Annotated in this window: 51 protein-coding genes, 1 other RNA gene and 2 riboswitches (2 of these 54 running past the window's edge); of the genes, 37 read left to right on the plus strand and 15 right to left on the minus strand. The window is 46.5% G+C overall.

Annotated elements, in window-relative coordinates; translation table 11 throughout:
- The 4 genes in view from ACSQ8O_RS03005 to ACSQ8O_RS03020 are tightly spaced (at most 57 nt apart) and all read left to right on the plus strand, a layout consistent with a single transcriptional unit that may run on beyond the window.
- Positions 1 to 552 carry the 3' portion of an ABC transporter ATP-binding protein gene (locus tag ACSQ8O_RS03005; protein ID WP_436240422.1) on the plus strand. The gene continues 375 nt to the left of window position 1, outside the view, so 552 of the gene's 927 nt are visible here — the last part of the coding sequence; the start codon falls outside the window, past its left edge; it ends in the stop codon at positions 550 to 552.
- Positions 549 to 2,033 carry an ABC transporter substrate-binding protein gene (locus ACSQ8O_RS03010; protein ID WP_436240423.1) on the plus strand — a complete coding sequence of 495 codons (1,485 nt, stop codon included), beginning with the start codon at positions 549 to 551 and terminating at the stop codon, positions 2,031 to 2,033. Before ACSQ8O_RS03005 ends, ACSQ8O_RS03010 begins: the two co-directional genes overlap by 4 nt.
- A gap of 29 nt (positions 2,034 to 2,062) precedes the next feature.
- Complete coding sequence (locus ACSQ8O_RS03015) at positions 2,063 to 4,219, plus strand: hypothetical protein (protein ID WP_436240424.1); 2,157 nt, start codon at positions 2,063 to 2,065, stop codon at positions 4,217 to 4,219.
- 57 nt (positions 4,220 to 4,276) lie between these two features.
- Positions 4,277 to 4,504 carry a helix-turn-helix domain-containing protein gene (locus tag ACSQ8O_RS03020; protein ID WP_436240425.1) on the plus strand — a complete coding sequence of 76 codons (228 nt, stop codon included), beginning with the start codon at positions 4,277 to 4,279 and terminating at the stop codon, positions 4,502 to 4,504.
- Between the two features lie 79 nt (positions 4,505 to 4,583).
- Here ACSQ8O_RS03020 and ACSQ8O_RS03025 read toward each other — a convergent pair whose 3' ends face one another.
- Positions 4,584 to 6,782, minus strand: a complete 2,199-nt coding sequence (locus tag ACSQ8O_RS03025; protein ID WP_436240426.1) for a YhgE/Pip family protein — start codon at positions 6,780 to 6,782, stop codon at positions 4,584 to 4,586.
- 196 nt (positions 6,783 to 6,978) lie between these two features.
- Here ACSQ8O_RS03025 and ACSQ8O_RS03030 point away from each other — a divergent pair, with 196 nt between their 5' ends.
- Positions 6,979 to 7,869, plus strand: a complete 891-nt coding sequence (locus ACSQ8O_RS03030) for a LysR family transcriptional regulator (RefSeq protein ID WP_436240427.1) — start codon at positions 6,979 to 6,981, stop codon at positions 7,867 to 7,869.
- Here ACSQ8O_RS03030 and ACSQ8O_RS03035 read toward each other — a convergent pair.
- Genes ACSQ8O_RS03035 through ACSQ8O_RS03045 form a run of 3 tightly spaced genes read right to left on the minus strand, consistent with a single transcriptional unit; the run spans position 7,829 to position 9,544 of the window.
- Complete coding sequence (locus ACSQ8O_RS03035) at positions 7,829 to 8,842, minus strand: NAD(P)-dependent alcohol dehydrogenase (RefSeq protein WP_436240428.1); 1,014 nt, start codon at positions 8,840 to 8,842, stop codon at positions 7,829 to 7,831. The genes ACSQ8O_RS03030 and ACSQ8O_RS03035 overlap by 41 nt on opposite strands.
- Before the next feature lie 32 nt (positions 8,843 to 8,874).
- Positions 8,875 to 9,096: a helix-turn-helix transcriptional regulator gene (locus tag ACSQ8O_RS03040; RefSeq protein WP_056622054.1), complete on the minus strand. Its 222-nt coding sequence runs from the start codon at positions 9,094 to 9,096 to the stop codon at positions 8,875 to 8,877.
- 1 nt (position 9,097) lies between these two features.
- Positions 9,098 to 9,544 (minus strand): hypothetical protein, encoded by a 447-nt coding sequence (locus tag ACSQ8O_RS03045; protein WP_436240429.1) that lies wholly within the window; start codon positions 9,542 to 9,544, stop codon positions 9,098 to 9,100.
- 176 nt (positions 9,545 to 9,720) lie between these two features.
- Between ACSQ8O_RS03045 and ACSQ8O_RS03050 the strand changes: the two genes are divergently transcribed.
- The 6 genes from ACSQ8O_RS03050 to ACSQ8O_RS03075 all read left to right on the plus strand — a co-directional run bounded on the left by ACSQ8O_RS03050 (position 9,721) and on the right by ACSQ8O_RS03075 (position 17,164).
- Positions 9,721 to 11,292, plus strand: coding sequence for an ABC-F family ATP-binding cassette domain-containing protein (locus ACSQ8O_RS03050; RefSeq protein ID WP_436240430.1), 1,572 nt, complete (start codon positions 9,721 to 9,723; stop codon positions 11,290 to 11,292).
- A 15-nt stretch (positions 11,293 to 11,307) separates the two neighbouring features.
- Entirely contained in the window at positions 11,308 to 11,751 is a 444-nt protein-coding gene (locus tag ACSQ8O_RS03055; protein WP_436240431.1) for an SRPBCC family protein, read from the plus strand.
- A gap of 560 nt (positions 11,752 to 12,311) precedes the next feature.
- The gene (locus ACSQ8O_RS03060) at positions 12,312 to 12,899 is read left to right on the plus strand and encodes a hypothetical protein (RefSeq protein WP_436240432.1); all 588 of its coding nucleotides are present in this window, start codon (positions 12,312 to 12,314) and stop codon (positions 12,897 to 12,899) included.
- Positions 12,900 to 12,941: 42 nt separating this feature from the next.
- A complete protein-coding gene (locus ACSQ8O_RS03065; RefSeq protein ID WP_436240433.1) occupies positions 12,942 to 15,380 on the plus strand; it encodes an S-layer homology domain-containing protein in 2,439 nt (812 codons plus the stop codon).
- 74 nt (positions 15,381 to 15,454) lie between these two features.
- Complete coding sequence (locus ACSQ8O_RS03070; RefSeq protein ID WP_436240434.1) at positions 15,455 to 16,681, plus strand: redoxin domain-containing protein; 1,227 nt, start codon at positions 15,455 to 15,457, stop codon at positions 16,679 to 16,681.
- A gap of 87 nt (positions 16,682 to 16,768) precedes the next feature.
- Positions 16,769 to 17,164 carry a VOC family protein gene (locus ACSQ8O_RS03075; protein ID WP_436240435.1) on the plus strand — a complete coding sequence of 132 codons (396 nt, stop codon included), beginning with the start codon at positions 16,769 to 16,771 and terminating at the stop codon, positions 17,162 to 17,164.
- A 7-nt stretch (positions 17,165 to 17,171) separates the two neighbouring features.
- Here the strand turns inward: ACSQ8O_RS03075 and ACSQ8O_RS03080 are convergent, their stop codons facing one another.
- The 3 genes from ACSQ8O_RS03080 to ACSQ8O_RS03090 all read right to left on the minus strand — a co-directional run bounded on the left by ACSQ8O_RS03080 (position 17,172) and on the right by ACSQ8O_RS03090 (position 19,333).
- The gene (locus tag ACSQ8O_RS03080; protein WP_436240436.1) at positions 17,172 to 17,696 is read right to left on the minus strand and encodes a hypothetical protein; all 525 of its coding nucleotides are present in this window, start codon (positions 17,694 to 17,696) and stop codon (positions 17,172 to 17,174) included.
- A gap of 92 nt (positions 17,697 to 17,788) precedes the next feature.
- A complete protein-coding gene (locus ACSQ8O_RS03085; RefSeq protein ID WP_436240437.1) occupies positions 17,789 to 18,445 on the minus strand; it encodes a DUF2306 domain-containing protein in 657 nt (218 codons plus the stop codon).
- A gap of 129 nt (positions 18,446 to 18,574) precedes the next feature.
- Complete coding sequence (locus tag ACSQ8O_RS03090; protein WP_436240438.1) at positions 18,575 to 19,333, minus strand: exodeoxyribonuclease III; 759 nt, start codon at positions 19,331 to 19,333, stop codon at positions 18,575 to 18,577.
- A gap of 226 nt (positions 19,334 to 19,559) precedes the next feature.
- Here ACSQ8O_RS03090 and cysK point away from each other — a divergent pair, with 226 nt between their 5' ends.
- The gene (gene cysK, locus ACSQ8O_RS03095) at positions 19,560 to 20,498 is read left to right on the plus strand and encodes a cysteine synthase A (RefSeq protein WP_436240439.1); all 939 of its coding nucleotides are present in this window, start codon (positions 19,560 to 19,562) and stop codon (positions 20,496 to 20,498) included.
- A gap of 149 nt (positions 20,499 to 20,647) precedes the next feature.
- Here the strand turns inward: cysK and ACSQ8O_RS03100 are convergent, their stop codons facing one another.
- Positions 20,648 to 21,430 (minus strand): lipase family protein, encoded by a 783-nt coding sequence (locus tag ACSQ8O_RS03100; RefSeq protein ID WP_236290887.1) that lies wholly within the window; start codon positions 21,428 to 21,430, stop codon positions 20,648 to 20,650.
- Between the two features lie 175 nt (positions 21,431 to 21,605).
- Here ACSQ8O_RS03100 and ACSQ8O_RS03105 point away from each other — a divergent pair, with 175 nt between their 5' ends.
- From ACSQ8O_RS03105 to ACSQ8O_RS03125, 5 genes are all read left to right on the plus strand, one after another.
- Positions 21,606 to 23,321, plus strand: coding sequence for an ABC transporter ATP-binding protein (locus tag ACSQ8O_RS03105; protein ID WP_436240440.1), 1,716 nt, complete (start codon positions 21,606 to 21,608; stop codon positions 23,319 to 23,321).
- A gap of 149 nt (positions 23,322 to 23,470) precedes the next feature.
- The gene (locus tag ACSQ8O_RS03110; protein WP_436240441.1) at positions 23,471 to 24,547 is read left to right on the plus strand and encodes an ABC transporter permease subunit; all 1,077 of its coding nucleotides are present in this window, start codon (positions 23,471 to 23,473) and stop codon (positions 24,545 to 24,547) included.
- Positions 24,544 to 25,500: an ABC transporter permease subunit gene (locus ACSQ8O_RS03115; protein ID WP_436240442.1), complete on the plus strand. Its 957-nt coding sequence runs from the start codon at positions 24,544 to 24,546 to the stop codon at positions 25,498 to 25,500. Before ACSQ8O_RS03110 ends, ACSQ8O_RS03115 begins: the two co-directional genes overlap by 4 nt.
- Positions 25,501 to 26,084: 584 nt before the next feature.
- On the plus strand, positions 26,085 to 26,978 hold the full coding sequence (locus ACSQ8O_RS03120; protein WP_436240443.1) for a methyltransferase domain-containing protein: 894 nt from the start codon (positions 26,085 to 26,087) through the stop codon (positions 26,976 to 26,978).
- A gap of 49 nt (positions 26,979 to 27,027) precedes the next feature.
- Positions 27,028 to 27,477 (plus strand): YdeI/OmpD-associated family protein, encoded by a 450-nt coding sequence (locus tag ACSQ8O_RS03125; RefSeq protein WP_436240444.1) that lies wholly within the window; start codon positions 27,028 to 27,030, stop codon positions 27,475 to 27,477.
- Between the two features lie 14 nt (positions 27,478 to 27,491).
- Here the strand turns inward: ACSQ8O_RS03125 and sugE are convergent, their stop codons facing one another.
- From sugE to ACSQ8O_RS03150, 5 genes are all read right to left on the minus strand, one after another.
- Positions 27,492 to 27,812 carry a quaternary ammonium compound efflux SMR transporter SugE gene (gene sugE, locus ACSQ8O_RS03130; RefSeq protein ID WP_056622008.1) on the minus strand — a complete coding sequence of 107 codons (321 nt, stop codon included), beginning with the start codon at positions 27,810 to 27,812 and terminating at the stop codon, positions 27,492 to 27,494.
- An 87-nt stretch (positions 27,813 to 27,899) separates the two neighbouring features.
- A riboswitch (guanidine-I (ykkC/yxkD leader) is annotated at positions 27,900 to 28,002 on the minus strand.
- Positions 28,003 to 28,072: 70 nt separating this feature from the next.
- Entirely contained in the window at positions 28,073 to 28,684 is a 612-nt protein-coding gene (locus ACSQ8O_RS03135) for an MSMEG_1061 family FMN-dependent PPOX-type flavoprotein (protein ID WP_436240445.1), read from the minus strand.
- A 237-nt stretch (positions 28,685 to 28,921) separates the two neighbouring features.
- Entirely contained in the window at positions 28,922 to 29,392 is a 471-nt protein-coding gene (locus ACSQ8O_RS03140) for a C40 family peptidase (protein ID WP_436239124.1), read from the minus strand.
- 3 nt (positions 29,393 to 29,395) lie between these two features.
- A riboswitch (cyclic di-AMP (ydaO/yuaA leader) is annotated at positions 29,396 to 29,534 on the minus strand.
- A 168-nt stretch (positions 29,535 to 29,702) separates the two neighbouring features.
- Positions 29,703 to 30,521 carry a hypothetical protein gene (locus ACSQ8O_RS03145; protein ID WP_436240446.1) on the minus strand — a complete coding sequence of 273 codons (819 nt, stop codon included), beginning with the start codon at positions 30,519 to 30,521 and terminating at the stop codon, positions 29,703 to 29,705.
- 85 nt (positions 30,522 to 30,606) lie between these two features.
- Positions 30,607 to 32,601, minus strand: a complete 1,995-nt coding sequence (locus ACSQ8O_RS03150; protein WP_436241933.1) for a M1 family metallopeptidase — start codon at positions 32,599 to 32,601, stop codon at positions 30,607 to 30,609.
- A 311-nt stretch (positions 32,602 to 32,912) separates the two neighbouring features.
- Between ACSQ8O_RS03150 and ACSQ8O_RS03155 the strand changes: the two genes are divergently transcribed.
- Positions 32,913 to 33,404, plus strand: coding sequence for a YwhD family protein (locus ACSQ8O_RS03155; protein ID WP_436240447.1), 492 nt, complete (start codon positions 32,913 to 32,915; stop codon positions 33,402 to 33,404).
- Positions 33,405 to 33,576: 172 nt separating this feature from the next.
- On the opposite strand, the gene ACSQ8O_RS03160 is transcribed toward ACSQ8O_RS03155, so the two are convergent.
- Positions 33,577 to 35,691, minus strand: a complete 2,115-nt coding sequence (locus ACSQ8O_RS03160) for a transglycosylase domain-containing protein (protein WP_436240448.1) — start codon at positions 35,689 to 35,691, stop codon at positions 33,577 to 33,579.
- Between the two features lie 285 nt (positions 35,692 to 35,976).
- On the opposite strand from ACSQ8O_RS03160, the gene speE reads away from it, so the two are divergent.
- The 4 genes from speE to argS all read left to right on the plus strand — a co-directional run bounded on the left by speE (position 35,977) and on the right by argS (position 39,982).
- Entirely contained in the window at positions 35,977 to 36,804 is an 828-nt protein-coding gene (gene speE / locus ACSQ8O_RS03165; RefSeq protein WP_173120834.1) for a polyamine aminopropyltransferase, read from the plus strand.
- A 383-nt stretch (positions 36,805 to 37,187) separates the two neighbouring features.
- Positions 37,188 to 37,691: a DinB family protein gene (locus ACSQ8O_RS03170; protein ID WP_436240449.1), complete on the plus strand. Its 504-nt coding sequence runs from the start codon at positions 37,188 to 37,190 to the stop codon at positions 37,689 to 37,691.
- 201 nt (positions 37,692 to 37,892) lie between these two features.
- Positions 37,893 to 38,303, plus strand: a complete 411-nt coding sequence (locus ACSQ8O_RS03175) for a DUF1934 domain-containing protein (RefSeq protein ID WP_056621981.1) — start codon at positions 37,893 to 37,895, stop codon at positions 38,301 to 38,303.
- A 5-nt stretch (positions 38,304 to 38,308) separates the two neighbouring features.
- Complete coding sequence (argS, locus tag ACSQ8O_RS03180; protein WP_436240450.1) at positions 38,309 to 39,982, plus strand: arginine--tRNA ligase; 1,674 nt, start codon at positions 38,309 to 38,311, stop codon at positions 39,980 to 39,982.
- Positions 39,983 to 40,101: 119 nt separating this feature from the next.
- On the opposite strand, the gene ACSQ8O_RS03185 is transcribed toward argS, so the two are convergent.
- Entirely contained in the window at positions 40,102 to 41,268 is a 1,167-nt protein-coding gene (locus ACSQ8O_RS03185) for a S8 family peptidase (RefSeq protein WP_436240451.1), read from the minus strand.
- A gap of 581 nt (positions 41,269 to 41,849) precedes the next feature.
- Between ACSQ8O_RS03185 and rpoE the strand changes: the two genes are divergently transcribed.
- From rpoE to ACSQ8O_RS03260, 15 genes are all read left to right on the plus strand, one after another.
- Complete coding sequence (rpoE, locus tag ACSQ8O_RS03190) at positions 41,850 to 42,431, plus strand: DNA-directed RNA polymerase subunit delta (protein ID WP_436240452.1); 582 nt, start codon at positions 41,850 to 41,852, stop codon at positions 42,429 to 42,431.
- Positions 42,432 to 42,762: 331 nt separating this feature from the next.
- Positions 42,763 to 44,364: a CTP synthase gene (locus tag ACSQ8O_RS03195; RefSeq protein ID WP_056621971.1), complete on the plus strand. Its 1,602-nt coding sequence runs from the start codon at positions 42,763 to 42,765 to the stop codon at positions 44,362 to 44,364.
- A 163-nt stretch (positions 44,365 to 44,527) separates the two neighbouring features.
- Positions 44,528 to 44,920 carry a response regulator gene (locus ACSQ8O_RS03200; RefSeq protein ID WP_056621969.1) on the plus strand — a complete coding sequence of 131 codons (393 nt, stop codon included), beginning with the start codon at positions 44,528 to 44,530 and terminating at the stop codon, positions 44,918 to 44,920.
- Positions 44,921 to 45,053: 133 nt separating this feature from the next.
- Positions 45,054 to 45,908 (plus strand): class II fructose-1,6-bisphosphate aldolase, encoded by an 855-nt coding sequence (gene fba, locus ACSQ8O_RS03205; protein ID WP_056621967.1) that lies wholly within the window; start codon positions 45,054 to 45,056, stop codon positions 45,906 to 45,908.
- Between the two features lie 234 nt (positions 45,909 to 46,142).
- The gene (locus tag ACSQ8O_RS03210; RefSeq protein ID WP_056622721.1) at positions 46,143 to 47,402 is read left to right on the plus strand and encodes a UDP-N-acetylglucosamine 1-carboxyvinyltransferase; all 1,260 of its coding nucleotides are present in this window, start codon (positions 46,143 to 46,145) and stop codon (positions 47,400 to 47,402) included.
- A 62-nt stretch (positions 47,403 to 47,464) separates the two neighbouring features.
- On the plus strand, positions 47,465 to 48,763 hold the full coding sequence (gene rho, locus ACSQ8O_RS03215; RefSeq protein ID WP_056621965.1) for a transcription termination factor Rho: 1,299 nt from the start codon (positions 47,465 to 47,467) through the stop codon (positions 48,761 to 48,763).
- Between the two features lie 73 nt (positions 48,764 to 48,836).
- Positions 48,837 to 50,111: a radical SAM protein gene (locus tag ACSQ8O_RS03220; RefSeq protein WP_436240453.1), complete on the plus strand. Its 1,275-nt coding sequence runs from the start codon at positions 48,837 to 48,839 to the stop codon at positions 50,109 to 50,111.
- Positions 50,112 to 50,240: 129 nt separating this feature from the next.
- Entirely contained in the window at positions 50,241 to 50,438 is a 198-nt protein-coding gene (gene rpmE / locus ACSQ8O_RS03225) for a 50S ribosomal protein L31 (protein WP_056621960.1), read from the plus strand.
- Between the two features lie 91 nt (positions 50,439 to 50,529).
- Positions 50,530 to 50,940: a hypothetical protein gene (locus ACSQ8O_RS03230; RefSeq protein ID WP_436240454.1), complete on the plus strand. Its 411-nt coding sequence runs from the start codon at positions 50,530 to 50,532 to the stop codon at positions 50,938 to 50,940.
- A gap of 129 nt (positions 50,941 to 51,069) precedes the next feature.
- Positions 51,070 to 51,333: signal recognition particle sRNA large type (ffs, locus tag ACSQ8O_RS03235), an RNA gene on the plus strand.
- A 317-nt stretch (positions 51,334 to 51,650) separates the two neighbouring features.
- Positions 51,651 to 53,117, plus strand: coding sequence for an ATP-binding protein (locus ACSQ8O_RS03240; RefSeq protein WP_436240455.1), 1,467 nt, complete (start codon positions 51,651 to 51,653; stop codon positions 53,115 to 53,117).
- Positions 53,118 to 53,195: 78 nt separating this feature from the next.
- Positions 53,196 to 54,923: a DNA polymerase III subunit gamma/tau gene (gene dnaX / locus ACSQ8O_RS03245; RefSeq protein WP_436240456.1), complete on the plus strand. Its 1,728-nt coding sequence runs from the start codon at positions 53,196 to 53,198 to the stop codon at positions 54,921 to 54,923.
- A gap of 20 nt (positions 54,924 to 54,943) precedes the next feature.
- Complete coding sequence (locus tag ACSQ8O_RS03250; protein WP_028555044.1) at positions 54,944 to 55,255, plus strand: YbaB/EbfC family nucleoid-associated protein; 312 nt, start codon at positions 54,944 to 54,946, stop codon at positions 55,253 to 55,255.
- A gap of 45 nt (positions 55,256 to 55,300) precedes the next feature.
- Positions 55,301 to 55,897, plus strand: coding sequence for a recombination mediator RecR (gene recR / locus ACSQ8O_RS03255; protein ID WP_056621953.1), 597 nt, complete (start codon positions 55,301 to 55,303; stop codon positions 55,895 to 55,897).
- Between the two features lie 130 nt (positions 55,898 to 56,027).
- Positions 56,028 to 56,302 carry the 5' portion of a DUF2508 family protein gene (locus tag ACSQ8O_RS03260; protein WP_436240457.1) on the plus strand. It continues 10 nt past the right edge of the window, so only the first 275 of its 285 coding nucleotides appear in the window; its start codon is at positions 56,028 to 56,030; its stop codon lies beyond the right edge, outside the window.

A 56,302-nucleotide genomic window follows, 5' to 3' on the forward strand; every position in this document is an offset into this window, starting at 1 on the left:
GACTGGGTTGGCCTTAGCCACCGCTTGAATAATAAACTGCAAGAGCTTTCCGGTGGTGAGCAACAGCGCGTAGCGATTGCGATTTCACTGGCAAATCGTCCGCGTTTGCTGCTTGCGGATGAACCGACGGGGTCGGTAGATACGAAGACGGCGGATATGATTCTTTCTATTTTCCAACGATTGAATAAGGAACTAGGTGTTACGATTGTGATTGTTACCCACGATATGTCTATGGCGGGTAAAGTAGGGCGCGTCGTTGCTATTCGAGATGGGATGACAAGTTCGGAGTTTATTGCTCGAAACCCTTCGATATCAACCGTAGAGGGAGTATCGACAGGACTCACAGGTGAAGCTCATGAGGAATATGTCGTGTTGGATCGTGCGGGCCGTCTACAGGTTCCCAAAGCTTATTTGACCGCTCTGAATATTAACGGCAAAGCAACGATGGAATTTGATGGTGATACGATCATGATTAAAGCACCGAGAGCACTACCGGCAAATGAGGAACAAGATTCATCTAATTCACGAACGGTCGGAGGAAAATTAAAATGATAAACATGACACGTAAAGTGATTGTTACAACCTTAACCTTAGCTTTGATGGCTCCACTTGCTGTTGCTTGTACAAAAGGGGAGAAAGCCGACGATAACCAAGAGCGTGTGTTGAAAATCGCGACTAATATGGGGTATGGTGGTAATTATGAATATTTCACACAGCAATTCACTGAAATATTTGAATTTGCTAACCCGAATATCAAGCTAGAAATAATTTCAACGATGGATGAAAAGTTTATGAACGGAAACATTCAGCCGGGTGAGAAGATGCCGGATCCGATGGAGAAGCTAAAAGAAGTAATGCAGGGCGATAATCCGCCGGATGTGGTTATGCTTGGTTATGAACAGCTGCCTGAAATCATCGAAAGTAACCTGCTATTACAGTTGGATTCTCGCATAACGAAAGATAAATTTGATACCACCGGAATTGTTCCAGCCGTGATAGAGGGAATGAAGAATGCAGGCGGTGGCAAGCTTTATGCCCTTGCTCCGACATTCAGCTCCTCAGCACTTATTTATAATAAGAAAATGTTCCAAGATGCGGGAGTCGATTATCCGAAAGACGGTATGACATGGGATGAGACATTTGATCTTTCCAAACGATTGGCGAAAGGTGAAGGGGATAAGCGTATCAATGGGTTCTCTTTTACAACACAAGCCCAGGGTGGCGATTTGTTCTACGGCATGCAAATGTATACAGCTCCTCTGCAATTAAAAATGTTTGATGATGCTGGGGAGAAGATGACAGTAGATACGGACCAGTGGGAGAAAGTATGGGCCAAAATGGCACAGTTGCAAAAAGATAATGTTTTCCCAGCGGTAGCAGATCCGCAGAAGCAAATGAATCAAAGGTTTGATCAGAATAATCCTTTTGCGTACGATGATTTTATGTCGGGTAGGTTAGCTATGGGGATTCTCAATTATGGCCAAATTCAACAGCTCACGAACGCAAATAAAAATGCAGCCAATTATAAAGGCTTCACACCGATTGATTGGGATGTTGTAACAATCCCTTCTCACCCCGAAGCCAAAGGCGTTGGCGGCTCTATTTATATGAATGGCATTATGGGCATTAACGCCAAATCGCAAAATCCAGATGATGCCTGGAAGTTCATCAAGTTCATTAACGGAGATGAGTGGGCCAAACTGAAATCGCGCAGTCAAAACATGTTGGTGGCACGCTCCAAATATTTGAAACCTACAGAAGGACTGGATTTTCACATGGAAGCTTTTTATAATGTAACACCGGCTCCAATTGAAGATAATTCGAAAATTTATCGTAATAATCCTAATATTTATCAAGTGCAGGAGATTGGTCGTAAGCTGTTTGCCGATGTCCTACAAGGGAAAATAACGGCTCGAGAAGCGCTTAAGAAATGGCAAACGGATGGCGATGCCATGCTCAAACAAATGAAAGAAAACCCAGGTGCACCCTTGCAACCGATGATGAATCAAGCTCAAGCAGTTCCCGCAGGATAAGATGGATATGGAAGGAGGAATAGCCCATCATGATTATCAAAATTCACCACAAACGTGTAGCAACTATTGCCTTGTCAGCACTGCTTACGCTAGGAGCCATTACACCTGTCTGGGCCGATAGCAGCCCCTCCACACTTGTTCTAGATGTGGGAAAGGTCAACATGACTGGAAGCAGTTACTTTGCGTTGAAACAGATTCATCTTCTACAGGATCAAAGTGGGAGGTTAGCGACATTTACCATTACCATCCATAATGAGGGCAGCAGTGAACTGCAATTTATCGATTATTGGGTGCGTCTGAAAAGCAAATCGGGTAATCAATTCTCAGTTCGATTACTTCCGGCAGATAAGGATAAGAACCGGGTAGCTCCCGGTTCTACGACAGATATAACGTTTTATGCAAATGTGAATACGAGCACGAACTTACAAGACCTCGTTGTGCAATTTATTAAGTGGGATTTCAACCAATCTAATTTTGAACGAGTTTTGGGTGAGGTTGCCATTCCCGATGACTATACAGATGTAACACCTGCTGATCTTGCATCTGTGATTTCTGTCGGTGGAACCAACGTGAAGGCTTCGATTAAAAAGTTCGTCAGTAACAAGAATGAGAAATATCATGTTCCAACGGTGTATGTGAGTTTGGAGAATGTTGGGAGTCATACCGTAACCATTCCTGCGTACCTCTTCTCTATTCGTACTTCAGAAGGGCTGCTGTATCCGATGGAAGCTAAAGGATTGAAGGATTTGCAAATTAATCCGAAGGAGACGAAGGAAATTCAGCTCTCCGGCTCGATTCCGGTTGCAGTTCCGGCAGATGCTTGGCAATTAGCGGTTGCGGAGACGATTCCAGACTTGAAATTGAATATCGCCGTTGCGAACTTCCAACTTCCAGCTGTTTCTCAGCAGGAAGGCGGCTCCGTAGGGAAGGCATATACCTTCACAAGTAAATCTGGTGTGTATACGACTCAGCTGAACGGTTTGCACAGATTGCCGTGGGAAGATCAGGATCTGCTTACAGCCGATTTAACACTGAGCAATAATGGGGAAGAAGCACTGCCTATACCGAAATTATCCGGGTATTTCTTATTGGATGACGCAGTGAAAATTGATGCAAAGCTTATCCAGACGGCTAAAGTGATTGGGTTGGGAGCGGGTGCAAGCGTCAATCTGCAAATTGCAGGCAAGGTGCCCTATACGTACGAGTTTTCTCAAATTAAATTAGTTCTCCAAGAGAATGAGGGGGAAACGGCAGGGACAGGAACGGGTACAAGTACAGGCAGTACTACAGCAACAGATGTGCTGGAGTTCTCGACACAAGCCGAACTGCAAGCCATTCCATTTATCGGTATGGGGCAATTTTATACATCGAATGATATCGGGCGAAAGGCTAAGTACGGGGTTCGGAGCGTGTCGACCTATGAGGATAAAACGAATATCATGTACTCCGCGATGGTGGAAGCCACTAATTTGGAGAAGCGGTTCACGAATGTGTCCAAGCTTGTTGCCAATTTCCGTTCGTCAGACGGGACGGTATTCCCGGCAAACGTTGTTGAAGTGAAGAACAAGATTAGTCCTACTGGCAAAGCGCTGCTCAATGTTTGGGCAACGGTTCCCAAGGGATTCTCCACGACAAATATGAATTTACTTCTAGGAGAAGCAGTTACGGAAGGCAAGCTGTCAGAAGGTGAGAAATCCGTTCCAGATTCCTATGTGAATCCAATAGCTTACTGGCTGCCAGACGAGAAGGCGAATGTAGCAACAACACTTAAAAATGTGGATTTATTCCCGTATATGATCTCGATTGATAAAATAGGAACATCCATCTCGGACGGTGTATTTACGTTGCAATTCAACTACGAGTTAACCAAAGAGAAAATGACTGAGATTAATACCGAAGGTCATAACTTGCTGCTTGTTTTTGAAGATGGCGGCGGAATTAAGCGATTTGAGAGGGCATTTGATTTCAAAGATTTTGATATCATTAATGGAGATTCAACGGCGGATGAAGATTCTAAGATTCGTCTTGGTCAGAGAGACAATTTCAAAATTACCATCCCAGATCCTGGCCTCATTTATAATACTAAGTTTCTACAAAAATATACATTCAGCATTTATGACGAATTCCAAGGTCAAAGAAAACTGCTAGCCACACAAAAGGCTGATTGGTTTATTACTACGGACTAAAAGCCGTAAACGTTGGCGAGGCTAAGGGTAACAATCTTTTGAACAGGGGATTAGCCAATGAAATTTGAACTGGGTCGTTGTTTACTACAAGAACGTTTGGATGAGCACGGAATGGCAAGGGAGGAACTAGCTCGAGCCCTTTTTTATAAGCCAGAGCGGATCGTTGACTACCTGGAAAATAAGAGGATTATGCCTTTACAAGTAGCTATTTCCGTTGCCGATACCATCGGTTGTCAGGTGCAGGACTTGTATGAGTTGATTGAGGTTGGCTCTGGCCCTAGTTAGAATAAATATTAGGAGTAATTATAACAACACAAAAAGGGCTAAGAATCACCCAAATGGGGATTCCTAGCCCTTTCCTTATTTATACTGTAACAGGCATCAACTGCTCATGTTCATCGTCAGTACTTTCCGTCTTTTTACGAGAAAGAAAGTAAACACTTGTTAAGATCAAGGAAGCTACCAAGTAGATACTCAAGTAGCCCACTTGGTGCCACATCTCAGCGTACTGACCACTGGAGATCACATACCGGAATCCTTGAATCGCATAGGTCATTGGCAGCCAAGGATGAAGGGCTTGAGCCCAATTGGGCAGCAACTCTAGCGGATAGGTCCCAGCGCTTGAAGCCAATTGAAGGATCATTAGCAGCAGAACAACGAATCGACCTGGTTGATCCAGCCATGTGACAAACATTTGGATAATCAGCATGAAGGTTAAGCCGACGACAAAGGTAAAGAGATAGAACAAGGGAATGCTCTGCACCTTCAAATCTAGCACATAGGTGAGAACGGTCGTTGCAATTCCAGCTTGGAAAATACTCATTAGGCTAAAAGTAAGCAGCTTGCTTACGAGTAATCGAAGCCCCCGCGCCCCTGGCGTGAATGTGCTTCTGGCTGCATAGATGGTCGTGAACACCAGCGAACCTGCAAACAACGCCATGGATATGAAGTAAGGAGCAATGCCGTTCGCATAGATCGCAACCTTGCGGTCATCATTGGCTGTAATCTTCACGGGCTCTGCCAGCATTTTGATCGTATTGTCATCCGCTTTGACGGCTGCGGTTTGCTTCGCGGCATCGTTCAATTTCGCAGCCAGTTGTCCGCTGCCATCGACCAACTTCGGTGCACCCGTGTCAAGCGCAGTCGCTCCTTCATTTAGTTGCGCCGCGCCGCTGGCTACTTTGTGGATACCCGCGGTCATTTGCGTCATGCCGCTGGCCAGATCTCCAGCTCCGGTGCTGACTTGCGCCGCGCCGCTTTGTAGCTTGGTGCCACCAGCGGATAGCTGTGGCAAGTTCGAATTGAAGGTGTGCAAGCCATCAGCCAATTGCTGCCCGCCTGTTTGCAGTTGCGTTGCACCGGCAACGAGTTGCTTGTTGCCGTCACGGAGCTTCTCGGCACCAGTGACAAGCTTTTCCGTGCCAGAAGCGACAGCCTGCCCTCCTGTGAGGAGTTTCTTCTCCGCGTCATGCAGCTTCTTGTTTCCTTCTGCGACATCCTTGCTGGCTGCAAGGAGCTTGGTTACTGTTGCATTCGAGGCGAGGTCAGGATGCGCCGCGACGAATGCTTCAAGACCTGAGGCGAGCTGTGCGGAGCCGTCTTCCAATTTATCAGATGCGCTTAGGGCTGACGTAAGGCCTTCTACTAATTGTGTGCTTCCTTTGGAAGATGAGGCTAAGCCGGAGGCCAATTGATCGGCTCCCGTTTGGGAAGCTTGCAATCCCGAGACTAGGGAAGATGCGCCTGCTGCTGATTTTTGAGCACCTTGTTCCAGCTGAGCGCCTGCGTTTTGCAATTGGCTCACCCCGCCAGCAAGAGTAGCGGCACCTTTGCTTACTTCCAATGCGCCTGCGCTTAGGCTGCCGGCCCCTTTTTGCAACAAGCCAGCACTGTCGTCCAATTGCTTGGTGCCATCTGCAAGAATAACCAAATTGGTTTTCACCTCATGAATCCCGTCACTTAAGGTCTGTGCGCCAGCCTGAAGATCGGAGGCACCTTTTCCTGCTTCGCTGAGCCCGTTCGAAATGGTTTCGAATTCGGAGAGAATACTCGTTGAATAGGCTTCTGTCAGCGTTTTGGATAATTTATTTTTTAACTCCTTCGTTGCGCTTTCTCCGATTTGACCGGCAACAAAGTTGTAATAACTGTTGGATTCGAAAATGATTTCCGCCTGTTTCGGTGTCGTGCTTGTAATCGATGCGGCATCTGTTGAAAAGGTTGGGGGAACCGTGATAGTCGCGTAATAATGGTTATTTCTCATTCCCTGTGCAGCTTCTTCTGCACTCATAAATCCCCACGAAAAGCTGTTGTTTTCCTTCAGCTCATCGATAAACTCATTGCCTACATTTCGTGACTCGCCTTCAAAATCAGCACCCTGATCCAAATTGACGACGGCGATAGGCAGTTTCTCCAATTGGCCGTAGGGATCCCAAGTTCCTTTTAGCAAGAATCCACTATATAAAATAGGAACTAAGGCGACAGCTACGAAAGTAATGATCATCATAGGGTTCCTAATAAAGCGGCGAAATTCAGATGCAAATACGTTTAAAATGTTTTTTTTCAATTGCAATGCTCCTTTACGTGTGACAATCGTCGTTAATGATGTTCCCTTTTTCCAATCAATTATTCGAAAGATGTAAGATTCCATCTAGGGTGACTCGGCAATGTGAATAGGATTACTGTATAATACCACTAACAAATGATAAAATATATTTAAGTTTAATTTATTTAACTAAACAAATAGTTAAGGATGGATGACATTGAATATTATACAGCTCCAATATTTCGTTGATTCGGCGGAGTCGGGCTCGTTTACAGAAACGTCCAAAAAGCACGGAATTACCGTACCAGCCGTTAGTCAATCCATCAGTCAGCTAGAGAATGAATTAGAAGCTACGCTTTTTACTCGTTCCAAAAAAGGGATTGCTCTTACACAGGATGGGTTTAAAGCTATGAAATATGCACGTACCATACTAACTAACGTCCGAAATATGAGAAATGAGCTCTCCAAGTCCAATCGAATCAACACAGGGAATATCGTAATCGCCACCATTCCTGGCATGGTTTCGTTGGTGACGGACACCACGATTACCTTTATGGGGATCTATCCTCATATTAATGTTCAACTTTTGGAGGGCGATAATACAGCGGTTATGAATCAGGTGATGAAGGGGGAAGCGGATATGGGGTTCGTCTCCTTGTCGCGCGAGAGTCAAGACGACTCCTTCATGTGGGAGCCTGTGATTCGCGGGGAAGCGGTCATTGTGGTGAATAAGCAATCCCCTTTGCGGTTTTTAACAGCGATAACAAGCTCTGAATTACAAAATGAAGTATTGGTTATTTATAAAGATGCTTATATTGAGAGGATTGCAGCGGAATTGATTGCAGGAGATTCTGGCAACCGAATTGCATTGACGACCAATAACACCCAAGCCATCATGCAAATGGTTAGCCGCGGTAATGCCATCACCATCGCGACGGATTACATCGTGAATACGATGCCGGAGAAATTCAAAAACGGAGTCGTCTCGATACCGATTGGAAAATATAAAAAATACCCGAACTATCTATGGCGAATTACAAAGAAGGATGTTGAAGTGTCTGCGATCATTAAGGAGTATACGCAGCATTTGTATGCGAATTTGGAGTGAATGGATGCCCCCCAAACGTAATAACCACATTCCCCTTCTTACGCCCTGTTTCCACATAACTATGAGCCTCAGCTAGCTGTTCCAACGGGTAACGCCTGTCAATCACGGCTTTCATCTGACCCGCCTCAAAAAGCTCCGCGAGAAACGCGAGATTTTCTTTCTTCTGCTGTAAACCCGAAGCTGTGAATTTGGCTTTTTTACTGCCGATCTTAGATGTCCATAGCATCTGAAGCATAATGCCCAGCGATGGAACGGTCGTGAGATAGACTCCATTTGCAGAGAGCGAGCCTCTACATTGTGTGAATGAACGTTTGCCTACCGCATCGAAAATAACATCGTAAGTTCGGCCGTTTTTTGTGAAATCTTCCTGCGTATAATCAATAACCCGATCTGCCCCCAGCGACTTCACAAATGAGGCATTCGTGGAACTGCACACACCCGTCACTTCTGCTCCGAAGTACTTCGCCAGTTGTACCGCGTAAGCCCCTACGGATCCGGAGGCACCGTTGATCAAGATTGTGTGTCCCCGTTGAAGTCGTGCCGTATCTCGGAGAAATATCAATGCTGTTAAGCCGCCATCACAGAGACCAGCAGCCTCTTCATAGCTCGCGTGAACTGGAAGCTTAGCCAGTGTGCCAGCTTCAGGCAGACAGACGTACTCCGCATAGGCCCCGAAAGTAGTCGGACTTATTCCAGAAACGCGATCGCCAACTTGGAAGGCCGTGACGCTTTTACCCACTGCATCAATTTCACCTGCGAACTCCACGCCGAGTATCGTATGTTTGGGTCTGTGCAGACCATACATCAATCGGATGATGAAAGGGTCAGCCTTGCGAAAAGCACAATCCGAAGGGGTGACAATGGCCGCGTGCAGTTTAATCCTTACTTCACTGTCCTTGGGTTCAGGTTTATCTACCTCTTTCAGTTGAAGCACATCAGGTGACCCGTAGGTGGTACATACAATCGCTCTCATGGGAACCCCTCCTGGATAGAAATTGATCTTTCTCACACCTGCTCATCCTCGATAAAGAAAACATCCTCCAACGGTAACTTAAAGACTCGTGAAATACGAAATGCCAATTCCAAAGAAGGGGAGTATTTGCCCTGTTCGAGGGCGACGATGGTTTGTCTGGTTACTCCAACTTTATCTGCCAACTGCTGTTGCGTCATTTCATCCTGATTAAATCGTAATTTCCTTATGTGATTGCTGATCAAACTTTTGCCCATCTTAAACTCCTTTCCGATAATGATAGAGCGTTGTGAACACACTGGCCATTTCTGACAAAAAACCTGAGAAGATCAGAATGATGAACATCGTGGTAGGCGTCATATCCAACACCAGTGATCCCATGGCCAGAAGAAAGCCAAGCGTAAACACATAGTGCGAATTTCTTGTCGCTTTCAAATCAATGAGTTTGTCGAGTTCATCGGAGAAAGAAGGCTCCACTTCTTTGGTCGTAATGCGATAAATGATATTGAAAATGATAGCAATAATGATTTTAGCTACAATGGATACCGGGATTAAGATTAAGATAGCTGCGGCCCAAAAGCGGAGAGTTTCCGTCGTATCCATATTCGTATCCTGAACCTTTTGAAAGATATACCAACAATAAAAACCAAAAATGAACACCGTGCTTATAAATGAGACGATATGCTTTTTCTCTTGATAGGACATTTCTTCCATGCCTCCTGTATGTTCATTTTTACCTTTAGTATAATATTATATACACAATGTAACTTATACTATACATTAAGTCAACTGTACAATACACCATTTAATTAAAAATGTCGTGAACGCAAACATGATATAATCAGCCTAGAAATGAATGATGCAGGTCAAAGGGGATAGCCATGAGTGTAATTCGTTTGGAGAACGTTACGAAGAAATATGAGGACGCGATGATTTTTCGCGATATTTATTTTAAGGTGGGTCAAGGTGAGCGAATTGGCTTAATTGGACGGAATGGTGCGGGGAAATCGACGGTTTTTAGACTGATCATGGGGAAAGAAGAGCCCACATCAGGCAAAGTAGAAGTTGATCCTCTGGTTAAAATAGGGTATTTCTCGCAATTCTCGGAAATGACCGGAAGCTTGTCCGTTCAGCAAGAGTTGGAAATGTGCTTTGAGCAGGTTGCGTTGATCGAACGCGAGTTGCAGGAAGTTGGTGAGAAGCTCGGTATGGTCACGGATGACGGAGAGATGGATAAGCTGCTGACGAGGCAAGCTGAGCTATTTGAGCAAATGGAACATTTGGACGGATGGAACGTTTCTGTAGAGATCAACACCGTTCTAACGAAGCTTGGGTTTAATGAGCGGTCGCGGCATCAGCCTGTCGATGAATTGTCCGGGGGCTGGAGAAATCGTGCGGCGCTTGCCAAAATGCTCATAGAGCAACCTGACGTTGTCCTGCTGGACGAGCCGACCAATTACTTAGATATCGAAGGGATCGCTTGGTTGGAGCAGTGGCTGTATCGGTTTAAAGGCGCGATGATTCTGATTTCTCATGACCGGGAATTTATTGACAAGGTCGTCACGCAAGTGATCGAGATCGAGAACTATCGCTTTCAGGATTATGAGGGGAATTATACCGACTATATCCGCAAAAAGAAGATGCGCAAAAAAGAGCTCGACCGCCAATTTGAGTGGGAAGAAGAGCTGCTCCTCATGGAGTCAGAGGCTATCGAAAGCCGCGCCAGCAAGAAAATGTCCAAGGACCGTCTCTCGCGTCAGCTCGCAGATAACAAGAAACGGATCGAACCCCACCCCGTCAATGTACTGATCACAGATATTTATGAGCGCCTGCGGTTTCCGGACAAGCTGTGCGAGGTGAAAGGAATCGGTCAGACCTACGAGGATCGGACCATCTTTCAGAATGTCAGCTTCGATATTCAAAAGGAAGACCGCCTAGTCATCGTAGGCCCGAACGGAAGCGGGAAATCCACGCTCATCAAGGTGCTTACGGGACAGGAGAAGCCGGAGTCCGGCGAGGTGATCTGGGAGAAAGGCGTCAGCTACGCGTATTTTAACCGAATGTGGGAAGAGCTTAATCCGAAGGATACCGTTAGCCATGCGGTGAATACGTACGGCCTCGGACTGGATGCGCCGCGGAAAAAGGTGAACAAATTCCTCGCCATGCTGCAATTTTCGGAGATGGACCTTAGCAAGTTTATTGGTAACTTGTCCGGTGGTCAGAAGGCACGGGTCGCGCTAGCGAAGTGTCTCCTCTCCGGCGCCGCGGTCATCATCTTGGATGAGCCGACGAACCATCTCGATCTCATGAGCATTCAAGTCATGGAGCAGGCGTTGATTCATTTCCCTGGTGCGGTGATTACAGTAAGTCACGATCGGTTCTTTATTGATAAAATCGGCACGAAAATGCTGACGTTTGACCCTGCGACGGGGGTCACTGAGCAGAATTTATAGGTAGGAGAGGTTGGTATGGAACAGTTTACAGTCGTCCAAAGTATTTGGATTCAGGCTTCGTTGCAACGCGCATGGCAAGCGGTGACGGAAGGCGAGCAGCTTACGGAGTGGTACTCACCAGGCTCGCCATGGGACGTCTTGGAGCTTGCGCCGGGGGCTGAGGTTTACTTTCACCATTCACCGAATGAGTACCACGCGGGGACGGAGGTTGTTAGCTTGCGAGCCATCATCGAGAAAGTTGAACCTCAGCAACGCTTCGCGTTGCGTTGGGAGTTTAGTGTACCAGATTCGGAGATGATCACGACATTTCTCACGGTGGAGGAAGGTGACGGCACACGTGTGACGATCACGGAGACGGGCTATGAGACCCAAGAGCAGGCGAAGCCGACCGAAGAGGGGTATGCGATGTCGTTGGACAATTTGAAGGCTTACTTGGAGGGACGCGAGCTGCCTTATTAGAAAGCGTGAGCCACAGCATCGTGAGCTTGGAGCCACTAACTGGATAACATACAGTTAATTTCGCCCGAATAAGCACTTTTGTTCAATTAGCTGTAAAAAGCACAGTTAATTTCAAGGCCAGATGTCATAAACGGAAGAATGCGAAGAATTAACTGTTCGTTCCATCTATTGCGGATAATTAGCAGTTTGACGTCAAAATAGATGGAGCTTTTCCAGTTAATGAGGTGGCAGAATTAGGTGGCCGCAGCCGCATTTACAGGGGGGATTTGTCAATTCCGATAAAACCTATAGGAATTATTTAAAAAATCATTGACAGATATCTCCATGCCATTTAAGATAGGTTTACATTGAGATTCACACATGTCGTATGCATCTCAACAGATATCGAACATGATCTACTGGACAGCCAGAGATTCAACAGGAGCAGATGTAATTGCTCTTCGTTGTGTCTCTTTTTTTTTATCTTCTAAACAACCACAAGGAGGGTGACAGCGAAGAAGCAAGTCGGCATGATGGCAATTGCAAGGAATTAAACCTCAAATGGAAAGGGATGTTCAAACATGGCTAACATTGGACTATCAAAATTTAAATTATTGGCAATACTCGCAGCGATTGCTGTACTTATTGTCATCTATGCGGTCACCGTATCCGCTTCGAAGAGCACAGATAATAATGGAACGACGGCTGTTGTGACAACAACGCAAGCTCCATCAGCAACACCGAAAGTGGAGACTCCACCTCAAGCTGCGGTAGCCGCAGTTGCTGAAACTAAGCCGCAAGCAGCTGCAACACCAGCTGTGGAAGTTACACAGACGCAAACTGCTGCTGCAACACCAGCAGCCACAACTGCTCCTACAACGAACACTGCGGCAACCACTGCCGTGAATACGAAAGCACCTGAAGTTAAGACAGCGGCAGTAACTACTGCGACTGAAACGAAAAAATCAGAAGTCGTCACAAAAGCGGAAGAGCCTAAACCAACAGCTGAACCAGTGAAGAAAGAAGAGCCCAAAGCTGCCGTGGCTGAGAATCCACAGCCTGCTCAAGTGAAGCCAGCAGCTACACCGGTGCCTGCCAAAGCAGCTGCAACTCCTGCGCCTGCTGCTCAAGATGAAGAGAACTGCGACATCGAAGAAGAGGGTTGCTAATTAGAGCAATAAGCTAACGAAACTAACACAGAGGAGAATACCATGACTAAATCATCGACAACTAATAAAGCATTAACGCTGCTCCTGGCTGCTACGCTCGTTTTACCTTTTTTACATACGAACCAAGCAAGCGCCGCAGCGTCATCAGCCCCAATCAACAGCACTTATACCAGTTATTTCAACCAAAAATATGATAATCTTGTTGACGATAAGAACGTTTTTAAAACAACAACCTATCATGAACTTGATTATTTGCTAGACTCCGAAGGAACCTATGTTTTCCTCTTCGGCGGTGCTTGGAGTAAAGATACACAAGCCGTTGTAGGATACATTAATGAGGTAGCACAAGCGAAGGGAATCAAGTCCGTCTATAACTTTGATACGCGATTAGATGGTGCAAACCCTGCTACGGATATCGCAGACTCCGCCAACAATCCAATCTCGAGACGTTATGTCGATCTGGTTAATAAGTATTTAACCAATCTCAGCACACAAATCAAGGGTTCGGAAAGTGTCACGTACAGCAATGATGTAACGTCAGGCAAAGCGCCTAATCTCGTTACCAAAACCTTAACAGGGACAGCTCAAAAGATTCAAACTCCATTCCTGTTTGTGTACAACAAAAATAACAAAAATGGCGCTGCCAATGCACCGATTATTTCTTCGGTAGAGGGAATCGACGCACTTTTAACCAATGGTGTTGTGGATAAGGCCAAAGTGGATGCGTATAAAGCCAAAGTCAGCGCGGCATTTGATGCGGTTCCAGCTAACCTGAAAGCAGGCTTACAAGCCGATCAAAACAACAACAACTATATTGCATCCTCCTATAACGAATTCGCGGGAGAAACGATTTTTGGCGAAGCGGATAAAGACATCGTGCTTGATCCAGTAACCTATGACGAGCTTAATGGTGTGTTGAAAAGCGAAGGGAACTATGTTTTCCTATTCGGATGCTCTTGGTGCCCTAATACACGGGCAGTTGCGAAGTATGTCAACGAATATGCCAAGAAATACAATGTAACCAAAGTGTACAACTGGGATACGAAGCTGGATGGAGGTATTGGCGGGACACCAGATGTGCCTGTAGGAACGGATAGCAGCAATTTCCTTCAAATCCGTGCAACTGGTGCTCTATTTTCCGATCGTTACGTAGATCTGGTTAATACATATTTAACGAATATCGAAACTCTTTATGCGAAAGCAAGCAATAATGTCAGCTACAAGGATGCAAACGGGGTTGAACATGTAGCAAACAAGCTGCAAGTCCCTTACTTCTTTATTTACAATAAAGATCATAAAGATGCACAAGGCAAACCGGCCCCAATTCTTGATCATGTTGAGTTAATGTACACGTGGAAAGATATTCAACCTGACTATGAATTAAACGGGAAAAAAGGTGTCAATTACAATAACTACATCGAGGCGCTAGATCGTGCCTTCTCAGAACTGCAAGGTGCGGCTGAACAAGCGGCTCCAACAGGACTGACAGGGAAAGCTCCGAAGTCAGACACGAGCAAAGATGGTCAAATCAGCGGTACGTCTACAGCTCTTGAGTACAAACGGGCAGAAGACAAAGCTTATGCACCAGTAACAGGCACTTCCCTTACAGGACTTACGCAAGGTACTTATTACGTGCGAGTTGCAGCTAAAGCTGGCTTCAAGCCAAGTCCATCCACGATCATTGACTTGAATTTGGAGCAACCGGCAGCACCATCTGGGCTAGGCACTGCAGCAGCAACAACTTCGTTGAGTCTTGATGGCAAAATCACAGGCACAACTGCACAGTTGGAATATAAACTTTCCGGAACAACCAAATACACGGCAGCCAAAGCCACAGAAACGACAGGACTATCGGCAGGCACTTATCAAGTTAGATATGCAGCCAAGTATGGCTATAACCCAAGTCCAGCAACGGATGTTGTGATCACGTACACGAAATCTGCCTTTGTAGATGTGCCAGAGTCAGCATGGCACAATCAAGCGATTAACTTCTTAGCAGCTAATAAGATTGCTGGCGGCACGGACGAGACTCATTTCAGTCCGAATGACAAGCTAACAAGAGGACAGTTCATTACGCTACTATTAAAAGCATACGGTATAGCGCCGGAAGAGAACGCGAAAGACAATTTCGCGGATGCAGGCAATACGTATTACACGCCTTATTTGGCGGCTGCTAAACGTCTAAACATTGCCGGTGGTGTTGGCGACAACCAATTCGCGCCGAATCAAAGCATCTCTCGTGAGGAGCTGTTCACACTATTACATCGCTCGTTAGGTGTACTGAATAAGCTCCCAAAAGGGAATGGGGCAGCTACATTGTCTAGTTTCACGGATGCTAACCAAATCGCAGGATTTGCACAAGAAGCATTCAGGTCCCTTGTTGAGAGTGGAATCCTTACAGGGGATAACGCTAAGCTCAACCCGCAAAACCTATCCACAAGAGCTGAAGCTGCTCAAGTGTTATACAACTTACTTAAATAAGAGGTGAAATGGGTAGCCGCAAGGCTGCCCATTTTGCCCATTTGGGTTAAAACGATCATTGGAGGAGAACCGATTTGGATTTCATCTTGGCATTTTCAGCGGGACTGCTTTCATTCATATCCCCTTGCGTTCTTCCGCTCATTCCTGTGTATTTCAGCTATATTGTAGGCTCGTCCTTAACCGATCTGGTTACAAATAAAGGGAAGAGTCAAGTCATCTATAAATCCTTATTCTTTATATTGGGGTTCTCCCTTGTGTTTATAGGCTTAGGCATTTCCGTAAGCTCGATCAGCAAATTATTTACGTCCAATTTATCCATTTTCAGACAGATTGGCGGTGTAGTCATCATCCTATTTGGGCTTCATATGACAGGGATATTTAAGATTAAACTGTTGTATTCCGAAAAAAGGTTCTTAACCGGCGGTCCATCTGTGAAAAAAACAGGTCCCTTCCTGGTAGGCATGGCCTTCGCGGTGGGCTGGACACCTTGTATCGGTCCGATGCTCTCAACGATTCTTATCTATGCGGGCAGCATGGAAACGATTCAGAAGGGAGTCCTTCTCCTCACGGTCTACTCGCTTGGGATGGCGGTGCCATTTGTGCTTTCAGCCTTTTTAGTTGAACATTTATCCCGATTGTTAAAAAAGGTTTCCAAATACCTGCCCATTTTTTCTGTCATCAGCGGCGTCATCATGATCTTTATGGGTCTTCTAGTTTTTACGAATCGGATGGAGATGATAAATCAGTCTTTTTCCTTTTTAACAAGCTCGTATAGCATTAGTGAAAAAACAGCAGTGGAAACCTCCAGCTTGCAGCCAGCGGCTCCAAATACGGAGAGCATAGAGGGGGCTACAACGCCCGAGAAGCTATTACTTAACGCTCAGGAGCGGGAGAATGCGATTGATTTCACAGTAACGGACTTACATGGTCAGCGGGTAACCTTGAGCGATCTGAAAGGCAAGAACGTGTATATCAACTTTTGGGCGACTTGGTGCAAGTGGTGTATCAAAGAAATGCCGGATATGGAGAAGGTCTATCACGATTACAAAGATGACAATATCGTTATATTGGCTATTGATGTCGGTGAAAGTCAGGATAAGGTAAACGAATATTTGAAAGAACATCCCTATTCCTTCCGTGTGATGCTTGATCCTGATAAAAAGGTCACGCAAGCGTACAAACTCCGGTCGATTCCGGTTTCGATTTTTGTAGATAAGCAGGGGAGGGTTGCCTACAACCGAGTAGGCACGTTAACGGAAGATCAGATGAGGACCGTTATTAAGGGACTGTTGGCTGAGTAGGAGATTCACAAAATAAGAACACTTGATCCCACTTGGTTTTGCGTGTTACAATTTTAGGAAATAGACCAGAAACGGTGGGATTGCACGATGAGAATTCAATTAGAAGGCATCACAATATTATCAAAGGATGTTGTACGACTAGCTCGTTTTTATCGGGAAGTGTTAGGTTTTCGAATTGTGGTTGAAGAAGCGGATTATGTTGAATTCGACAATAGCGGCGTTCGTCTAGCCATTTTCACGACTCCCCTAATGGCGGATAATACGAATGGTCATCCTTCGTTTTTGGAAGAGCGCAAAGGGCAAGCCTTTGAGTTTAATTTTCAATGTGACTCACCAGAAGACGTGCACGCTCTTTATGAGGAGTACGTCTCCAAAGGGGCTACGGCGATTATGGAGCCAAAGGTGAAGTCATGGGGACACGTAACGGCCTTCTTCGCTGATCCGGATGGGAATATTCATTCGCTTTTTGCGGCAGTTAACTAACCCAGAATCAACGTAATATTACAAACGCATCAGGATAGTTTCGGATGTAGGTCGCTATACCTTGATGAGTGATCTCTGCAGCATCTAGCAAATCTGCGTATAGCGGTCTGACCTCCGACATCAGCTCAGGATCATGGTCGAGATCACTTGCAGAAATATCAAAATTCGTGATATTTCTCGGGTGATTTCGTTGCCTAAGGAGCGACTCCATGCGTTCGACAAGAGGCAACGTGGAGCTGTCTTTGAAAAAGCGCAGCGCGCTTTGAATGCCCGCCCATTTTGCTGGCTGCGCGAGGAAATAGGCACTCCACCAATAGCAATCAGCCTGTGATTTGATGGCATGGGTATGATAGACGTGGAAGGCGAACAAGGCCTGTTGGCCTGGTGAAAGCTCTTGAAATAGCCCTGAGATGAAATCATCACCTCGCGATTGAATCTCTTTATAAGCTTGGATGATTGGCTGGAAGCAGGCCGCTATAAGTGCTTCGTCGCCTAAAGTATGGAACATGTCTTGCCTCATTATCACTAGCATGGACGTATCACTCCTTCTTTTATAGTATACAAGAGGATTACAAGGAAATAACCCCTCTCTAAATCGAAGGGGTTCATGTACCGCATGCTTATTTAAGCGTTTATAGGTTTTGAAATTCTGCCAATCCCAGCACGAATGATCATTTCAGCAAGAAGTAAATTCGGTAACCAACAGATCCAAGCAATGACACCGAACGTATCATTCGTATCCGTGAGGCCCCAGAACACACCTGCTAATGGCGTCATAACACGGAGAGAGATTGCTGCGCAGGACAGCGCGTAATTTCGTAACATCCATTGACCGTGTGTGCGTGGGTTGCGATCAGCAATGATGCTTTTTAGGCTTTGGTAAAGCGTGTACAACCACATGAGAGATAAAGCTCCAAAGCCGAGCTGAGCACTCAAGCCACCGCTAGTGTAATAAGCCATATAAAGACCGGTTACACCTGCTACTGTAATCATCGTTGCATACATATAGCCAATTGCGCGATGGACATTCGGTGTTCGGAGGCGAATCCTCTTGATAAATTGCAACCAACCAATGCCAAGCGCAATGCCGCCAGAAACCGCGTGGAACCATAGCACGGTATACCAGAGATCAGGCATGGCACCTTTCTCGGTAACAAAGCCTTGATCTTTGATATCATCTGGGTTGCCATACAGTAACAAGGCATAAGCCGCGATCCCAACGGCTAGGAAGGCTAGAATACCAAAAATCCAATTCCGTCGTCTTCTTCGGTTTCTCTTCACGTTACATCCCTCACAGCTCATCGAATTCTTGTTGATTCGATCTTACCACTTAGGAAGTTATTTCCAGAAGCGACCAAGGTCGGAGCGGATGCTCCTCCTTAAGTCGGGGATTGGAATCAGCCAAGCTCGCTAGGCTAAATCCAACTCCAAAACCACCGGACAATGATCGCTCCCTAGAATGTCACACGCAATAGATGCTTCAGTGATCTTCGGTGCTAATCGTGCTGATGCGAGGAAATAGTCAATTCGCCAGCCTACATTCCGAGCACGAACGCCAGGCATATTAGACCACCATGAGTACACATCTGTTCTCTCCGGGTATAGGTGCCGGAACGTATCGAGAAAGCCTGCTGCTAATAAATCCGTCATTTTGCCGCGCTCTTCGAGGGTGAATCCGGAGTTGTTATGATTGCCTTTGGCATTTTTTATATCGATCTCGTGATGGGCGACATTCAAATCACCGCAAACCAAGACAGGCTTCACAGCATCTAATCCGACCAAATAGTCACGAAAGCGATCTTCCCACTCTAGCCGATAGGGTAGTCTAGATAAATCACGCTTCGCGTTCGGTGTATACACCGTTACGAGATAGAAATTCTCGAACTCTAAGGTCAGGATGCGACCTTCAGGCTCGGAATCTTCTTCGATACCGTATCGGACAGAAAGGGGCTCTGCTTTCGAGAAAACAGCCGTGCCGGAATATCCTTTTTTCTCCGCATAGTTCCAATATTGCTTGTATCCCTCACCTAGATCGAGGTCGATTTGCCCCTCTTGCAGCTTTGTTTCCTGCAAGCAGAAGAGATCCGCATCCACCTCTTTAAAATAGTCCGTAAATCCTTTATTCACACAGGCTCTCAAGCCATTTACATTCCAAGATACCAGTTTCATTGTGGATTCCCCTTGCTTTCTAGTTATGATAGTTATCATTAAAAATAAGTGTACCATATGTTCGCTTCAGGGTCGTCCTAATCCAATAAATCCCCAATATAAGAAAATATCATACTTCTTCATCAGGATTATTGATTTAATTTCCCGCGAAACAGGTGCTATACTTAAATATATCCCACTAAACGTATCGGTTTAATATTACACCTGCGAAAGCGAGGGTCTCCCCATGACCAAAATATATAATAATTTAACAGAACTCATCGGAAATACACCGTTGCTGGAGCTCTGGAATTTCAATAAAAGGCAAGGGCTTGAAGCTCGCATTGTCGCGAAGCTGGAGTATTTCAATCCGGCGGGCAGCGTAAAGGATCGCATTGGCTATGCCATGCTGAAGGATGCAGAACGCAAGGGGAAAATCAATCAGGATACCGTCATTATCGAGCCGACGAGTGGGAATACGGGCATAGGTCTGGCTTTTGCTGCAGCAGCTTTAGGCTATCGGTTGATCATTATTTTACCGGATTCGTTCAGTGAGGAGCGCCGCAAAATTGTAAGAGCCCTAGGCGCAGAGCTTGTCCTCACACCAGCTGCGGAAGGTATGCAGGGTGCCATTCGTAAGGCCAAGGAATTAGCTGCTGGGCTGCCCAATTCTTATATCCCGCAGCAGTTCAGCAATCCAGCTAATCCTGAGGTTCATCGTACGACCACCGCAGAAGAGATTTGGCGAGATACAGGCGGGAAAGTTGATATTTTTGTAGCAGGCGTAGGTTCAGGTGGTACGATTACGGGTGTAGGAGAGATTCTGAAACAGCGACATTCCGATGTTCAAATTGTTGCCGTTGAACCTGCAGGTTCCCCCGTGCTGTCCGGCGGCACACGTGGTGTGCACCAGATCCAAGGGATCGGCGCAGGTTTTGTACCGGATAACTTCAACCGGGCCATCGTGGACGAAATTCTCACTGTTAGCAATGAAGAGGCGATGGAGACGGCGCGTCAATTAGCCAAAAGCGAGGGACTTCTCGTTGGGATATCGTCTGGAGCCGCAACCTTTGCAGCTGTTCAACTGGCGAAGCGACCTGAGAATAAAGGGAAGACGATCGTCGTCATCCTACCGGACACTGGAGAGCGATATTTGTCATCGGCGCTTTTTGCAGAGCTTGAATAAGGAGAAAAAGGTAATCCAAAACACCGTGTAAGGTAGCGAAATCGCACCATTCACGGTGTTTTGCATGCCGGAATCTAGCGAAATTGATTCCACGAAATACGATAAAATATGTGTAAAAAGAGACTATGGGGACCTTCCCATAGTCTCTTTCAATTCGGGCAGAAGCCCGGCGTCTTGGCGCAGAGGAGCTTCGCATATTTCGGATCGAGCTTAGCCAGCTCTGTGAAATAACTGCTAACGGCATGATTACCAGCGAATGACCCGGTCGGAAAGTCGAGCTCAACGGCTTTTTTAACATGGATATAGTGATAGAGGTCACCCGTACGAGGCGATTTGTAAACGAGAGGCGGCAGCGAAGGAACCATATCATTGCGATTATACACGCGATAATGGGGACCTGTTTTACGGTTAAATTGACCCGCGAATGTCGTATTGCCGACACGGGGCGAACCGAAAGTGTAGACCGACGGGTCTCTAAACTTTGTGTTGGTTGCCAAATCTGCTGCACATAAAGTAGCCAACGAGCCGCCGAGACTATGCCCTGTGAGGTAGAGTTGTTTGTGAGGGGATAGCTTACTCATTGCAGTTACAATTTGTTTGCGGGCGGATTCGTAAATGTCCAGAAACCCCTGGTGCACAAGACCGCCATCTTTGGCATAGGGGAAATTAGTTTGTCTAGCAATGGCATCTGAGATCCAGTCCGATGTAGTGGATGTGCCCCGAAATACAATTACAATTTGACTATCGGATTCGGCAATAAAGCCAAATAACTCACGCCCGCCAAAAGCGGAATTCGCCGTGATTGAAGTCACAATACGATAGGCAGCGGGTAAGATAACGCCTTCTGTACCTTGTTCTAGTTGTGTATAACTTTGACCGCACATCGCTGCGAGGCGAAGAGCAGTTCGCGTATCCATAGAGTTGTTGAACATGATGACATGCCTCCACAGCCAGGATAAGATATACCTATTCATATGAAAATATTGGATACATGTCCTCCGACAACTGCCTATTTGTGGAGGTTTTCAGGTATAATAGGCAATGTTGCAGCCATTACGTGAGCGAGACCACGGAGGTTGTCAACGATACGAAAGGTGGAATAGACACATGTTGAGAAGGTTTTTTTCATACTATCGACCCTATAAGCACTTATTTATTTTGGATTTCACTTGTGCGGTGGTAGCTGGGTTACTGGAACTAGGGTTCCCGCTGGCCGTCAATCAGGTTATCGATAAATTGCTTCCTGCAGGGAATTGGGCTTGGATTATTTGGGCGTGTGTGGGGTTGTTGGCCGTCTATGTGCTGAATACACTTCTGAACTTCGTCGTTACTTATTGGGGTCACATGCTGGGGATTAACATTGAAACGGATATGCGGAAAAAGCTATTCACTCATCTGCAGAAGCTGAGCTTCCGATTCTATGATAACAATAAAACAGGGCAGCTCATGTCGCGGATGTCGAATGATTTGCTTGAAATCGGCGAGGTCGCGCATCATGGTCCGGAGGATCTATTTATCGCTGTAATGACACTGATTGGCGCGCTGATACTTATGCTGCAAATTAATGTGAAGTTGGCGTTGCTAACGTTCGTCATTGTTCCGTTTCTTCTATGGATTGCCGTGTATTTTAATCAGAAAATGACCAAAACCTTCCGTCGCATGATGGGCGATCTCGCGGATATTAATGCAAGAGTTGAAGATAACATCGGCGGTATTCGTGTCGTACAAGCGTTCGCGAACGAAGCTCATGAGAAGAAATTGTTCGAGGTGAATAATGGCCGATTCCGATTGACGAAGCTGGCTTCTTATAAAATCATGGCGTGGAACATTTCCTTGAGCTACATTTTAATGCGTTCTGTGACGGTATTCGTACTGATCTGTGGCACATGGTTTGTTATCGATAAGCAAATTAGCTATGGCGAGTTCATTGCCTTTGTTCTATTGACGAATGTATTCTTAGGTCCAATTCAGAAAATTAATAACGTCATTGAAAGCTATCCGAAGGGGATCGCTGGCTTCAAGCGCTATGTAGAGGTCATCGACACCGAGCCGGAGGTTGCCAATCATCAGAATGCTCGGAAGGTGGATCATCTCGATGGCCAAATCAAATTTAACAATGTGTCCTTCGGGTATGGGGACGAGGCTCGTGTTTTGAATAACATCTCCCTGTCCATTCGTGCAGGGGAGACCGTTGCATTCGTCGGTCCTTCAGGCGCAGGCAAAACGACGATCTGCTCCCTGCTGCCTCGTTTCTACGATGTCAGCGAGGGCAGCATTGCCATTGACGGTCTCGATATTCGCCATATCGAGCTGGAATCGCTGCGCCGTCAAATCGGCATCGTGCAGCAGGATGTATTCCTGTTCTCCGGCACGATGCGGGAGAACATTGCGTACGGCAAGCTAGGCGCGACGGATGAGGAGATCTGGGACGCTGCGCGGCGCGCGCAGCTGCAAGGTTATATCCAGTCCCAGCCGAAGGGACTGGATACGGTGATCGGAGAGCGCGGTGTCAAGCTCTCCGGCGGGCAGAAGCAGCGCCTCGCGATCGCGCGCATGTTCTTGAAGAATCCGCCGATTCTCATCTTAGATGAGGCGACATCGGCGCTGGATACCGAGACCGAAGCGGCGATCCAGCAGTCTTTGGCGGAGCTGTCGAAGGGCCGCACGACGCTTGTCATTGCGCATCGACTCGCGACGATCAAGAACGCGGACCGCATTGTCGTTGTGACGGAAGAGGGCATCACCGAGCAAGGCGCGCATGAGGAACTCATCGCTGTCGGAGGTGTGTACAGCCGCCTGCATCAGGCGCAGTTCAGTTCTTAAGAAGCTTTCACCTCCCTGTTAGTTAGGGGAAGTGGAGGCTTTTTCTTTTTTTGACAGAATAGACTAGTCCTGCCCAAAACCTTCGTGATAAACTATGACCATACAATGATTATTTTACCTAAGGTGAATTATAAAAGAGGTGGCACGGAGTGAAGTCAATAGGACGATGGCTATTGCTGGGTGCGATCACGCTGATCGGTATTTTTTTGCTGAGTAATATTAGGCAAATGTTCTTATCCGTCCAGCCCGATCAGATCAAAGTGACCGTTAATTCGAGCATTAGCATGCAGAAGCTAAGTGAGATGCTGCCTGGCAGTAAGATTTTGAATGAGAAAAATGGTCTGCTAGAAGTCCCTTACGGCAAGTTCTGGGAGTACCAAGGCACAGCCATGACAATCAAAGGTGTCCTGCGATCCTCGGTCATACCGCTAGAGAAGCCAATTATTTCGTGGCGCTACTATGGCTACACCGTCAAAGATCAGCTTAAGGGCTTCTTGCATGGCGATTTTGGGAAATATCGTGATCCTTATACGCGTAAGGAAGTTGCGATGACGACAGCGATTCCTATGATGCTGCTCAAAACCTGCACCTATTTCATACCTGGCTTGCTGCTCGCTATCCTGCTCAGTATGCTAGTTGCTCTGTGGGCGTCCATATCAAGGCGAATTGGCATTGTGCTGGATGGTATTCATGCGCTGCTTGTTGGATTACCAGACTTTTTTCTGATTGTGCTGATTCAATTGGCGGCGATTTACACGACTAAGCTCCTTGGTCACTATGTGCTGCTGATCGTTCAAGTGGGTGACAGAACGCCATTCCTTATTCCATTTCTGACGATTGCGTTGATTCCGTCGGTGACGATCTATGGGACACTGCGTGTCGCCATTGCACGTGAGCTGGGACAGGATTACGTTGTCACTGCACTAGCCAAAGGATTGACGCGGCGTGAGGTGCTCTTCTCGCATGTGCTGAGGAATGTGATGGAGGATGTGTTGGCTATTTTGCCAAGAGCTACGACATTGGCCCTTGCTAGTATGGCAGTTGCAGAGGCGATTTGTGGCATTGGAGGTTTAGGTGGCTTCATCATTCTGCCGATCTACCAGGGGATTACTTCAATGTCTGCGATCTGTGTGGTGCTTGGAGTAGTTGCCATGGCTTTTCATATCCTGTATGCGCTGCTGCGGAAGCGGTTCGTGGTCCGTGCGGAGGAGGTGGCTAGACCATGAGAAAGCGTCCATCTACCGCCTTTTATATATCCATCGCAATCTTGGCGCTATTTCTGCTGGTGATGGTGTTCGGGACCTGGTTGAAGCCGCATGGGATTTCGCCAGAGGACAAAATCAACATGATCCAATATCAAGAAGATGGGAAAACCAGGTACGCAATCCCGCCGTACGCACCCAATAGCACTTTCCTGCTTGGAACCGATCACCGTGGGTTCGACATGCTCAGCTTATTATTGAATGGATTAAAATACACACTAGGCACGGCGCTCGGTCTGACTTTGCTTCGTTTTGCGGTGGCGTTGCCTTGGGGATTAGGGAGCGGAATGACGGGCAGGGGAAGAGGGCTGCTCCGCTCTTTACAGTGGGCGGTTGCCGCAGTGCCGGCATTTATTTTCCTCTATCCGCCGCTCGCGGGGATGTATTACGGGCTAAGGCTCGATCTCGGGGCCAAAGCGGATCCACACAACAAGCTGTTGTACAGCATCACCTTTATCATCTTAATTACACTGATTGGCATATTCCCGTTGGCACATCAGATCGCAGATCGGACACGCTATTATAGTGGCAAAATGTTTATTGAAGCATCCCGGCTCATGGGCGGTTCGTTCTGGCATCGGACGCTTCGGCACATTTTCCCTTCGATGCGTAATGAAATGATGTTCATCTTCTTAAGCGAGTTTATGCAGGTGCTATTCCTGCTGGGGCAACTAGCCGTATTCAATATCGTGCTCGGTGGTACAGAGACGATTGGCGACGAGGAAGCCGGCTTCCAGATCACGATCAGTACCTCTGGGGAATGGCTTTCGCTGATCGCTTACGGCGCACGCTATATCCGTCTGCACCCGTGGATCATACTCAGCGCCGGGACAAGCTTTGCGTTGTTATTCCTTTCATTGCAATTTTTCTTGAATCAGCTCAAGCGCCGCTATGGCGAGGAACGTCAGCTGATGTAACAGAGTCGAGCGTCCATCCGAAGGGTGGGGCTCGGCTTTTTTGTTGGTTTTGTAAGAGCTTCAGCAACAATGTAATAACGCATTCACTGAGAATCTCCTTCACAACTTTTAAGTTATGTCGTTCCCACCCGAACCCGCCTCGAACTGCCCCAAACCCGCACCCGCACCCGCACCCGCACCCGCACCCGCACCCGCACCATAGCGAAATTCAAAATAAATGGATTTTATGCATCTAATTTTGCTGTATTTCCCATTTCGGGTCAGTTAACTGTAAAAAGTACAGCTAAATTCACGCATTTAATCCGAACGTGGGGAATATGGCGGAATTAGATGGAGTTTTTCCATCTAGATTAGATAAATGGTCATAAATGAGAAAATTAGCTGTAGGAAATCATCTAAAGTTGTGTAGGCATGCCAATGTGCTCCTGAGTGGAAGCTGAGGACAGGCTGAGGATACCCAAAGAAGGGCGATGTTACTTAAAACACATAAGAAATATGAATTCGAAATCCAAAATTACATCATAATTAATGTTAACATGGTACATATTATGTGTTATAATTCATTAAAAAGGAGGCGACTAACCATGGAGGACAAGCAAGACAAAACGAAACGACTCTCGGTTTATTTGCCTGAGAAAGTGAAATCCGAGCTAGAAGAGATGGCGGATGCCACGGGACTATCGATGACACAGCTAATTGTCATGGCGACGCAGGGGCTGCTCGCGAATTATGCCGCGCAGGGTGGCGCGATTTTTGCGGATTTGCTGTCGGCGAGACATCGTATCCTGCACGAAGTGAAGGAGAAGCAGACGCTCCTGGACCAGGAAAAGATGAGCATGCAAGCCTACTATGGCGCTCGGGCAGAGGAGTATGAACGGATTTATCACCGCGAGGATGCGGAGTATCAACAAGAATTGGCGCTACTGTCTGAGATCCTGAAGAAGCAGGTGGAGGGACGTCGTGTGCTGGAAATCGCCTGCGGCACAGGCTATTGGACACACATTGCCGCAGAAACGGCGACGCAGCTTATTGGTGTAGACATCCGCCCAGAAGTGCTGCGCATCGCGGAGTCGAAGTCATGGCCGAAGGGGAATGCGACCTTCAAAGAAGGAGATGCATATGAGCTCTCCGAGATAAGTGGTGAGTTCGATTACGGGCTAGCGAACTTCTGGTTCTCGCATATTCCGCGGAATCGGATCGAGAGCTTTTTACAAGGTTTCCATGAACGATTGGGCAGCGGAGCGCAGGTTTTTATCGCAGATAATGTGTATGTGCCTGGCAGAGGCGGCGAGCTCATCGCTCATGAGGATAGCGAAGACACCTACAAAAGACGCGAGCTAGCCGACGGCTCCAAGCATGAAATACTTAAGAACTATTTTACCTACGAAGAGTTGAATGACATTTTTCGACCCTTGTCACAGCATTTGCGCATATTTGTGGGGGGCAGCTTCTGGTATGTGAGCTACACAATTAAATAGTTAATCAAAGGTACAATCTTTCAAGACGGAAATAGAGGAGGCCATAACCATGAGTGTGACGTTTCATACGACTGTGATGAAAGCCCAGAATAAGAATGCCACCGGGATTTCTATTCCCGAAGAGGTCATGACGACGTTAGCGGGAGGCAAAAAGCCCAGCGTGTCCGTAACCCTAAACGGTTATACATATCGGACAACTATCGCAGTCATGAGTGGCGAATACCTCATCCCGCTCAGTGAAGCCCATAGACAAGCCTCCGGCTTGAAGGCGGATGACCCCGTAGAGGTGACGTTAGCGTTGGATCTTGCCCCTCGAACGGTGGAAGTCCCGGCGGATCTTCAATCCGCATTGTCGGAAGTGGAGGGCGCCGTAGAACGGTTTGAAGCCCTCGCTTTCTCCAAGCGCAAAGAATTCGTCCGCCAAGTCGAGGACGCGAAGACACAAGAGACACGCTTGCGCCGGATTGCCAACGTTGTCACGCAGATAAGTGGCGTGTAAGCGAATAATGCCCCCTAGTGCCCTGAAGTAAATTTTAGTCCGAGCACACCGACCAGAATCAAGACCATAAACAAGATGCGAACTAGGCTGATTGGTTCATCTAGAAAAAGAGTGCCAATGATAATCGCGCCAACAGCGCCGATGCCGGTCCAAGCCGCATAGGCCGTTCCGATCGGAAGAGTTTTCGTTGCTGCAGCTAAGAAATAGAAACTAACGATCATACCTAGAATCGTCACAATTGACGGGACAAGTCGCGTAAAGCCATTGGAAAATTTCAATGAGATGGCCCATACGACCTCAAATACACCTGCAATAGCTAGAAATAACCATGCCATAATGAACACTCCTTCATGTGGGAATTTGCGATGTCAGTGCCACAAAATAAACAGAGAAAAGCCCGGGAATATCGCACTGTTGCGATAGACTCCCGGGCTTTTCTCCCTCCGTGACCACAGCATATTTGCTGTGTGTTTTCCCTTGGACCAGCCGGCGGTGAAACGCCGCGGAACCCTAGAAAACGACATGCCGTAATTATAGGCTCGCTAACATGCCATGTCAAGTTACACTTTTTGGCTGCTGCCTAGTTAGCTTATCCTTATTCCTCTAGCGCAATGTTGTTCAATGCCAGATGTGCACGGAACATAGCCATAGTATCCGGCTGTTCCTGTTCGGGTACCCACGTTGTGGTGTCCCAAATTTTGGATAGTTTAAGGGCGCGACTGCAGTGCACGAAGCATTCCTGCACCTCGACGCCAACAGCGGCGATCGGTGATTTCCCGTTAAGCTGCATAGTCGCAAGGAGCTCTTCATCATTTGTCAGCCAAGCGCGTCCGTTGACGCGGAGCACCGTCTCGACCCCAGGGATGATGAAGATAAGGCCCACCTGCGGGTTGGCGAGTAAATTATACATAGAATCTATGCGACGATTTCCGAGTCTTTCCGGATAAATCAAGCGGTGATTATCGAGAACGCGAACGAAGCCTGGGCTATCGCCGCGGGGGGAAACATCACACAATCCATTCGCACCCGATGTAGATAAGAAGAATAAAGATGATTTGGCGATGAACGCTTGGGCGTGTTCGTCAATTTGATTGATTACTTTATTTTGTACCGCAGGATGCGGCTCTCCAATCATATCTCTAATTTCATCAATGGATCGAACGATGCCGGGAAATGGGGGTGAAGTACGGGCTTGTATGTTGTCCATGCGTTCTTTTCCTTCCTCGAGGCCAAGGGGCCATTATTCAAAATACCAGAATTTATATGCGGAACATAATAATTTGGCTGTATTTCTTCATAAACACTGTGAGAAGTCCTTGAATGACGGCGTAGCCGTTTATTTTGTACGTTGTAGTATACGCCGATAGCCTCGTTCAAATGAATGAAGCCCTACAAACCGCTCTTACGAGCAAAGCTTGCAGGGCTTCATTCTGTGCCGAGAATATTACTTGGATTCAGCAGTTAGTTGATTGTAGATATCATCCCATAGAACACGTCTGGCTGATACGTACCGCTTCGCATAATAGGATTCGCTCAACTTATTCTTAACAACACCTTGATTAGTAGCGGAGTGAACGAATTCACCATTACCGAGGTACATCCCTACGTGAGAGATGCCGCTGCCATCTGTGTTGAAAAATACAAGATCGCCCTTACGAAGATCACTTTTGTCAACCCAGTAGCCTTCACCGTTTTGTGATTTAGAGCTGTGTGGAAGGTCGATGCCGAACTCGTCGAACAAGTAGGACGTGAAACCAGAGCAATCGAATCCTTTGGTTGTCGTTCCTGCCCATCTGTAAGGAGTTCCAACAAGCTCGTCTACCGCTTTATCCATATCGGATGCTGCGAAAACGCTTCCTACACTTACGCTCAAAAACAAAACAAGACTAAAAATAAGACCAACAACTTTCTTCAACTGCTTGTCTCCTTCCGGTGCCTACGAGGTTAGCTGGAGGGTTCGGTTGAAGGTTCCCTATGATCCCTGTCTTGCAAGATCAATTCACCCGGAGTGGTTCCCCCGTTTCCCCATAAACTGAGGAATTCGGCATGAAATATTTGGTTTTCTGATGCTAATTCTTTTATTTCGTCATAAAGTTTGAATTTCCTCTTTTATGGTTACATAATAGGCAAAAAATTAAGTGTAATTATTCAAAAAATAGACAAAAAAAACCCCTTTCTCAAAGAGAAGGGGAGAACGCTTAAGCTATTCGCTGTTTTGCTGGATATTAATTGGATATTTTGGCAGAAAGAAGCTGATATTGGGAAGAAATGCCCCAAATTTGGATGAAAATGTGGAAGAGAGGATACAGTTGGTAAATGATTAGGGCTACCAGTCCTGCCCATAGGTAAGTGGCAGTGATGGTGACCCCTGCCAAAAGTCCTGTGAACAGTAATAGGATAATGGCAAGTCCGATAATCGGGAGCGAATGTCGAAAGAAAGAGAAAATGGTAGATAGGATACCCAGCTTGGCCGCGATGGCGAATTGCACATGCATAAACAGAAGCTGCAGGAGAAAACCGTAGAGCATTAAACTGAGTATCCAAGGAAGAAGCTTGATAATGATCTGCTCGTAGGAGCTGCTATGCCCTAGAATATAAGTGGCTTTGGGAATAAGCCAGATGAGTGGGAAAAGCGTAAGTGCGATACGAATCAGATACACGAGCAGGAAGGGGAGCATGAGCTGCTTCATCCCGCGAAAGAAACGATATCCCGCATTCTGGTGAGCGTGAGTGAGTGAATAGTAGACGCCGCCATTTAAGAGAGGCGTCAGCAGCATGCGAGCACATAGTAGTATTGCAAGCCACCATAGATAGGAATAGCTGAGATCTGTTTTAATTAACTGAAACTGGCCCTCAGCTAGGAAAATCTGCAATGCCTGCTTGGGTTGCTCAGCGCCAGGGAACCGATGCATGAGGGGGACTAGAATACCTTGTACGAGCTTATACAGGAGAATACCCCAGCCCATCTGATATAGGAATAAAATGATCGTGGCAAAGGGCTGCGCCATGGCTGCCCGGAAGCCTGCTTTGATATAGGTGGCCAACGAGGGTTCCTCCTTAAAGTTTTCTTTAGAAAACTAGCATCGTAAGGATACGCTCAGAGTTTGTCATGAGACGTAAGCCAAGTCCTTACCAGGCGACTGAGCCAAATATGGCTTGCAGGAATTGAATAATACCGAGATTCCACCGAATTTGCCACTTCGTATTTAATTGCGTTTGATAGAAGTTGTTGATGTGCTTATTTTCGAGTATAAGTGTGTACTTAGGATCGACTCGCACCCAGTCGACAGGGGAGGCATGTGTTAATTTGAAGTCAATGCTTCCTTCCTTGCCATCCCATGTTTTATCTAGCGTCGTGCCGTCTGCGAAGTGGAACTGAATCGGCACTTCGGGTGAGTTGCCGCCAAGCTTAATGATGCGGACCGTGCTCTCATAAGTCTCGGATCCCTTGGTACCCTGAGGTTTTACATGGACACTTTCGACCGCGTAATCCATCATCAGATTGCCATAGACATACTGATTGAAGAAGTCATCCCAATCTGATTTACTAATCTCCTCCACGACCTGTTGGAAATCATTCGTAGACGGATGTTTAAACTGCCACTTTTGGAAATAGGATTTCATGATACGATCCATCGTCTTAGTGCCGACTTGCTGCTCAATTGCTTTGAGTACGAGCTTGCCACGCGTGTACACATTTTCAGCATATTGATCATGTCCTGTGTAAGCCCATGCATCTTTCTGAAGTCCATTTGGTGAGGTGATATAACTAGATTCGACAGGCAAATTAGGTGCATCACCGTATTCGGCTTCCATCACTTTATCCTCTGCATAAGAGGTGAAGCCTTCGTCGAGCCATGCTTCCTCGAATTCATTGCTGGCAACGAGCCCATAGAAAAATTGGTGACCGATCTCATGGACGACGACGCGTTCCAGTTCTAAGTCTGGATCTTTGTCGCTAGCTCCCCATGCGGTGACTAAGGTTGGATATTCCATGCCGCCGGCGCCATTCCCACCAGGAGGGGGGACGACGATGGAGAGGGTAGAGTACGGATACGTTCCGTACCACTGACTGTAACGGGATAGTGCTTTTTTGGCTGCATACATGTAACGATCTTTTAAATCTTGATGATTAGGATCCAGATACAGTTTAATTTTTACCCCTGGAACTTGTGGTGCAGAGAAGGGCTCTTCCACATAGACGAAATGAGGAGAGGCTGACCAGGCGAAGTCATGCACATCCTCGGCATAGAATTGGTATGTCTTCGTACCTTTGTCCGTCACAGCAGGTTTAACAGGAAATCCAGTCGCTGCCACAATGTAATTCGCAGGCACCTGGATTTTCACATCGTACATGCCGAAATCCGCATAGAACTCGGAATTTCCGTGGTATTGGTGGAGATCCCAGCCAGGCTCAGCCCGTCCCCTAGTTCCCTTGCGCTCATAGGCAGCAACCTTCGGAAACCATTGACCAGCCATAACGAAGTCACCGACATACCCCATTCTGGCAAAAGCTGCAGGCAGCTTAACAAGGAATTCGGTTGTGATGGTTACACTTTCCCCAGGTCCAACAGGCTTGGATAACGGTATTTTGAGCAGCGTGTGGTCATCCTTATTGCCGTCATCCGGTTGTACGAATGACATCCGCTTGGTGAGGTCATCACCCGTATCTGACTTCACGGAAAGCAGTTCCATACTGCCGCTACTCTCATCTTTGGCTTCGTCGTCCCGCAGCTTCCCACCAGATTCGCGCATAAATGTCGTTTTCTTCGAAGCGAACGCATTCGGATAGAGGTGAAGATACATGTCTTGTACAGGAACTGAGCCAGGATTTTCCCATGTGAGTGTTTGTTGTCCTTGGAGCTGTTGGGTTTCTGGTGTGTAAGCAACATTCATGTGATATTCAGCAATACGATAACTAAGTGGTGTTGAGGTTTCTAACGGTTTGCCATTATCTGCAGGCTGCATGTCCGGTGTCTGAACATGGGGAACATATTTAGAGACGACAGGAACAGTCCCTCTTGGTGTGGAGGGGAGCAAGGTGTTCGTTATTAACACTGCGCCGGCAGCAAGGAGCATGACAGCAAACCACTGTACCTTGCGGCTATTGAATAGAGCATTCATATCCATGAGATTCACCCCGCCTAAACAAGCATCTACAGCATGTATATGTAGACAACCTAGGGAATATTTCTGCGAGGTGAAAGAAATGTTTAGAAAACCCCTATCGAGGCAACTCAAGGATGAGCGACCGCGTTCAAAGAGGAAGGTTTTAGCGCCAATTAGAAAGACGTTTTCGGCAGCCGAAAACTTATACTTTCTAATGTGGAGAGAAATATCCATGGGAGCCTGCCGCCACTTGTTCTACCGGGAGACTTTCGCTACAATGAAAGCATGTCGTCATTTTAACCTAATGTAGAGTGGAAGGTGCCCTTATGGAAGCGGATAAGAAGAAGCTGGCCTTAAATATAGTAAGCTCGAAAGTGAATCACAAAGGCTTCGGTGCAGGAGCCATTGATCTTAGTAACGTCTCCGGTATCATTATTGATGGGGATGAAGCGTATTTGGATGAAGGCACACTTCATGCCAAGAGTAAGATCGAGAAAGGGATTAAGTTCTCCACCAACAAGGAGGATGTCCCGAATGGTCGTAAAGCATGGATCGTGTGGGTAGCAGTTGATCGGACAGAAGATGGCGCCTATTATGCTGGGATGTCTGCTTGCGAAATGCTAGTCGACACAGAAGCACGCCGCGGATGGAAGATTCTAGCCGAACACGTGAACAAAATGGACGGCGCGATGAAACGTAAATTCATCCTAGAGGGCTTGTCTGACAGTGAGCGAACAACCCTTCGAAACTGCCTGATTTCGCACAACGAAGACTGGTGGAACCGCTCAGATCAAAGCCTCAAGGACGCACTCTCCTAAGCTTTACGCGACGAATATGGAGAATATGAACATTATGTGTCATCCATTGTTCCGCAATGTCGAAGCGGGTATACTATACCCTAGTGTATGTTACCTCATATACTAGGACAGCAAAAAGGCAGGACTAAGACGCGCTTAGTACTGCCTTTTTGTGTTTTTATTTAGAGGAATGTTAGTCGTTCCACCAGCGTTTTAGATCGTTCCACCAAGAGCCGTTATCGCCTTTGGAACCGGCTTTTTGACCGCCTGCCGCATCTGGATTAGCAGGTTTGCCTGTACAATATGTCGTGGGTTCAGTGCCCGTAAGGAAAGCCTCCATTTTGGAATTCGGACAGTCCTCATTAGACAATTTGCCGCTTAGCGGATCAATGTAAACCGTCGTCACACCTTCAGGGATCGGGAACAGCTTCGGCGGAATCGCATCCAAAGTCTGTTCGGTGAAATCCGCGAAGATCGGTGAGGCGAGATGGGATTCCACCGTTGTGATATTGCGGCTCTTGTCATAGCCCACCCAGACTGCAGTGGAAAGCTCCGGCGTGAAGCCGACGAGCCAGGCATCCGTATCAGTTGTACCCGTTTTGCCGGCAATTGGCCGCTTAATCGTACTGGCCACACGGTTCCCAGTTCCGCCCTCTTCGAATACGCTCTCCATGAGATTCGTCATCACATAGGCAACCGCAGGTGGTATTACTTGCTCCTCCTTAGGTGTCGCTTCATATAAGACACGCCCATTGGCATCCTCGATTCGCAAAATCGCGGTCGTTTCATGGTGCACACCTTGATTCGCAATAGAGGCAAAGGCCGAAGCCATTTCCAACGGACTCACGGGGAATGAACCTAGCGCTAAGGACGGCAGCGGCTTCATTGGCGAAGCAACCCCGAGTTTACGCGCGAAGTCTATGACCTTCTGTGGACCCACCTCGAGAATCGTGTGCACCGCATAGATATTATCCGACTTCGAAATCGCCTGCCGCATATCAATATTCCCATTTGTATACTGGTCATTGAAATTTCTCGGCGTATATTGCTGACGCCCCTCATCGTAAGTAAATACTGTAGGCTCACTCTTGACCATGGAGACAGGGGTGAAGCCATTCATGAGTGCGACCATATACACGAATGGTTTAAAAGAAGACCCTGGTTGTCGCGTATTCGACAACACACGGTTGAACTGATTTTCCGCATAGTCGCGTCCGCCAACCATGGCTTTGATCTCACCCGTACGCGGGTCTACCGCGACCAAAGCAGCCTGCAGCTCGGGCTTGCCTTCAAGCTGCTTCGTGATAACATTCTCCGCAATTTCCTGAGCATTTTTATCCAGTGTGGTATAGATGCGAATGCCGCCTTCATCGAATTGTTCTTCTGTGATGCCGAGCTTTTCCGTAGCTAGGTTACGTACATAATCCCTGAAATAAGGCGCAGCGGAAGGCTTCTTTTTCGTTAACGGCAGAATTGTTAGCTTTTCCTTGCCTGCAGCATCAGCGGCGCTTTGGGTAATAAAGCCGCTGTTCACCATCGTCTGGAGAACGACCTTTTGCCGATCCATCGCATTTTGCAAATCATAATAGGGGGAATAGTAACGCGGTCCTTTCGGCACCCCAGCGATCATTGCGCTCTCTGCTAAGGTTAACTCACTAGCATGCTTGCCGAAGAAAAGCTCAGACGCAGTCTCAATTCCATAGGTCGAATGCCCATAGTAGATTTGATTCAAATAATCAGTGAGAATATCGTCTTTGCTGAGCTGCATTTCCATTTGAATGGCATACACGGTTTCCTTGATTTTGCGCGTCCACGTACGATCATGAGTTAAGTAAAGATTCCGAGCTAGCTGTTGCGTGATCGTACCGGCTCCTTGCACCTTCGCCATCGCTTGAACATTCACAATGGCTGCGCGTGCTACCGCTTTAACGTCCACGCCGAAATGATCGTAGAAATGCTGATCCTCCACGGCGAGCGTTGCATGTATTAAGTAAGGTGAGATGTCATTTAATGAAACCACCTGCCGATTTTGCCCTGAATAAAAGGTATCAATCACCTCGCCATGTACATCATACATCTGGGAGGTTTGCATCGTTTTGGTGACGGGAAGTGTTTGGGAGCGCAAATAAACTAGAAAGGCAGCGGCCCCGATGAGCATCAATAGGCTGCAGGTAAAGAAGAACGAAAAGGTCTTCTTGATTCGTCTCATCCACCGCATGGAAGCAGGAATCTCATCTTTCCGTCTGGCCGATTGTGTTTCTGGTGTTTGTTGGCGCGGCTTCTCATTCGTATTCTCATTGTCGGACATGCTTCGCTTGCCTCCTTTCTCCTTGCCCAAAGGCGCTATTAACCAGTATGGAAAAGCATGGCAGTCCGTATTCAACGAATTGTAAATATTTTTTGTTAATTGGCCAAAAGATTGAGGAAAATATTGCATTTTGGGGGTAATGAACTATAATACAATTTGTGCGTGTGAGAGGACTGGGAAATACAGCTCAAACTCGTATGACTTTTCCAACTGGTGGAACACTGTTAGTGATAACGAATGTCTGGAATTATTCATCCAAATAGAGAAGCGAAAGAAGGGTTACATATGGAATTATGGTACACAGAGAAACAAACCGATAGCTTCGGTATTACAGCGAAAGTCACGGAGACTTACGTCAGAGAGCAAACGGATTTCCAAGATCTTTCCATGATTGAAACCGAAGAGTGGGGCACAATGCTTACACTAGACGGCATGGTTATGACAACAGTGAGAGACGAGTTCGTTTATCACGAAATGGTTGCTCACCCAGCGCTCGTTACTCACCCGAACCCAGAATACGTACTCGTAGTAGGCGGCGGCGATGGCGGTGTAATTCGCGAAATCATGAAGCACCCGAAAGTGAAGAAAGCTGTTCTTGTTGATATCGATGGCAAAGTTATCGAGTACTCCAAGAAATACCTGCCAACGATCGCTGGCGAATTGGACAACCCACGCGTTGAAGTTATCGTTAACGATGGTTACATGCACATCCACGATCACAAAAACACCTACGATGTCATCATGGTTGATTCCACAGAGCCTGTAGGCCCAGCTGTTGAGCTGTTCTCCAAAGGCTTCTACCAAGGCATCTTCGATGCGTTAAAAGAAGACGGAATCTTCGTTGCTCAAACCGATAATCCATGGTTCAAAGCTGATTTGATCCAAACCGTAAATCGCGACGTGAAAGAAATTTTCCCGATCGTTCGTGTGTACAGTGCGAATATCCCTACGTACCCAAGTGGTTTGTGGACATTCACAATGGGCAGCAAAAAGCACGATCCGCTTCAAGTAGAAGAATCAGCAATCCCTGAATTCCCGACGAAATACTACACACCACGCTTGCACAAAGCAGCGTTCGTGTTGCCTAGATTCGTTGAAGATTTGATTAAATAAGCTGCGGTATCGCGGATAAATAGGATTTGAACAGAAGAGGGAGCCAATTTGTTGGCTTCCTTTTTGGCGTGTTGGTTAAGGGCCCGACCACCCAGCGAAAACCGCAACCTCAACATACTTCTGCTCTTGAGCCAAATGGCGTACTGACGTTCCCCTCCATACCCTCTGCGCTCCGCCAACTCAACTTAACTCTCTTACGTTCCTTCAAGTAACAATTTCTACCTTAAACAAAGTTCAATCACTGCCATACAGCTGTCAGTGGCACCTAGTTATACTGTAAACATAAGGACAGGACATGAATCGCACCAAGCGCGAGCTTCGAGCACCTGCGCGAGCACCAAGTTCAAGCGAGCCTGTACCAACACCCCTAGGAGGTTTTATATATGTTTACAACGATTGAGAGTTTCATCCAAGAATACCAAATGGAATCAGCTACAACGCAGCAACTGCTGGATACATTAACAGATGCGTCCCTAAACCAAACCCAAGCTGAAGGTTACCGTTCACTTGGTTATATTGCCTGGCATCTGGTTCACGCGGAGCGCGGTATGCTGTACGGAACAGGGCTGGAGTTCGAATCGCCGCAAGCTGTAAGTACACCTCCTACAGAGGCAGCAGTCATTGCAGAAGCATATCGGACAACGACGCAGAACATACTTAACGCGATTCGCACACAATGGACGGACGAGAATCTGCAAGATGTGGTTACCATGTTCGGAATGCCGTGGACGATTAGCACAACGCTATACAGCTTCTTGAAGCATGAAATTCATCATCGGGGTCAACTGACGATTCTAATGCGTCAAGCAGGCCTTCCCGTTATCGGTGCCTACGGACCTGCCAAAGAGCAGTGGGCAGCTATCGGTAGACCAGTTCCAACTTTATAACACATGAGCCTCCAAGTCCGTTTTCTAACGGATCAGGAGGCTTTTTTCATCTTGTCACAATCACGAACTCGTCTTCTAGCCGTTCAATCCCCCTCATGCATTGAATTTACTTATCCTTTCATATAAACTATTAGCTAACATGCCTACGTTGTGACACGAGTTGTCATTCGTAGCAACAGAAGAAGAGGGGATTATCGAATCATGACGGACAAGCAGCGGGTGCGGATTCGAATCGAGAGTCGAAGCGGGAGTGAGACCACGGTGCAGAAGGCGCGCGGGGATCTTTATCGCAAAGGCGATCATACCTATATCCGCTATGAAGAAGAGCCGAATGAGCTTGGACGGACCGTGACGATCATTAAGCTCGAAGACAATCAGATCCGTATTATTCGCCAAGGGGATGTACAGGCGGAGCAAACCTTCGTTCCCGGAGAGAAGCGGACCGGCTTTTATCACACACCACAGCTCCGAATGGAACTGGAAATTGAGACGCACAAGCTGACTTCGGAAGCCATCCATGGGATTGGTATTACGAGGTGGAGCTATGATCTATATGCATCAGGCACACATACAGGAGCCTATCGAATCAAGTTGTTAATTCAGGAGGAGTAAGACAAATGGATGTTCTTAACGAAGTGAAAGCGAAAGTGAAGCAAGCAATTAAAGAGGCTGTTCTAGCGGCGGATATCGTCTCCGAAGAGCAGTTACCAGAAATCATTCTTGAAGTGCCGAAAGAGAAGACACATGGCGATTTCGCGACGAATGTAGCGATGCAGCTGACGCGTATTGCGAAGGTAAACCCAAGACAGATCGCGGAGAAAATCATTGCGAACTTGAACAAAGAAGCAGCTAATATCTCTGAAGCGGAAATTGCGGGTCCAGGCTTTATTAATTTTAAAATGGATAATGTCTACCTCTACCCGGTGATTGCTGATGTTGCAAAGCTCGGTAACCGCTATGGAGAATCGAACGTGGGTCAAGGGCTTAAAGTGCAAGTGGAGTTCGTTAGTGCGAACCCAACGGGCTCCTTACATCTTGGACATGCCCGTGGCGCAGCCGTAGGCGACGTGCTATGTAACGTACTGGATCTTGCTGGCTACAACGTATCTCGTGAATACTACATCAATGATGCGGGTAATCAAGTCGTCAATTTGGCAAAATCCATTGAAGCACGTTATCTACAAGCGCTTGGTCAAGAGGCGGAAATGCCAGAGGATGGCTATTTTGGTGAAGATATCAAAGGTTTTGCAACGGAACTTGCAGCTACAGAAGGCGACCGTCTACTGAGCTTGTCGGATGAAGAGCGTCGTGCTTATTTCCGTACGTATGGACTTGAGAAAGAGCTCGATAAAATCAAACGCGACTTAGGCCGCTTTGGTGTTCATTTTGACCATTGGTTCTCCGAGACGTCCATCTATGAAGACAACCTTATCCCGCCAGTGCTTCAAGAATTACGGGATAATGGACATATCTATGAAGAAGAGGGCGCAACGTGGTTGAATACGACGCCGCTTGGGGATGACAAGAACCGTGTTCTGATTAAGAACGACGGATCCTTTACCTACCTTACGCCAGATATCGCTTATCACCGTAATAAATTCGGACGTGGCTACGACCGCTTAATTAATATTTGGGGCGCTGATCACCATGGCTACATTCCGCGGATGAAGGCGGCTATGACAGCTCTTGGCTTTGAAGCAGACCGTCTTGTCGTGCTGATCGCCCAAATGGTGAGCCTGTTCCAGAATGGTGAAAAGGTCAAAATGTCCAAACGTACCGGCAAAGCCGTTACGATGGAAGACTTGATGGACGAAGTAGGCGTGGACCCGATACGTTATTTCTTCGCTATGCGGAGTATGGACTCGCATTTGGATTTTGACATGGACTTGGCCGTTTCCCAGTCCAATGAAAACCCCGTGTTCTATGTGCAATATGCCCACGCACGGATTTGCAGCATCTTCCGCCAAGCGGAAGAGCAGAATATCGCGGTGCTCCCGCTGGAACAGGTGGACCTGTCCCAGCTTACATCGGAAGCCGAGTTCGACTTGCTTCGCAAGATCGGCGAGCTTCCGGAAGAGATCGCCATTGCGGCTGAGCAGTATGCGCCGCACCGCTTGATCCGCTATGTGTATGAACTGGCAAGCCAGTTCCATAGCTACTATAGAGGCCACTACGTCATCACAGATGACGCAGCCTTGACCCAAGCACGCCTCGCCTTGCTCGGCGCGCTGCGCACGACCCTAGCCAACACGCTTCGCATGGTTGGCGTATCGGCCCCTGAGCGGATGTAACACCCGCTCAGCCAGAAGAAGCTCCCCTTGACCGCCGGTCAATAGGGGAGCTTCTTCTTTTTCTAAGCGCAGGAGGTACGCTCTGCGCTTGAACTGGCTAGGCGCTGCGGCAGCGCCAGCTACTCTTGCCCTGCCGCGCGGATCGCCCGCTGGGCGTTCAATTGCCCGGGCTGCCACCGGGCGTTCGGGCGCTTGCTCAGCGGGAATGCGCAGCGGCGCAGCGCGTTTTTGATTTGCTGCGGCGACATGGCGCGCATGGCAAGCATTAAGGCGATAACGCCGCTTACATGCGCCGTCGCCATCGACGTGCCGCTGAGCTCGTTATATTTGCCGCCGATCCAAGCCGAATACACGCGCTCACCAGGCGCATAGATGTCGATTTGTGCTCCGCGATTGCTGAAGGGAGCAATCCGCCCTGTTCGTGTTGTGGCGCCTACGGAGACAACGTGGGGAAACCGAGCAGGGTAATCAATGGTTTTCTTCCGGCCATCATTACCAGAGGAGGCTACAATAACCTTCCCTCGGTAGTAAGCGTTCAAAACCGCTTGCTCCAGAGCAGGATTGTACGTCTTCATACCGAAACTCATATTAATAATATCAAGGTCGTTTTGGACGCACCAATCTATACCGGCGATAATATCAGATACATAGGCGCTTCCATTTTGATCAAAAGCTTTAACGGGATGAATAATCGCTCGTGGAGCTACACCAATAATACCGGAATTACGGCCTGTTGCCGCGATGGTGCCCGCGATGTGCGTGCCATGCCCGTTATCATCATGGGGCATGAGCCTGCGATTTAATAAGTTGATGCCATGGGAGATCGAGTTTTGCAAATCAGGGTGCTTATAGTCGATACCAGTATCGATGACGCCGATGTGAATATTTTTTCCGACAGATTTGCTCCAGATCTCAGGAGCACCGATTTGATCAACTCCCCAAGGAATGGTGCGTGTACGTGAGTTGGATAGAATAGTAGCTCGTTTCGGTACAGTCTTTCTACCTTTAAGTTTATTTATAATTAATTTCGTATCCGCTTCGATACGTGTGGTGCTTGAAAAGCTTCTGAGTTTTGTATCCGGACACAATGTACAAGAAAAGGCGTAGATAATGTCTAGAGGCAGAACCAGGGATAGTCTGGGGAGTTCAGACGTCAAGCGTAGGAGCTCTGATTTGCAGGCAAAGTAATCTGTCTTTGAGGTGAAATGGATAAGGTGCTTTCTAGCTGGTTGTTTAGTAAGACCTAGATCTTCATGAAGCAGATGAAGAAAGGTGGCTGTATCCATCGTGCCATCCCCCCGTTACAGCATATAATCATTATCTCCCCTATCCTATGTACAGGTCATCGTACTTGACCGTGTCATCGCCTTTATAGAGGTTGTCAAAAAGTCCAATTTTGATCACGAAGTAGTCCAAGATGCGTATTCGACATCGAAGATTGAATTCAGCCGGGAATTCCAGTGCTCACGTAGCTTTCACTACGCTCCGCTCCTCATTTCCTAGCTTCTTTCAATCTTCTCGGTGTTGAAAACCAGACTTTTCAACACGCACTTATAGAAATAAATGGGTGCAGGGCCGTGTCAGATGCGTAGGTTCAACATAGGATACATAGAGAGGCGCGGGCAGGAGTGTCTCTTTCTCAGGTAGTGGAAACGACTGCTGTTCATCAGCAAGCGGTTCCTTTGGGTACAGTCGCAGGCGGAGGGGGACCTTCGCCTGTATTCCTTTTTATGGGGTGTTTTTAGATACTCGGCAGCCGTTTATTGTGGGGTAGTTGCAATTTTAGAAAAAATAGGTTTTACTTAATGAAGATATTGGTTATGGTAGATAACGTAGTCAAGAAATGATCGAAAAGGATGTGCCTTAGATGAGCAGCGAATACACACTCAAAATCACCACAGAGCAAGCACGCGAAATGCCCATGGTGGATTTGGCGTTCGAATTGCTGAAGTCGGCGAATACGCCGTTTTACTACCGAGAACTTATGGCTGAAATTGCTAAAATAAAAGGGCTTTCTGAAGATAATGTCATGAATGTGATTGCCCAACTATATACGGAAATCAACATCGATGGTCGTTTTGCTTGTGTAGGCACGAACCTATGGGGCTTGAAGCGTTGGTATCCAGTTGAGAAGTCCGACGATGCGGTTGGGAACGCGAAGCGTCCTAGAATTATCAACGATGAAGATGATGATCTGGATGAAGACGTCTATGCGGAAGAAGAAGATACATACGCAGAAGAAGACGAGTACGATGCATTTGGTACCGAAACCGAAGAGGAAGAAGAAGCGGAAGAGGATACTGAATTCTTCGAAGATGAAGAAATCGAAGAGGATCTCGGCGAAGCGGGTATTGAAGAGAGCGATGATACTGAGGATGACGTAGATGATTTGGATTCCGATGAGGATGAAGAAGATTTGGATGAAGACGAAGAAGACGACGACAAATAACTTGTCTTGACAGTCCCTATACGTTCAGAGTAAACTATTGCATGGGCTTTAAAAGAATCTTAACAATTCGCGCATGCGTTCAAAAAGTGCCCCGTCACTACGGGTGTCACTTTTTTTGTTTTTTTGCGCTTTTTTTTTGTGATTTGTTCATGAAAACACTTATTTAGCAGAAGCTAATGCTATTACACCTTTGTTCTGGCGACACCCAAGAGCTTATGCTGATGAAGCCAGTTTTCTAGCACCTTTTTACACTTATCTTCATGTTATAACGATGCCAGTAGCCTGGCGAAAATCTAAAGCGGATGCTTACAACTATAAGGAGGCGTACATAGTGACAAAATACATTTTCGTTACGGGAGGCGTAGTTTCATCCCTTGGCAAAGGAATTACCGCAGCTTCCTTAGGAAGACTGCTCAAGAACAGAGGTTTGAAAGTTACGATCCAGAAGTTCGATCCTTACATTAACGTGGACCCAGGAACCATGAGTCCTTACCAGCATGGGGAAGTTTTCGTAACCGATGATGGTGCAGAAACGGATTTGGATTTAGGTCATTATGAGCGTTTTATCGACATTAACTTGTCCAAAAGCTCGAACGTGACATCAGGGAAAGTGTATTCCTCTGTTATTACCAAAGAGCGCAGAGGCGAATACCTAGGCGGAACTGTACAGGTTATCCCTCACATTACGAATGAAATTAAAGAACGTGTTATTCGCGCAGGTCGTGAAGCGGGGTCCGATGTGGTTATCACTGAAATCGGTGGTACTGTCGGGGATATCGAGAGCTTGCCATTCCTAGAAGCGATTCGTCAAATGAAAAATGATATCGGCCGCGAGAATGTTATGTACATTCACGTTACGTTGATTCCTTATATTAAAGCTGCGGGTGAAGTCAAAACAAAACCAACGCAGCATAGCGTTAAAGAACTACGCGGCCTTGGTATTCAACCGCATGTGATTGTTTGTCGTACGGAACATTCTTTGACAGAAGATATGAAGCGTAAGCTCGCTTTGTTCTGTGATATCGATCCAGCTGCTGTTATTGAATGTAAAGATGCGGAGACGTTGTATGAAGTGCCGATGATGCTTCGTGAGCAAGGTCTTGATGATTATGTCGTGAATCACTTGAAGCTTTCAACGAATCAACCCGATATGACAGAATGGGAAAGTCTTGTTCGCAAGGTGAAATCCTTAACGAAGAAGACCGAGATTGCCATCGTAGGGAAGTACGTGGCGCTTCATGATGCTTATCTTAGTATTGTTGAAGCACTTGGACATGCAGGTATCGACAATGACTCTGAGATTGATATCCGTTGGGTCAATGCAGAAGACATCTACGATCATAATGTGCATTCACTGCTTTCTGGTGTACAAGGTATCCTTGTACCAGGTGGATTTGGTGATCGCGGGATTGAAGGGAAAGTAGCTGCAATTCGTTATGCGCGTGAGAAAGAAATTCCGTTCTTCGGTATTTGTTTGGGGATGCAGGTCGCTGTTATCGAATACGCACGTTCTGTTTGTGGGTTGGACGGCGCGAATAGTTCCGAGATTAATCCAACAACAGCATATCCAGTAATTGATCTATTGCCAGAGCAGAAGGATATTGAGAATCTAGGCGGAACGATGCGTTTAGGTCTATACCCTTGTAAATTGACGCCTGGTTCACTTGCTGCGACTACGTATAATGATGAGTTAGTTTACGAAAGACATCGTCACCGGTACGAATTTAATAATGAATACCGCGAATTGGTTGAATCTGCTGGTCTGCGTATTTCTGGTACATCACCAGATGGGCGTCTGGTCGAAATGGTGGAGCTTCCTGGACACCCTTGGTTCTTGGCTGTACAATTCCACCCGGAATTTACGTCCCGTCCGAACCGTCCACAGCCACTTTTCCGTGAATTCGTGAAAGCTGCACAATTGATCGCTCGTTAAAATTTCACGTTGCGAAGGCAGGAATCTCTCTCCTGATAATCAACTTTTATGTAAAACTTTTCAAAATAAATGCTCTCCTCGGAAGGAATACGAAAATGAATAGCGAATATCTTGACTTATAGGTTTGGAACTTGTTATTCGTTTTCGGGAGGGGACTTGGCTGATGAAGAAAAAAGTGTTGGTAGTGGATGATCAAAATGGAATTCGTGTACTCCTCATGGAAGTGTTCAGTAACGAAGGGTATGATACCTATCAAGCCTCCAATGGCAAGTTGGCCTTGGAAATCGTGAGAAATGTTTCGCCTGATCTCATACTACTGGACATGAAGATACCTGGTATGGACGGACTTGATATTTTGAAGCATGTAAAAGAAATTGATGTTTCAATCAAAGTTATCATGATGACGGCTTATGGTGAGCTAGATATGATCAAAGAAGCGACGGATTTAGGTGCGATCATGCATTTTACGAAGCCATTTGATATTGATGAGCTGCGCTTGGCTGTGAATATGCAATTAAATAATGAATCCAGCAGTGGTTTCGCAGTAGGATCCTAGTCATAGGGTCTTTTTTTGTTTTGGAAAAATGAAGGCTTGGTTATCATTTGAAAAGTTATGTGCTATAATAACTCAGGTATGAACAGAGAGCGGTATGCGCATCTACTAAAGAGGTTCTAGGAGGAAGAGAAACATGGCATTGGTTTCAATGAATGAATTTTTACCTAAGGCAAAAGCAGGGAAATACGCGGTTGGTCAATTTAACATGAACAATCTTGAGTTTGCTCAAGCGATTGTGGAAGCAGCAATCGAACTGAACTCCCCGTTCATTTATGGTGTTAGCGAAGGCGCACTGAAATATATGGGCATCGAGTTTACAGTAGCTATTGCAGAAGCAGCAGCTAAGAAATCCGGTCTTCCGATCGCATTGCACTTAGACCATGGTAGTTCGTTTGAAGTAGCAATGAAATGTATCCGTGCAGGATTCAGCTCCGTTATGTTCGATGGTTCCCACTATTCTTTCGAAGAAAACATTCGTTTGACGAAAGAAGTTGTTAAAGCTGCTCGTGCTATGGGCGTATCCGTTGAGGGTGAGCTTGGAACAATCGGTGGCGTTGAGGATGACATTTCCGTTGATGAAGAGCACGCTAACCTTGCAAAACCAGAAGAAGCGATTCGTTTCTACGAAGAAACAGGCGTGGATTGTTTGGCAATCGCAGTAGGTACTGCACATGGTATGTACGCAGGCGAGCCTAACATTCACTTTGATATTATTGAAGCAGTTTCCAAAGCGATCCCAGTTCCAGTTGTATTGCACGGCGGATCCGGCGTTCCAGACGAAATGATCCGTAAATCAATTGCAGCAGGCGTTGGCAAAATCAACGTGAATACAGAGAACCAAGTGGCATGCACAGAAAGCATCCGCGCAGCTCTGAATAAAGATGCTAAAATTTATGATCCTCGTAAATATCTAACCCCAGCTCGTAGCGCTATGATCGAAGTAGTAAAATCCAAAATTCAATTGTTCGGAAGCAGCAACCAAGCTTAATTCCAAATTGTATAGACAGGATAGGAAATGCAGTAATACACAGATGGATGGTCGACAATCGTTGCCGTCTGTCTGTGTCATTGCGGGCGTTTCCTTCTTCTGTTTGTTGTATTTTACCTCGCACTCATCATTTACTTCCTTATTTTGTGGATTTTCGTCGAATAGTTGTGTGATTTAGTCGGATTTGTTGATTAACGTTAGTGAGAAGGCACCTGGTTTAGGGGGAGAAGTATGTTGGAGAAATTAATGGTGGTTGGTGGACGCCCACTACGGGGAACGGTTCAGATTAGTGGAGCAAAGAATAGTGCCATTGCACTTATTCCAGCCGCAGTACTTGCAGAAACACCAGTAACGTTGGATAATCTTCCACATTTAAGTGATGTGGCTATATATACAGAAATTTTGACTGATTTAGGAGCAACAATTGATTGGAATGAAGATCGGATGACGATTGATCCGACTCATATGAAGCCAATGGCTATGCCGAATGGCAAAGTGAAGAAGCTCCGCGCTTCCTATTATTTGATGGGTGCTCTTCTGGGTAGATTTGGTGAGGCGACGATTGGTCTTCCAGGTGGTTGTAATTTCGAACCGCGTCCGATTGATCTTCACATTAAAGGATTTGAAGCACTAGGCGCTGTGGTAAGTAACGAAAACGGAGCCCTTCATATTCGTGCTAAGGAACTTCGTGGCGCTAAGATTTACTTAGATATGGCGAGTGTAGGCGCTACGATTAATATTATGCTGGCTGCTTCACGTGCTAAGGGATTAACTACAATTGAAAATGCGGCGAAAGAGCCTGAAATTATAGATGTGGCAACACTTTTGAATTCGATGGGTGCGAAAATCAAGGGAGCTGGTACGGATACGATCCGTATAGAAGGGGTTTCTGAGCTTCATGGCTGCCGCCACTCCATTATCCCTGACCGTATTCAAGCGGGAACCTACATGATTGCTGCAGCGGCGACGCGCGGCGATGTTACGGTAGATAATGTGATTCCGAAGCACTTGGAAGCATTGACAGCAAAGTTGCAAGAAATGGGCGTTCATGTTTATGAAATGGATGAATCCATTCGCATTGTCGGTCAGCCTATCTATGAAAGTGTTGATGTGAAAGCATTAATTTACCCTGGGTTTGCAACGGATCTGCAGTCTCCAATGGCTAGTTTATTGTGCCAAGCCAAAGGTGTTAGTATTCTAACTGACCATGTATATAGCAATCGTTTTAAGCATATTCCAGAGCTTGTACGCATGGGTGCGAAAATGAAGGTTGAAGGACGTTCGGCAATCATTGAAGGCTCGCAGTTGAGCTCGGCAAAAGTAAGAGCAACGGATCTTCGCGCAGGAGCTTCTCTGGTAATTGCAGGTTTGAGTGTTATGACAGGCGGAATTACGGAAGTGTCGGGTGTAGAGTTCATTGATCGCGGATACGAGAATTTAGTATTCAATCTATCTTCCCTAGGAGCCGAAGTTTGGCGTGAGAACGAGGAATAAAGTACCAGACAACAGGCAATGCTAGAATCCAATTGAAAATTTAATAGTTTGGTGGTTGAAACATGAGCATGCAGCTTGCTGAGCTTGAAGTACTCAAGCTTACTGAATTATATAAACTAGCCAAGAAACATCAGATTCCCTATTACGGTACGTTGAAGAAAAGAGAACTCATTTTTGCCATTTTACGTGCACAAGCAGCAGAGAGTGGATTCTTGTTCATGCAAGGTGTTCTGGAAATTTTGCAGGAAGGATTTGGATTCTTACGTCCAATTAATTACCTTCCTAGCTCAGAGGATATCTATATTTCTGCCTCTCAAATTCGCAAATTTGATTTGCGCTCAGGTGATATTGTATCTGGGAAATGTCGACCGCCTAAGGAGAATGAGCGTTACTATGGACTTCTCCAAGTCGAAGCAGTCAATGGCGAGAAGCCTGAAACGGCTGCAGAACGCTTGCATTTCCCCGCATTAACGCCGCTATATCCGGATACTCGGATTACTCTTGAAACCGAGCCTACCAAGATTTCAATGCGGATTATGGATTTGCTTGCTCCTGTTGGATTGGGTCAGCGTGGACTTGTTGTGGCACCTCCTAAAGCGGGTAAAACATTGTTGCTCAAAGAAATCGCAAACAGTATTTCTACGAATTATCCCGAGATTGAGCTATTTGTTCTGTTGATTGACGAGCGTCCTGAGGAAGTTACGGATATGCAGCGTTCGGTCAAAGGTGAAGTCGTGGCGTCAACTTTCGATGAGCTTCCAGAGAATCATATTAAAGTCGCCGAGCTTGTCCTAGAACGGGCTATGCGTTTAGTTGAACATAAGAAAGATGTCGTTATCCTACTTGATAGTATTACGCGCTTAGCAAGAGCGTATAACCTCGTAGTACCGCCTTCAGGCCGGACGTTGTCCGGTGGTGTTGATCCCGCTGCTTTCCACCGTCCTAAGCGTTTTTTCGGAGCTGCTCGTAACATTGAAGAAGGCGGCAGCTTAACTATTCTTGCTACAGCACTTGTCGAGACCGGTTCACGTATGGATGACGTCATTTATGAAGAATTTAAAGGGACAGGCAATCTGGAACTTCATCTTGATCGCAAAATGGCAGAGCGCCGTATCTTCCCTGCTATTGACATTCGTCGTTCAGGGACTCGCCGCGAGGAAGCATTGCTCAGCAAAGATGAGCTCGAGAAAGTATGGGCACTTCGCAAAGGCATGAATGATTCACATGAATATACCGAAGCCTTTATTAAGAAGCTTGCGGATACGAAGACGAATCAAGAGTTTTTGGACTCACTGGCCTCTCCAGGTGCGGGAGCGTCATCTCAGCAGCATAAAGGCAAAGTCAAAAACTCAGCATCTTAAGCTTTAGTTAAACGACACTTAGTAAGAAAGTTTGCGTGTTCGTTTACTTTAACGTACAAAGAGGAGTACCGTTATGAACTTGGTTTATTCAGATTCACAAGGAAATGTATTCGATCATCCTGATTATTTCGCGCTTGGTCGAAATGCAGAAATGATCACCGAGATATTAGATGAAGAACTGATCCCTCTGCCTGAGGGCTCAACACTCGTGAGTCTACCCTTCACGCGTCCTGTTGGCATTGATGCGGCAACAGGTGAAATGAAGCTGGTAGAGGGTAATTATCACGCGGTGGGAGCGTTGCTTCCACAAGGCTTCACACGACTGCTTCTCCCAGGGTATGTGAAATCCGATAAGACGAAGGCATTGCCTTTGTTCGGTTATACCGCTGTCGTGTGGAAAGAAGATGGCTTCTACGTAGCCGCGCGTCTGACCGACAACCCGTACTTCTGGAATCCGATTCATTGCGATCCGGATGAGCTCGAGGTTGAAGTCAAACGGTTAGTCGCCAAGTACCCGGAGAATCGCTTGTATGCCCATTTGTCGAATTGTGCACTAGGCTACGAGTGCTTGACCGCTTCGAACACGTTTCTACAACGCTGGGAAGGGGCTGTCCCTGTTTCCTACTCCTGTAATGCAGGATGCTTCGGATGTATCTCGGAGCAGCCAGACGAGAGCGGCTTTGTTGCTCCGCAGACGCGGATGAACTTTAAGCCGAAGGTCGAAGAAATTACGGAGATCATGTTGGAACATCTGCGTACACCGGAGAGCATTATTTCCTTCGGGCAAGGTTGTGAAGGGGAACCAAGCACGCAGGCCGTCATTATTATTGATGCCATCAAGCGGGTGCGTGAGCAAACGAAGATGGGTTACATCAATATCAATACGAATGCGGGCCTTACAGACCATATTCGCGGCATTGTTGATGCAGGTCTTGATCTGATGCGTGTAAGTACGATCAGCGCTTTGGATGACCACTATAACGCCTATTACAAGCCAAGAGCTTATACACTTAAAAATGTCGAAAAATCCCTTCGCTATGCAACCGATAAAGGGGTTATAACATCGATCAACTATCTCGTATTCCCTGGTGTTACTGATCGGGAAGAAGAGATCGAAGCGATGATCGAATTTGTACGCAGAACGGGATTGAAATTGATTCAATTGCGCAACCTGAATATTGACCCCGAGAGCTATCTAAGCATTATTCCTAAGGCTCAGGGAGAGCTGCTAGGTATGAAGCAAATGATCGAGATTTTTGAGCAAGAATTGCCGGATGTTGTCATTGGTTCGTACTCCCACACGCCGAAGTTTTACACGAGTGATCGCACCCTCACAACGGTGTTATAAACCATCTCGGTGGAAGTATTACCCGATCGATTTTCCATTGCATCTAGACTTGCGAATATGCTACAATGCAATAGTACGTCCATTAACTCTGTTTCAGCAAATGATTCAGGGCGGAAAGAGGTGAACCAAATGAAAGCAGGAATTCATCCTACTTATCATGCAACCACAGTGACTTGCGCTTGTGGTAACGTGTTCGAAACGGGTTCAATCAAGCCAAATCTTCGTGTTGAGATTTGCTCCAATTGCCATCCTTTCTACACAGGTAAACAAAAGTTTATCGATGTAGGCGGCCGTGTCGACAAGTTCAAAAAGAAATACGGAATCTAATTGGCATCATTTGCTTGATTGCCAATCAGCATAAGACAACCTCCCTTGGTCATCCTAAGCTTAGGCTTAGAGTCCAATGGGAGGTGTTTTTATGTTCAAGGGTCTAGTTAAGCTTACAGGAGCAGCTATCCTTATAGCGAGTTTAGTAGGTTGTGGCATGTGGTCGGGGAACAATAAGAAAACGAATGATGACTCTACGTATAAAGTTCAGAATTATAAGCAAGACGGTATGTTGGGTATCACAAGTGTTAACCCGAACGATCCGCTGAATCCGACCTACCATCATTACGAAGATGATGCTAATCTCATGAAGGCGGTACTGGCTCAACTGCCGGGTATAGAGAAGACCAATATCGCGATCAACGGCCCTTCGGCCAACGTGAAAATTAAACCTCAAGCAGCTTTGACGGCGGCCCAAGTTGAAGAACTACGGTCGCAGGCTCAAATGGCATTAGAGACGAATATGCCGCGGTATAAAATACAAGTAAGAATGGTGCATTAAGCAGAGAGACTTTAGCTAACGCTAAAGATCCCAAAGTAGAGAGACTTTAGCTAACGCTAAAGATCCCTATATATGGTAGTTTTTCCCCTCAGGTTGCTATTTGGCAATGAATCAGCTATACTATTTTTACTGTGCTAGACGGGGAGGTAGCGGTGCCCTGTAACTCGCAATCCGCTGTAGCGAGGTTGAATTCCTGTTAGCGGTACTGTGATGTGAGGTCTGGCTCTTACACGTGGTGTTGAGAGTTGGGTCCTTCGCAATGGATGCTCATGAACCCGGTCAGGTCTGGAAGGAAGCAGCCGTAAGTGAGATGTTTCATGTGCCGAGGGGCTGCCTGATTTGAGCCAACGATAAGAGTTCGCTTGTATCACTTTATCAATAACAGGTGCACGGTGTAATCATACCGTATATGTAAGAACACATAACCGAAACGCCAGTAATTAGGGCGTTTTTTCTTTTGCATTAGCAGGAAAAATATGACTTTATAGAGAATCTTTATACAATACCTACATAGACTGATGCCGCTCGAAGATGTTCGATGAGAAAACCTCTATCGAGGCTATTCAAAGATGTGCGACCGCTATTCTACCCCACAAAGTGACGATAATCTTCGAAGCTAAATCCGATTACTTTGTGGGGACCCCGAGAGATGAAGGTTTTATGGCCAAATAGGAAGAGTTTCCGGGATACGAAAACTTATGCTTTCTATTGTGGTAAGAGAAAGTGAAGGAGCTGTTGACATGCCCATTCATTCGCCTCAGATGTACTCGGTATCGATGAACGAACTGCGCAAACTGTTCAATCACAGCATACAAATTGGTATGGTCATGGTTGATGAAGATGAGAAGTTGTTGCTCGTCACGGATCAGCTCTTGAAAGTTTCAGGATATTCAGCAGATGAAATTACCGGTGTTCCCTGCCCTCAATTTTTTAAGATGAGGGCTACTTTACGTGAGCTATACGAATTTCATTTTAGGGACGAAGCGGATGTTGGGGAGTGGCCCCATGGTTTTCTACTAGGGAAGAATGGAGAAATGATCTATTTTCAGTTCTCCATGCTCAAGCTCCAATGTGAGGATAGAAGTATATACCTATTATCATTGAAAAATAATGAAGAAAGAACAGTGTTAAACTTGCTGCAGCGCTTTTCGGATGCCTTTTTGAAAGACATCAATTTAGGCGTGTTATTAATAGATATGGATTACCGACTTGCTGACATTAGTGATCGCGCCTGCCAAATGCTGGCTATGGAGAAAGAGCATATTCGCAACAAGTCGCTGGATGAAATTTTTGCCACAGTTCCGAGTCAGCACCAGCTCGTGCAGCGAACGATTCTGAATGGAGCGATAGTCCGCAATCACGCCGTTTCCTGGACGAACAATCAAGAACGCTTTGATTTGCTGCTTGATTCTAATGTTTTGAAGGATAGTCAGGGGAACATTGTTGGGGCTTACATTATTTTTAAAGATGTGACCAATATGCGCTCACTGGAACAAATGGTACAGCGAAGCGATCGCCTAGCGATGATCGGGCAAATTGCTGCAGGAACAGCGCATGAAATCCGTAACCCACTAACGTCAATCAAAGGCTTCTTACAGATGCTGCGTCGTACATTCGGTGACCGTGGCATGGACAAAGAACAGAACTTTACAGATGTCATGCTGGGAGAGATTGATCGGATTAATGCACTAGTGAATGAATTTCTTATGTTGAGCAAGCCCAAGCATGTGGCCTATGAGCGTATTGGTGTGACGGAAGTCCTGCGTGGCATCGTGCCGGTTATTCAGAATGAGGCGATCCTCTATAATGTTCAACTTCACTATGAGGCTTCCACCCACCTCCCTGAGGTAACGGCAGATATTGAGTTATTGAAGCAAGTTTTCTTGAATGTTTGCAAAAATGGAATCGAAGCTATGCCCGATGGTGGGATATTGACGATTTCGGAGCGTGTAGACACGACAGAGCGAAATGTGTGTGTGGATATTCATGACACAGGTACGGGGATTCCGATGTTCGTCGTTGATAAAATCTTTGATCCATTCTTCACAACGAAGGATACGGGCACGGGGCTAGGGCTCTCTGTATGCCAACGTATCATTCATGATATGGGCGGGACGATTCGCGTAGCTTCCAAAGGTTTTGGAACGACATTTACCATCACGATCCCCTATATGTGATCCTCTATTTCATCCCTTGGAGCGTTATAGTATAATGGATACAGTCAATCCACGCAGGGATTATTGGAGAGGAACACTATGGCACACATTGCTTTGTATCGTACATGGAGGTCGCAGACGTTTCGTGATGTTGTCGGACAGCGGCATATCACACAAACACTGCAGAATTCTTTGCGGGAAAATCGCCTTACCCATGCTTATTTGTTTAACGGTCCCCGTGGAACGGGTAAAACAAGTACAGCCAAAATTTTAGCCAAAGCCATCAACTGTTTAAACGGCCCCTCGGAAGAGCCATGCAACCAATGTTCTGCCTGTGAGCGTATTACAGACGGCGCAGTTATGGACGTTGTAGAGATCGATGCGGCATCCAACCGCGGTGTAGAAGAAATTCGTGATATCCGAGATAAAGTTAAATACGCACCGACCGAAGTTAGGCAGAAAGTGTACATTATTGATGAAGTGCATATGCTGACGACGGAAGCATTTAATGCCTTATTGAAGACATTGGAAGAGCCGCCGGCGCATGTTATGTTTATTTTAGCGACAACAGAGCCTCATAAGATTCCCGCAACCATTATTTCTCGGTGTCAGCGCTTCGATTTCCGTCGCGTTTCCATGGAGGATGAGGTAGGGCGTCTACAGTATGTTTGTGATCAAGAGCGCATTTCGATTGATAAAGAAGCTCTTCACTATATAGCAAGATTGTCCGACGGCGGGATGCGGGATGCGTTAAGTCTGTTGGATCAGGCGGCATCGTTTGCAACAGGAGAAATACAGCTAGCTGATATTTTGTCGATCACAGGCGGTATTGCTTCCGATCAATTTAAGAGACTAGTCACGTATATCAAGGAACAGAATTTGGGGGCTGCCCTAGAGTTAATTGATACCTTCATGCAAGAGGGCAAGAGCGCAGACAAATGTATCGAGAATTTGATTCACTATTTCCGCGATTTGCTGATGGTGCGCATGGTGCCGAATTCACCTGTGATCGCTGAACGCGTATTTGATATGGCAGAGCTCAGGGAGATTGCGAGTCACTTCACGCCAAGTGAGATGATGAGTATGATTGAAACGCTGAACCATTATCAGAGTGAGATGAAATATTCGGTACAACCGCAAACCTTATTAGAAATCGCTATTATGAAAATAAGTGGTGGCCATCGAGGATCGGACGGCTCAGTGGAAGTAGGGGCGCGTCAGCCGCAGGGTGATCTTTTTGCTCAGATGACCCAAAGAATGAAACAACTTGAAGATCAACTAGCAGTACTGGTAAAATCGGGAGTGAGTGTTGCTTCGGGTGAAAGTGCTAAGCAAGCGCCTGCGGCGAAAGTTGCCGTGGCCTCAGCACCTTCTAAGAAGTCAGGTCTTAAGCTTGATCCATACTTGAAGGCTTCTGAGAGTCCAGATACGAAGACGGCACTGATGAAGTGGAGTCAAGTGTTAGGTGATGTCAAAGAGAAGAAAATAACCGTCCATGCCTGGTTTGTTAATGGTGATTTGGTGGCTATGCTAGATGATGTTGTTCTTGTCGCATTTAAGAATGATATGCATCGTAATACAACGGAGAAGCCAGAGAATAAAGTCATTATTGAACAAGTGCTTTCTTCTGTATTTGGTAAGCCAATGCGTTTGCTGACCTTAATGCGTAAGGAATGGGATGATGCGAAGAATGATGCGACGCACGCCCCGCCTGAAGAGATGGAATTAGTCGCAGAGGATGGTCGCGGAAACGCGGTCAAAGAAGAATGGATATCCGAAGCCATCCAATTGTTTGGTGAAGATCTAGTGACGATTAAAGAAGACTAACGATAAGGGAGCGATCTATAATGAATAACATGAACCAAATGATGAAGCAAGTGAAGAAAATGCAAGAGCAAATGATGAAGGCACAAGAAGAACTAGGCACGAAAATGATTGAAGGAACAGCAGGCGGCGGTGTAGTAACGTGTATCATCAACGGACACAAGAAGGTACAAAGCATCACGATCAAACCAGAAGCAGTAGATCCAGACGATGTTGAAATGCTGCAAGATCTTGTGTTGACTGCAGTTAACGACGCAATGTCCAAAGCCGAAGAGATCGCTAACAAAGATATGGGCAAATTCACAGGCGGTATGAATATCCCTGGCTTGTTCTAAGACAACCAAGAATCAACGACTCTGTACCATGAAGGAGTACTTCCTTTGTATTACCCCGAACCGATAGCGAAGTTAATCGATGCCTTCTCCCGCTTGCCGGGAGTAGGTCCCAAGACAGCGGGGCGCTTAGCCTTTCACGTCCTTCGAATGAAAGAGGAAGATGTGATTGATTTTGCTAAATCGCTTGTTAATGTAAAACGGAACCTGCATTATTGCTCTGTGTGTTGCAATATTACCGATGTGGATCCTTGTCGTATTTGTCAGGATAAAAGCCGTGATAATTCCGTCATCTGCGTTGTGCAGGAACCGAAGGATTTGGTTGCGTTGGAGCGTACCAAAGAATTTGAAGGTTATTATCATGTGCTTCATGGTGCGATATCTCCTATGGAGGGGATTGGACCCGATCAAATTCATATCGCGGAATTACTTAAGCGTTTGGGTGACGAGACGGTGCAAGAATTGATTCTCGCCACCAATCCGAACATTGAGGGCGAAGCCACAGCGATGTACTTATCTAGATTGATCAAACCGTTTGGTTTGCGTGTAACTCGTATTGCCCATGGCTTGCCGGTAGGCGGCGATCTGGAGTATGCGGATGAGGTAACCTTATCCAAAGCGATGGAAGGCCGCAGGGAATTATAGAAGCATACATCTTAAGGAGAGCTGAGAAGCTCTCTTTTTTCTGTCTAAAAAGTGTCGTACTGGTTCTGAAAATGCCATGATCCCCATATGTATAGATCAACCCAATTGTGGGAGGAATGGAGGTTTGCCTATGAAACCGGCTCTATTAGGCATGCGTGGATTTAAGAATCCGCGAGCGAAGACTCTTAAGGAAGAACTGAAACGGGACAAGATCATGTTGATTCAAGAGATACGTGCTGCGCATCAGACGTGGGTGGCGGCGCAAGCTCACTTTGACTTCGCTTTGGACAAGGATCAGATCGACTATACAATCTACGCGATGGAAGCTGCAGAGAAGAGATTTGAAATGCTTATCAAACAAGCGAAGCGATTAGGGGTAAGCCTGATTGACAGCGATCATTTAAT

It is taken from the genome of Paenibacillus sp. LjRoot56, from assembly GCF_964253335.1.
In the GTDB taxonomy this organism is placed as follows: domain Bacteria; phylum Bacillota; class Bacilli; order Paenibacillales; family NBRC-103111; genus Paenibacillus_E; species Paenibacillus_E allorhizoplanae.

Coding starts and splice junctions, on each gene's coding strand:
- ACSQ8O_RS03080 (WP_436240436.1), bottom strand. CDS start 17,696: ATGCTAGTGATAATGAGGCAAGACATGTTCCATACTTTAGGCGACGAA.
- argS (WP_436240450.1), top strand. CDS start 38,309: ATGGATGTTCTTAACGAAGTGAAAGCGAAAGTGAAGCAAGCAATTAAA.
- sugE (WP_056622008.1), bottom strand. CDS start 27,812: ATGGCATGGTTATTTCTAGCTATTGCAGGTGTATTTGAGGTCGTATGG.
- speE (WP_173120834.1), top strand. CDS start 35,977: ATGGAATTATGGTACACAGAGAAACAAACCGATAGCTTCGGTATTACA.
- ACSQ8O_RS03175 (WP_056621981.1), top strand. CDS start 37,893: ATGACGGACAAGCAGCGGGTGCGGATTCGAATCGAGAGTCGAAGCGGG.
- ACSQ8O_RS03060 (WP_436240432.1), top strand. CDS start 12,312: ATGGCTAACATTGGACTATCAAAATTTAAATTATTGGCAATACTCGCA.
- ACSQ8O_RS03010 (WP_436240423.1), top strand. CDS start 549: ATGATAAACATGACACGTAAAGTGATTGTTACAACCTTAACCTTAGCT.
- ACSQ8O_RS03020 (WP_436240425.1), top strand. CDS start 4,277: ATGAAATTTGAACTGGGTCGTTGTTTACTACAAGAACGTTTGGATGAG.
- ACSQ8O_RS03125 (WP_436240444.1), top strand. CDS start 27,028: ATGAGTGTGACGTTTCATACGACTGTGATGAAAGCCCAGAATAAGAAT.
- ACSQ8O_RS03075 (WP_436240435.1), top strand. CDS start 16,769: ATGAGAATTCAATTAGAAGGCATCACAATATTATCAAAGGATGTTGTA.
- ACSQ8O_RS03115 (WP_436240442.1), top strand. CDS start 24,544: ATGAGAAAGCGTCCATCTACCGCCTTTTATATATCCATCGCAATCTTG.
- ACSQ8O_RS03155 (WP_436240447.1), top strand. CDS start 32,913: ATGGAAGCGGATAAGAAGAAGCTGGCCTTAAATATAGTAAGCTCGAAA.
- fba (WP_056621967.1), top strand. CDS start 45,054: ATGGCATTGGTTTCAATGAATGAATTTTTACCTAAGGCAAAAGCAGGG.
- ACSQ8O_RS03015 (WP_436240424.1), top strand. CDS start 2,063: ATGATTATCAAAATTCACCACAAACGTGTAGCAACTATTGCCTTGTCA.
- ACSQ8O_RS03250 (WP_028555044.1), top strand. CDS start 54,944: ATGAATAACATGAACCAAATGATGAAGCAAGTGAAGAAAATGCAAGAG.
- ACSQ8O_RS03120 (WP_436240443.1), top strand. CDS start 26,085: ATGGAGGACAAGCAAGACAAAACGAAACGACTCTCGGTTTATTTGCCT.
- ACSQ8O_RS03045 (WP_436240429.1), bottom strand. CDS start 9,544: ATGTCCTATCAAGAGAAAAAGCATATCGTCTCATTTATAAGCACGGTG.
- ACSQ8O_RS03040 (WP_056622054.1), bottom strand. CDS start 9,096: ATGGGCAAAAGTTTGATCAGCAATCACATAAGGAAATTACGATTTAAT.
- rpmE (WP_056621960.1), top strand. CDS start 50,241: ATGAAAGCAGGAATTCATCCTACTTATCATGCAACCACAGTGACTTGC.
- ACSQ8O_RS03135 (WP_436240445.1), bottom strand. CDS start 28,684: ATGGACAACATACAAGCCCGTACTTCACCCCCATTTCCCGGCATCGTT.
- ACSQ8O_RS03100 (WP_236290887.1), bottom strand. CDS start 21,430: ATGTTCAACAACTCTATGGATACGCGAACTGCTCTTCGCCTCGCAGCG.
- ACSQ8O_RS03230 (WP_436240454.1), top strand. CDS start 50,530: ATGTTCAAGGGTCTAGTTAAGCTTACAGGAGCAGCTATCCTTATAGCG.
- ACSQ8O_RS03035 (WP_436240428.1), bottom strand. CDS start 8,842: ATGAGAGCGATTGTATGTACCACCTACGGGTCACCTGATGTGCTTCAA.
- ACSQ8O_RS03160 (WP_436240448.1), bottom strand. CDS start 35,691: ATGTCCGACAATGAGAATACGAATGAGAAGCCGCGCCAACAAACACCA.
- dnaX (WP_436240456.1), top strand. CDS start 53,196: ATGGCACACATTGCTTTGTATCGTACATGGAGGTCGCAGACGTTTCGT.
- ACSQ8O_RS03200 (WP_056621969.1), top strand. CDS start 44,528: ATGAAGAAAAAAGTGTTGGTAGTGGATGATCAAAATGGAATTCGTGTA.
- ACSQ8O_RS03065 (WP_436240433.1), top strand. CDS start 12,942: ATGACTAAATCATCGACAACTAATAAAGCATTAACGCTGCTCCTGGCT.
- ACSQ8O_RS03055 (WP_436240431.1), top strand. CDS start 11,308: ATGGAACAGTTTACAGTCGTCCAAAGTATTTGGATTCAGGCTTCGTTG.
- ACSQ8O_RS03170 (WP_436240449.1), top strand. CDS start 37,188: ATGTTTACAACGATTGAGAGTTTCATCCAAGAATACCAAATGGAATCA.
- cysK (WP_436240439.1), top strand. CDS start 19,560: ATGACCAAAATATATAATAATTTAACAGAACTCATCGGAAATACACCG.
- rpoE (WP_436240452.1), top strand. CDS start 41,850: ATGAGCAGCGAATACACACTCAAAATCACCACAGAGCAAGCACGCGAA.
- rho (WP_056621965.1), top strand. CDS start 47,465: ATGAGCATGCAGCTTGCTGAGCTTGAAGTACTCAAGCTTACTGAATTA.
- ACSQ8O_RS03185 (WP_436240451.1), bottom strand. CDS start 41,268: ATGGATACAGCCACCTTTCTTCATCTGCTTCATGAAGATCTAGGTCTT.
- ACSQ8O_RS03105 (WP_436240440.1), top strand. CDS start 21,606: ATGTTGAGAAGGTTTTTTTCATACTATCGACCCTATAAGCACTTATTT.
- ACSQ8O_RS03090 (WP_436240438.1), bottom strand. CDS start 19,333: ATGAAACTGGTATCTTGGAATGTAAATGGCTTGAGAGCCTGTGTGAAT.
- ACSQ8O_RS03050 (WP_436240430.1), top strand. CDS start 9,721: ATGAGTGTAATTCGTTTGGAGAACGTTACGAAGAAATATGAGGACGCG.
- ACSQ8O_RS03220 (WP_436240453.1), top strand. CDS start 48,837: ATGAACTTGGTTTATTCAGATTCACAAGGAAATGTATTCGATCATCCT.
- ACSQ8O_RS03150 (WP_436241933.1), bottom strand. CDS start 32,601: ATGAATGCTCTATTCAATAGCCGCAAGGTACAGTGGTTTGCTGTCATG.